The 57671-nt window shown below is 30.4% G+C and carries 55 protein-coding genes (2 of these 55 running past the window's edge); 35 read left to right on the top strand and 20 right to left on the bottom strand.

From position 1 onward, the window contains the following. The 25 genes from leuC to atpC form a co-directional block, all read left to right on the top strand. A protein-coding gene (leuC, locus tag AC5SLT_RS06305) for a 3-isopropylmalate dehydratase large subunit (protein WP_494591749.1) crosses the window boundary here: on the top strand, positions 1–976 show its 3' portion. Its footprint begins 428 nt before the window's first position; only the last 976 of its 1404 coding nucleotides appear in the window; its start codon lies off the left edge, out of view; it ends in the stop codon at positions 974–976. A 1-nt stretch (position 977) separates the two neighbouring features. After that, the gene (gene leuD, locus AC5SLT_RS06300; protein ID WP_011281572.1) at positions 978–1589 is read left to right on the top strand and encodes a 3-isopropylmalate dehydratase small subunit; all 612 of its coding nucleotides are present in this window, start codon (positions 978–980) and stop codon (positions 1587–1589) included. Beyond that, a complete protein-coding gene (leuB, locus tag AC5SLT_RS06295) occupies positions 1576–2682 on the top strand; it encodes a 3-isopropylmalate dehydrogenase (RefSeq protein WP_494591748.1) in 1107 nt (368 codons plus the stop codon). The genes leuD and leuB overlap by 14 nt, the downstream gene beginning before the upstream one ends. Before the next feature lie 26 nt (positions 2683–2708). After that, positions 2709–4472: an acyl-CoA dehydrogenase C-terminal domain-containing protein gene (locus AC5SLT_RS06290; protein ID WP_494591746.1), complete on the top strand. Its 1764-nt coding sequence runs from the start codon at positions 2709–2711 to the stop codon at positions 4470–4472. A 1-nt stretch (position 4473) separates the two neighbouring features. Further along, complete coding sequence (locus tag AC5SLT_RS06285; RefSeq protein WP_271499539.1) at positions 4474–6102, top strand: acyl-CoA synthetase; 1629 nt, start codon at positions 4474–4476, stop codon at positions 6100–6102. Continuing rightward, positions 6099–6875, top strand: a complete 777-nt coding sequence (locus AC5SLT_RS06280) for an alpha/beta fold hydrolase (protein WP_494591744.1) — start codon at positions 6099–6101, stop codon at positions 6873–6875. Before AC5SLT_RS06285 ends, AC5SLT_RS06280 begins: the two co-directional genes overlap by 4 nt. Further along, positions 6872–7981, top strand: coding sequence for a dimethylsulfoniopropionate demethylase (locus tag AC5SLT_RS06275; RefSeq protein ID WP_494573984.1), 1110 nt, complete (start codon positions 6872–6874; stop codon positions 7979–7981). The genes AC5SLT_RS06280 and AC5SLT_RS06275 overlap by 4 nt, the downstream gene beginning before the upstream one ends. A 20-nt stretch (positions 7982–8001) precedes the next feature. Continuing rightward, complete coding sequence (locus AC5SLT_RS06270) at positions 8002–9003, top strand: aspartate-semialdehyde dehydrogenase (RefSeq protein WP_494591742.1); 1002 nt, start codon at positions 8002–8004, stop codon at positions 9001–9003. Further along, a complete protein-coding gene (gene sdhC, locus AC5SLT_RS06265; protein WP_011281568.1) occupies positions 8996–9379 on the top strand; it encodes a succinate dehydrogenase, cytochrome b556 subunit in 384 nt (127 codons plus the stop codon). Before AC5SLT_RS06270 ends, sdhC begins: the two co-directional genes overlap by 8 nt. Position 9380: 1 nt before the next feature. Continuing rightward, positions 9381–9707: a succinate dehydrogenase, hydrophobic membrane anchor protein gene (gene sdhD / locus AC5SLT_RS06260; RefSeq protein ID WP_018413620.1), complete on the top strand. Its 327-nt coding sequence runs from the start codon at positions 9381–9383 to the stop codon at positions 9705–9707. Continuing rightward, positions 9707–11479 carry a succinate dehydrogenase flavoprotein subunit gene (gene sdhA, locus AC5SLT_RS06255; RefSeq protein WP_494576722.1) on the top strand — a complete coding sequence of 591 codons (1773 nt, stop codon included), beginning with the start codon at positions 9707–9709 and terminating at the stop codon, positions 11477–11479. Before sdhD ends, sdhA begins: the two co-directional genes overlap by 1 nt. Further along, the gene (locus tag AC5SLT_RS06250; RefSeq protein WP_011281565.1) at positions 11479–12252 is read left to right on the top strand and encodes a succinate dehydrogenase iron-sulfur subunit; all 774 of its coding nucleotides are present in this window, start codon (positions 11479–11481) and stop codon (positions 12250–12252) included. Before sdhA ends, AC5SLT_RS06250 begins: the two co-directional genes overlap by 1 nt. 24 nt (positions 12253–12276) lie before the next feature. Further along, entirely contained in the window at positions 12277–13770 is a 1494-nt protein-coding gene (locus tag AC5SLT_RS06245) for a CoA-acylating methylmalonate-semialdehyde dehydrogenase (protein WP_011281564.1), read from the top strand. Between the two features lie 8 nt (positions 13771–13778). After that, complete coding sequence (gene mdh, locus AC5SLT_RS06240; RefSeq protein WP_011281563.1) at positions 13779–14741, top strand: malate dehydrogenase; 963 nt, start codon at positions 13779–13781, stop codon at positions 14739–14741. Next, positions 14741–15901 (top strand): ADP-forming succinate--CoA ligase subunit beta, encoded by a 1161-nt coding sequence (gene sucC / locus AC5SLT_RS06235; RefSeq protein ID WP_494591740.1) that lies wholly within the window; start codon positions 14741–14743, stop codon positions 15899–15901. Before mdh ends, sucC begins: the two co-directional genes overlap by 1 nt. Before the next feature lies 1 nt (position 15902). Continuing rightward, complete coding sequence (sucD, locus tag AC5SLT_RS06230; RefSeq protein ID WP_006997672.1) at positions 15903–16778, top strand: succinate--CoA ligase subunit alpha; 876 nt, start codon at positions 15903–15905, stop codon at positions 16776–16778. A 34-nt stretch (positions 16779–16812) separates the two neighbouring features. After that, positions 16813–19716, top strand: a complete 2904-nt coding sequence (locus tag AC5SLT_RS06225; RefSeq protein WP_494591738.1) for a 2-oxoglutarate dehydrogenase E1 component — start codon at positions 16813–16815, stop codon at positions 19714–19716. A 2-nt stretch (positions 19717–19718) separates the two neighbouring features. Continuing rightward, positions 19719–20996, top strand: coding sequence for a 2-oxoglutarate dehydrogenase complex dihydrolipoyllysine-residue succinyltransferase (gene odhB / locus AC5SLT_RS06220; RefSeq protein WP_011281559.1), 1278 nt, complete (start codon positions 19719–19721; stop codon positions 20994–20996). Further along, on the top strand, positions 20997–22397 hold the full coding sequence (gene lpdA, locus AC5SLT_RS06215) for a dihydrolipoyl dehydrogenase (protein ID WP_494591736.1): 1401 nt from the start codon (positions 20997–20999) through the stop codon (positions 22395–22397). A 22-nt stretch (positions 22398–22419) separates the two neighbouring features. Beyond that, a complete protein-coding gene (gene priA / locus AC5SLT_RS06210) occupies positions 22420–24375 on the top strand; it encodes a replication restart helicase PriA (protein ID WP_494591735.1) in 1956 nt (651 codons plus the stop codon). A gap of 110 nt (positions 24376–24485) precedes the next feature. Further along, complete coding sequence (gene atpH / locus AC5SLT_RS06205) at positions 24486–25043, top strand: ATP synthase F1 subunit delta (RefSeq protein ID WP_494591734.1); 558 nt, start codon at positions 24486–24488, stop codon at positions 25041–25043. Beyond that, a complete protein-coding gene (gene atpA, locus AC5SLT_RS06200) occupies positions 25044–26579 on the top strand; it encodes a F0F1 ATP synthase subunit alpha (protein WP_006997678.1) in 1536 nt (511 codons plus the stop codon). 3 nt (positions 26580–26582) lie between these two features. Next, complete coding sequence (locus AC5SLT_RS06195; RefSeq protein WP_011281555.1) at positions 26583–27458, top strand: F0F1 ATP synthase subunit gamma; 876 nt, start codon at positions 26583–26585, stop codon at positions 27456–27458. Positions 27459–27460: 2 nt separating this feature from the next. Continuing rightward, entirely contained in the window at positions 27461–28879 is a 1419-nt protein-coding gene (gene atpD / locus AC5SLT_RS06190) for a F0F1 ATP synthase subunit beta (protein ID WP_006997680.1), read from the top strand. After that, positions 28879–29271 carry an ATP synthase F1 subunit epsilon gene (gene atpC / locus AC5SLT_RS06185; RefSeq protein ID WP_494576696.1) on the top strand — a complete coding sequence of 131 codons (393 nt, stop codon included), beginning with the start codon at positions 28879–28881 and terminating at the stop codon, positions 29269–29271. The genes atpD and atpC overlap by 1 nt, the downstream gene beginning before the upstream one ends. Here the strand turns inward: atpC and AC5SLT_RS06180 are convergent. The 12 genes from AC5SLT_RS06180 to metX all read right to left on the bottom strand — a co-directional run bounded on the left by AC5SLT_RS06180 (position 29264) and on the right by metX (position 38304). Continuing rightward, positions 29264–29740: an RNA pyrophosphohydrolase gene (locus AC5SLT_RS06180; RefSeq protein ID WP_020168880.1), complete on the bottom strand. Its 477-nt coding sequence runs from the start codon at positions 29738–29740 to the stop codon at positions 29264–29266. The genes atpC and AC5SLT_RS06180 overlap by 8 nt on opposite strands. Further along, the gene (locus tag AC5SLT_RS06175) at positions 29741–30880 is read right to left on the bottom strand and encodes a S41 family peptidase (protein WP_494591732.1); all 1140 of its coding nucleotides are present in this window, start codon (positions 30878–30880) and stop codon (positions 29741–29743) included. After that, a complete protein-coding gene (rsfS, locus tag AC5SLT_RS06170; protein ID WP_006997684.1) occupies positions 30877–31227 on the bottom strand; it encodes a ribosome silencing factor in 351 nt (116 codons plus the stop codon). Before rsfS ends, AC5SLT_RS06175 begins: the two co-directional genes overlap by 4 nt. A gap of 17 nt (positions 31228–31244) precedes the next feature. Continuing rightward, positions 31245–31787 (bottom strand): nicotinate (nicotinamide) nucleotide adenylyltransferase, encoded by a 543-nt coding sequence (gene nadD / locus AC5SLT_RS06165; protein WP_494591730.1) that lies wholly within the window; start codon positions 31785–31787, stop codon positions 31245–31247. Beyond that, positions 31768–33018 carry a glutamate-5-semialdehyde dehydrogenase gene (locus tag AC5SLT_RS06160; RefSeq protein WP_494591728.1) on the bottom strand — a complete coding sequence of 417 codons (1251 nt, stop codon included), beginning with the start codon at positions 33016–33018 and terminating at the stop codon, positions 31768–31770. Before AC5SLT_RS06160 ends, nadD begins: the two co-directional genes overlap by 20 nt. A gap of 1 nt (position 33019) precedes the next feature. Continuing rightward, positions 33020–34126 carry a glutamate 5-kinase gene (proB, locus tag AC5SLT_RS06155; protein ID WP_494591726.1) on the bottom strand — a complete coding sequence of 369 codons (1107 nt, stop codon included), beginning with the start codon at positions 34124–34126 and terminating at the stop codon, positions 33020–33022. Beyond that, the gene (cgtA, locus tag AC5SLT_RS06150) at positions 34116–35099 is read right to left on the bottom strand and encodes an Obg family GTPase CgtA (protein ID WP_494591724.1); all 984 of its coding nucleotides are present in this window, start codon (positions 35097–35099) and stop codon (positions 34116–34118) included. Before cgtA ends, proB begins: the two co-directional genes overlap by 11 nt. 30 nt (positions 35100–35129) lie before the next feature. Beyond that, positions 35130–35384, bottom strand: a complete 255-nt coding sequence (rpmA, locus tag AC5SLT_RS06145; RefSeq protein ID WP_006997689.1) for a 50S ribosomal protein L27 — start codon at positions 35382–35384, stop codon at positions 35130–35132. A 12-nt stretch (positions 35385–35396) separates the two neighbouring features. Then, positions 35397–35801 carry a 50S ribosomal protein L21 gene (rplU, locus tag AC5SLT_RS06140; protein WP_006997690.1) on the bottom strand — a complete coding sequence of 135 codons (405 nt, stop codon included), beginning with the start codon at positions 35799–35801 and terminating at the stop codon, positions 35397–35399. Between the two features lie 65 nt (positions 35802–35866). Then, entirely contained in the window at positions 35867–36586 is a 720-nt protein-coding gene (gloB, locus tag AC5SLT_RS06135) for a hydroxyacylglutathione hydrolase (RefSeq protein ID WP_494591722.1), read from the bottom strand. Then, positions 36587–37183 carry a methionine biosynthesis protein MetW gene (metW, locus tag AC5SLT_RS06130; protein ID WP_027306900.1) on the bottom strand — a complete coding sequence of 199 codons (597 nt, stop codon included), beginning with the start codon at positions 37181–37183 and terminating at the stop codon, positions 36587–36589. It lies immediately after the preceding gene. A gap of 2 nt (positions 37184–37185) precedes the next feature. After that, positions 37186–38304: a homoserine O-acetyltransferase MetX gene (gene metX / locus AC5SLT_RS06125; RefSeq protein ID WP_494591720.1), complete on the bottom strand. Its 1119-nt coding sequence runs from the start codon at positions 38302–38304 to the stop codon at positions 37186–37188. A 191-nt stretch (positions 38305–38495) separates the two neighbouring features. Here metX and hisC point away from each other — a divergent pair, with 191 nt between their 5' ends. Together hisC and AC5SLT_RS06115 are read left to right on the top strand one after the other, a co-directional pair. Then, entirely contained in the window at positions 38496–39578 is a 1083-nt protein-coding gene (hisC, locus tag AC5SLT_RS06120; RefSeq protein ID WP_271616246.1) for a histidinol-phosphate transaminase, read from the top strand. A gap of 2 nt (positions 39579–39580) precedes the next feature. Beyond that, positions 39581–40477: a prephenate dehydrogenase gene (locus AC5SLT_RS06115; RefSeq protein ID WP_494591718.1), complete on the top strand. Its 897-nt coding sequence runs from the start codon at positions 39581–39583 to the stop codon at positions 40475–40477. Here AC5SLT_RS06115 and AC5SLT_RS06110 read toward each other — a convergent pair. Genes AC5SLT_RS06110 through AC5SLT_RS06100 form a run of 3 tightly spaced genes read right to left on the bottom strand, consistent with a single transcriptional unit; the run spans position 40474 to position 44034 of the window. After that, positions 40474–41220, bottom strand: coding sequence for an NlpC/P60 family protein (locus tag AC5SLT_RS06110; protein ID WP_271626386.1), 747 nt, complete (start codon positions 41218–41220; stop codon positions 40474–40476). The genes AC5SLT_RS06115 and AC5SLT_RS06110 overlap by 4 nt on opposite strands. After that, entirely contained in the window at positions 41210–42586 is a 1377-nt protein-coding gene (locus tag AC5SLT_RS06105) for an AmpG family muropeptide MFS transporter (RefSeq protein WP_494591715.1), read from the bottom strand. Before AC5SLT_RS06105 ends, AC5SLT_RS06110 begins: the two co-directional genes overlap by 11 nt. A gap of 2 nt (positions 42587–42588) precedes the next feature. Further along, positions 42589–44034: a TrkH family potassium uptake protein gene (locus tag AC5SLT_RS06100; RefSeq protein ID WP_494591714.1), complete on the bottom strand. Its 1446-nt coding sequence runs from the start codon at positions 44032–44034 to the stop codon at positions 42589–42591. Between the two features lie 75 nt (positions 44035–44109). On the opposite strand from AC5SLT_RS06100, the gene AC5SLT_RS06095 reads away from it, so the two are divergent. The 4 genes from AC5SLT_RS06095 to AC5SLT_RS06080 are packed head-to-tail and all read left to right on the top strand — an operon-like array spanning position 44110 to position 47670. After that, a complete protein-coding gene (locus AC5SLT_RS06095) occupies positions 44110–45687 on the top strand; it encodes a lysine--tRNA ligase (RefSeq protein WP_494591713.1) in 1578 nt (525 codons plus the stop codon). Then, complete coding sequence (locus AC5SLT_RS06090; protein ID WP_494591711.1) at positions 45687–46739, top strand: quinone-dependent dihydroorotate dehydrogenase; 1053 nt, start codon at positions 45687–45689, stop codon at positions 46737–46739. Before AC5SLT_RS06095 ends, AC5SLT_RS06090 begins: the two co-directional genes overlap by 1 nt. 53 nt (positions 46740–46792) lie before the next feature. Next, the gene (gene rpmB / locus AC5SLT_RS06085) at positions 46793–47116 is read left to right on the top strand and encodes a 50S ribosomal protein L28 (RefSeq protein WP_494591710.1); all 324 of its coding nucleotides are present in this window, start codon (positions 46793–46795) and stop codon (positions 47114–47116) included. Next, the gene (locus AC5SLT_RS06080) at positions 47116–47670 is read left to right on the top strand and encodes a queuosine precursor transporter (protein WP_494591709.1); all 555 of its coding nucleotides are present in this window, start codon (positions 47116–47118) and stop codon (positions 47668–47670) included. The genes rpmB and AC5SLT_RS06080 overlap by 1 nt, the downstream gene beginning before the upstream one ends. Here AC5SLT_RS06080 and speB read toward each other — a convergent pair. Genes speB through AC5SLT_RS06065 form a run of 3 tightly spaced genes read right to left on the bottom strand, consistent with a single transcriptional unit; the run spans position 47667 to position 50766 of the window. After that, a complete protein-coding gene (gene speB / locus AC5SLT_RS06075; protein WP_494591707.1) occupies positions 47667–48542 on the bottom strand; it encodes an agmatinase in 876 nt (291 codons plus the stop codon). The two genes, AC5SLT_RS06080 and speB, sit on opposite strands and share 4 nt — an antisense overlap. A gap of 2 nt (positions 48543–48544) precedes the next feature. Further along, entirely contained in the window at positions 48545–49588 is a 1044-nt protein-coding gene (locus tag AC5SLT_RS06070) for a 1,9-bis(guanidino)-5-aza-nonane synthase (protein ID WP_006997705.1), read from the bottom strand. Further along, the gene (locus AC5SLT_RS06065; RefSeq protein ID WP_494591705.1) at positions 49588–50766 is read right to left on the bottom strand and encodes a type III PLP-dependent enzyme; all 1179 of its coding nucleotides are present in this window, start codon (positions 50764–50766) and stop codon (positions 49588–49590) included. The genes AC5SLT_RS06070 and AC5SLT_RS06065 overlap by 1 nt, the downstream gene beginning before the upstream one ends. A 148-nt stretch (positions 50767–50914) precedes the next feature. Here AC5SLT_RS06065 and AC5SLT_RS06060 point away from each other — a divergent pair, with 148 nt between their 5' ends. Next, positions 50915–51478, top strand: coding sequence for an ActR/PrrA/RegA family redox response regulator transcription factor (locus AC5SLT_RS06060; RefSeq protein WP_006997707.1), 564 nt, complete (start codon positions 50915–50917; stop codon positions 51476–51478). On the opposite strand, the gene AC5SLT_RS06055 is transcribed toward AC5SLT_RS06060, so the two are convergent. Together AC5SLT_RS06055 and AC5SLT_RS06050 are read right to left on the bottom strand one after the other, a co-directional pair. Further along, positions 51471–52022, bottom strand: a complete 552-nt coding sequence (locus AC5SLT_RS06055; RefSeq protein WP_494591704.1) for a biotin transporter BioY — start codon at positions 52020–52022, stop codon at positions 51471–51473. The genes AC5SLT_RS06060 and AC5SLT_RS06055 overlap by 8 nt on opposite strands. Positions 52023–52054: 32 nt before the next feature. Further along, the gene (locus AC5SLT_RS06050; RefSeq protein WP_494591702.1) at positions 52055–52984 is read right to left on the bottom strand and encodes an ABC transporter ATP-binding protein; all 930 of its coding nucleotides are present in this window, start codon (positions 52982–52984) and stop codon (positions 52055–52057) included. A 50-nt stretch (positions 52985–53034) separates the two neighbouring features. Between AC5SLT_RS06050 and polA the strand changes: the two genes are divergently transcribed. The 3 genes in view from polA to AC5SLT_RS06035 are tightly spaced (at most 50 nt apart) and all read left to right on the top strand, a layout consistent with a single transcriptional unit that may run on beyond the window. Next, positions 53035–55809, top strand: coding sequence for a DNA polymerase I (polA, locus tag AC5SLT_RS06045; RefSeq protein ID WP_494591700.1), 2775 nt, complete (start codon positions 53035–53037; stop codon positions 55807–55809). A gap of 50 nt (positions 55810–55859) precedes the next feature. Next, positions 55860–56567: a response regulator transcription factor gene (locus AC5SLT_RS06040; RefSeq protein WP_006997711.1), complete on the top strand. Its 708-nt coding sequence runs from the start codon at positions 55860–55862 to the stop codon at positions 56565–56567. Beyond that, positions 56567–57671 carry the 5' portion of a sensor histidine kinase gene (locus AC5SLT_RS06035; protein ID WP_006997712.1) on the top strand. Its footprint extends 434 nt past the window's final position, so 1105 of the gene's 1539 nt are visible here — the first part of the coding sequence; its start codon is at positions 56567–56569; its stop codon lies beyond the right edge, outside the window. Before AC5SLT_RS06040 ends, AC5SLT_RS06035 begins: the two co-directional genes overlap by 1 nt.

The following is a 57671-nucleotide window of genomic DNA, read 5'->3' as shown; positions in this document are numbered from 1 at the left end:
TATAGGCACATCTGAAGTTGAACATGTTTTAGCAACTCAAACCTTAGTGCAAAAAAAAGCAAAAAATTTTAGAATAAATGTAAATGGAAAGCTTCCAATTGGCGTGACTTCAAAAGATGTAATTTTACAAATTATAGGTGTTATTGGTACTGCAGGTGGAACAGGATCTGTTATAGAATATTCAGGCAGCCTAATTTCATCCTTAAGTGTTGAGCAAAGAATGACAATTTGCAATATGACAATTGAAGGTGGAGCAAGAGCAGGGTTAATTGCTCCTGATGAAAAAATATTTGAATATTTAAAGGGTAAACCGATGTCTCCAAAAAATGAAAATTGGGATAAGGCTATGAAATATTGGGAAAGTTTAAAAACTGATGATGGAGCTAAATTTGATAAAGAAATCAACTTAGTTGCAGAAGATATTTTACCGATGATTACTTGGGGAACTTCTCCACAAGATGTAATCACTATAGATGGCAAAGTTCCAAATCCTAAAAATGAACAAGATGAAGATAAAAAGAACTCTTTAGAAAGATCATTAAATTATATGGGCTTAAAAGCTGATACACTAGCTACAGATATTAAGATTGATAAGGTTTTCATAGGAAGTTGCACAAATGGTAGAATTGAAGATTTAAGGGAAGCTGCCAAAATATTAAAAGATAAAAAGAAAGCGTCCCATGTTCAGGCAATGGTTGTTCCGGGCTCAGGTTTGGTTAAAGAACAAGCAGAGCAGGAAGGTTTAGATAAAATATTTATAGCTTCAGGTTTTGAATGGAGAGAGCCAGGTTGCTCTATGTGTTTGGCCATGAATGCTGATAAATTAAAACCAGGAGAAAGATGCGCCTCAACTTCAAACAGAAACTTTGAAGGTCGACAAGGAAGAGGTGGGCGTACGCATTTAGTAAGTCCTGGAATGGCAGCTGCAGCTGCAATTTCTGGAAACTTAGATGATGTTAGAAAGTATCAAAACTAAAATGCAAAAATTTAATTCACTTACTAGTATCCCAGCATATTTACCAATAGTAAATATTGATACAGATATGATTATTCCAAAACAATTTCTTAAAACGATTAAAAGAACAGGGTTAGGAAAAAACTTATTTTTTGAAATGAGATACGATGATAATGGAAATGAAATTAAAGATTTTATTCTAAATCAAAAACCTCACAATCAATCAAAAATATTAATCGCAGGAAAAAATTTTGGCTGTGGCTCATCAAGGGAACATGCACCTTGGGCACTTCTAGATTTTGGAATAACATGTGTGATAAGCTCTAGTTATGCCGATATTTTTTACAGCAACTGTTTCAAAAATGGAATTTTACCAATTACTCTGCCAGAAGAAAAAATAAAAGAATTATCAGAGTATTCAAAAAGAAAAGAAGAAATTTCAATAGACTTAAATGAAGAAAAAATAATTTTTGGAAATAGTGAAATCAAGTTTGATATTGATCCTTTTAAGAAAAAATGTTTGTTAGAAGGACTTGATGATATTGCACTATCGTTAGCCAAAAAAGAAAAAATTATAACTTTTGAAGAAAATCTAAAAAATAATAAACCATGGATATTTAATGATAAAAATTAAAAAAAGAAAAATTTTACTTCTTCCAGGGGATGGTATTGGACCCGAGGTTATTCAAGAAGTTAAAAAAGTTATTTTATGGTTGAATTCAAATAAATCTCTAGATTTTGAAATTGATGAAGATTTAGCTGGAGGTTGTTCTTATGACAAACATGGGACACCAATCACGGATGAAGTTTTTTACAAAGCTCTAGAAAGTGAATTTGTTATGTTAGGTGCAGTTGGTGGACCAAAATGGGATAACTTAGAGTTTTCAAAAAAGCCTGAAAGAGCCTTATTAAAATTAAGAAAAGAATTAAAACTATTTGCAAATTTAAGACCTGCAATTTGTTTTGAACAATTAGTTGATGCCTCAACTTTAAAACCAGAAATCGTGTCTGGATTAGATATTATGATAGTCAGAGAATTAACAGGTGGAATTTATTTTGGTGAACCAAGAGGAATTAAGCCGATAGAAAATGGTGAAAGAAAAGGGATTAATACCCATTCATACACAACTAGCGAAATAGTTAGAGTTGCAAAAGTAGCTTTTGATCTAGCAAGAAAGAGATCAAATAGAGTTACTTCATGTGAAAAGTCAAATGTAATGGAAGCAGGACAACTTTGGAAAGAAGAAGTTCAAGAACTACACGACAAAGAATATAAAGATGTAGAATTAAGTCATATGCTTGCTGATAATTGTGCAATGCAATTATTAAAAAACCCAAAGCAGTTTGATGTAATTGTTACGGACAATTTATTTGGAGACATGCTTTCCGATCAAGCCTCAATGTTAACGGGATCTCTAGGTTTATTACCATCTGCTTCTTTAGGTGCAAAAAATAAAGATGGAGAAATGAGAGCTATGTATGAGCCTATTCATGGTTCTGCACCGGATATTGCTGGAAAAAAAATCGCAAACCCAATAGCCTCAATTTTAAGTTTTGCAATGGCTTTAAGATACTCTTTAGATTTAGATAGTGAAGCTGATGCTTTAGAAAAGGCTGTGCAAGATGTCTTAAATGATGGTCTTAGAACAAAAGATATTCTTTCTCAGGGAAAAAAAGAAGTATCAACATCAGCTATGGGTGATGCAATCATTTCAAAATTGCAATAATTAAATAATTATTCTAGAGTTCTGGAATGCCAAATTATACTGCTCCAGTCGAAGACATGATGTTTCTTTTTGATAAATTAAGAAATAATAAAAATTATAATGATCTTGAAAAGTATAAAGAGGTTAATTCAGAATTAGTAAAAGATATTTTAGAAGAAGCAGCCAAGATTAATCAAAACTTAATATTACCATTAGCAAAATTAGGTGATGAAAATCCAACAGTTCTAGAGAATGGTGTGGTTAGAACACCGCCAGGCTACAAAGAAGCTTATTCTAAATATATAGAAGATGGTTGGACTTCACTTTCTTGTGATCCAAAATATGGAGGACAAGGAATGCCAAAAACCGTAAGTGCTTTTTTTGACGAAATGTTATCATCTGCAAGTTTATCATTTAAACTTTATAGTGAGTTAAGTATTGGTGCATATAATTGTATTTCTCATCACGCTACAGATGAAATAAAAGAAAAATACCTTCCAAAAATGGTTGAAGGTAAATGGAGTGGCACGATGTGCCTTACTGAACCAGTTTGTGGAACTGATTTAGGTCTTTTAAAAACTAAAGCTATTGAACAATCTGATGGAACTTTTAAGTTAAGTGGACAGAAAATTTTTATCACATCAGGTGATCAAGATTTAACTGAAAATATTATCCACTTAGTTATTGCAAGAGCAGCTGATTCACCAGCAGGCACAAAAGGAATAAGTTTATTCTTAGTGCCTAAATTTTTAGTAAATGAAGATGGATCTATTGGAGCTAGAAATGGAGTTTCTACAGGGTCTATAGAAAGTAAAATGGGAATTAAAGGTTCTGCTACATGTGTATTAAATTTTGATGATGCAACTGGTTATATGATCGGAATAAAGAATAAAGGCTTAAACGCAATGTTTACTATGATGAATTTAGAGAGAATTGTTGTAGGAATTCAAGGCTTGGGGATTTCTGAAATTGCCTATCAAAACTCTTTGAGTTACGCAAAAGAACGAAAACAAGGAAAAACAAATAATACAAAATCAACTAATGGAGCAGATTTTATAATTGAACATGCAGATATTAGAAAATCTTTGCTTAATATGAAATCTATTATTGAAGGCGAAAGAGCTTTATGTTTTTGGCTGTCTCAACAAACAGAAGTTAGCCTTTATCACCCAGATGAAAAAATTAAACAAGAAGCTTCAGATCTTGTGTCGTTAATGACACCTGTGGTTAAAACGATGTTTAGTGATATGGGAATGGAAATAACTAGTGAGGCTATGCAGGTTCATGGTGGTTATGGCTATACGAAAGATCAAGGTATAGAGCAATTATATAGAGATAATAGAATCACCCCAATTTATGAGGGAACAAATTCTATCCAAGCAGCTGATCTAGTTTTTAGAAAATTGGTAAATAAAAATGGTGATATAATCGATAAATATTTGGAACTGATAAAGAATGATTGCAGTAGTGAAAATGAAAAATTAAAACCTTTTATAAAAGAATTAAAAACGCATCTAGAGATATTATCTACTTTTACTGATTGGATTAAAGAAAAAGTGCAAAACTCAAAAGACGATGCAAGCGCAGCATGCAATGACTATTTAAAAGCATTGGGGTTTGTGTCCATAGCACATGCGTGGATAAAAGTTTTAGAGGTAAGTTTTAAAGATTACGAACAAAACAAAGACTTTTATGAAGATAAAATACAGACTGCAAATTTTTATTTTAAAAGAGTTTTACCAAGAGCCGAAAGTCATTTTAAAACAGCCACATCAGGAAGTGACTATATAATGAATTTTAAATTTAGTTAATATGAGTCATTACGATACAAATTTAGATAAAAATGAGGCTAATTATGTTCCTCTTTCTCCTTTAACATTCTTAGAAAGAACTAAAGATATATATCCAAATTATGAAGCCTTAGTTTATGAAAGTAGGTCGTATACTTGGGAAGAAGTTTATAAAAGATGTGTTAAGTTTGCTAGCGCATTAGATAAATTGGGTGTGAAAACTGGAGATACAGTTTCTATAATGGCTTTCAATACACCAGAAATTTTTGAAGCACATTATTCAATACCTATGGTGGGGGCAGTAATTAATGCAATCAATACAAGACTAGACCCCAATACTATAAGTTATATTTTACAACATAGTGATGCAAAGGTTTTAATTGTAGATAGACAATTTCATGATGTAATTGAGAAGGCTTTAAAAAATGTTAAAAATAAAATTACAATTATTGATATTGACGACCAGGACATAGACACAAGTTCTTTTAAAAAAATAGGTGAACTTGAATATGAAAGTTTCTTAAACACAGGTAATGAAAATTATGAATGGAAAAAACCAAAAGATGAATGGGAAGCCATTTCATTAGGGTATACGTCAGGAACTACTGGAAACCCAAAAGGAGTAGTTTATCATCACAGAGGCTCATATTTGATGGCAACAGGTAGTGTTACAGCTTGGAATATGCCTAACAAATTAAATTTTTTATGTGTTGTCCCAATGTTTCATTGCAATGGTTGGTGTTATCCTTGGACATTAGCAATGCTGCACGCAAGAGTAATTTGTTTAAGAAATATTGATGTTAAAAAGATGTTTGAACTAATTGATAAATATGAAGTAACACATTTTGGTGGAGCTCCAATAGTTTTAAATATGATTGTTAATGCTCCTAAGGAAGATCAAAAAGCCCTAAAAAGAAAAGTCAATGTTTTAACTGCAGGTGCACCTCCACCAAGTATTATTTTTGAAAAAATGGAAAATCTTGGCTTTGAGGTTATGCATGTTTATGGATTAACAGAAACTTATGGTCATATGTTGCAGTGTGCGTGGAATGATGATTGGAATTCTTTAGAAAAAGATAAAAAGAATGAAATCAAAGCAAGGCAAGGTGTACGTTACCCAAACACAGAGGGCGCTATTGTAATGGATCCAGAAACAATGAAGCCAGTACCTAAAGATGGAAAGACTATGGGTGAAATTATGATTAGAGGGAATATTGTTATGAAGGGATATTACAAGGATAAAGAAGCAACAGATAAGTCAATGGCAGGTGGATGGTTTCATTCAGGAGATTTAGCTGTGACCCATCCTGATGGATATATAAAAATTCAAGATAGATCTAAAGATATTATTATCTCTGGAGGAGAAAATATTTCTTCAATAGAAATTGAAAATGCAATTGCAAAACACCCTTCAGTTTCTTTAGCAGCTGTAGTTGCTAAACCAGATGAAAAATGGGGAGAAACACCTTGTGCTTTTGTTGAATTAATTAAAGATAAGCCAGCAACAGAAAAAGAAATAATAGATTTTTGTAGAGAAACATTGGCAGGATTTAAACTTCCTAAGAGTGTTATTTTTTGTGATTTACCAAAAACTTCAACAGGAAAAATTCAAAAATTTGAACTTAGAAAGAAAGTTAAGGAATTAAGTTGATCTTTCAAGTAGACAACAAAAAAGTCTTTGCATCAGATTCAGGCCAAAGTATTGATAAAAAAAAATCCACAATAGTTTTGCTGCATGGAAGTGGTCTCTCACACATTGTTTGGTCCTTAACAGAACAGTATTTATCAAATCAAAATTATAATGTTTTAGCAATAGATTTACCTGGACATGGAAATTCTGAAGGTGATTGTTTAAAATCAATAGAAGAAATTTCAGATTGGTTAGAAAAAGTTTTTAAAAAACTTAATGTTTCTGAATTAACAATTATAGGTCATTCCCAAGGGTGTTTGGAAGCATTGGAATATTCATTAAGGTATTCTAAAAGAGTTAAAAATTTAATATTTATAGGTGGTTCTTACAGAATGCCTGTTAATCAAGATTTAATTGATCTTGCTGAAAATGGAGATGATAAAGCAGTTCAGTTAATGATGAAATGGAGCTATGAGAATTATAAAAAATTCATTGGAGGTAATCCTGTGGAAAAAATTATTAATTCTCCAAGAAATATTAGAGAAGTTTTAGCCATCGATCTTATAGCTTGTAATAATTATAAAAATGGATCTGAGGCGTTAAAGTCAATCAAGTGTCCCACATTATTTATTTTTGGTGAGCTAGATAAGATGGTCAATATTGAAAAAGGTAAGAAATTTGCAGAGCTCGTTCTTAATTCAAAAACTCATATAATAAAAGATTGTGGACACATGATTATGTTTGAAAAAGCTTTTGAAATGAGAGAAAAGATCTCTGAATTTTTAAAAAAATGAAAAATTTTTCAATAGCAAAATCAAGAAGATTAAGAAGTACTCCTTATACCTCAAGAATAGAGAAGCAAGGAGTCACAGCATACACAATATATAATCATATGTTGTTACCTGCTGCATTTGGATCAATAGAGAATAGCTACAAACATTTAAAAGAACATGTTCAGATATGGGATGTCGCTGCAGAAAGACAAGTAGAAATATCAGGAAAAGACTCGGCAGAGTTAGTACAATTGATGACATGTCGGGATCTATCAAAATCTAAAATAGGCAGATGTTATTATTGTCCAATAATAGATGAAAATGGAAATTTAGTTAATGACCCAGTTGTTTTAAAACTTGATGAAAATAAATGGTGGATATCAATAGCAGATTCAGATGTAATCTTTTTTGCCAAAGGCTTAGCATCAGGACACAAATTTGATGTTAAAATTGTAGAACCAGTAGTTGATATTATGGCAATACAAGGTCCAAAATCCTTTGCGTTAATGGAAAAAGTTTTTGGAAAAAAAATTACTGAGCTAAAATTCTTTGGGTTTGATTATTTTGATTTTGAAGGCACAAAGCACCTTATAGCTAGATCAGGATGGTCTAAACAAGGAGGATATGAAGTATACGTTGAAAACACACAGTCAGGACAAAAATTGTATGACCATCTTTTTGAAGTTGGAAAAGAATTTAATGTAGGGCCAGGATGTCCGAATTTAATAGAGAGAATTGAGAGTGCACTGTTATCTTATGGTAATGACTTTGATAATAACGACAATCCATTTGAATGTGGTTTTGATCAATATGTTAGCTTAGATAGTGATATAAATTTTTTAGGAAAAGAAAAATTGAAAGAAATAAAATTAAAAGGACCCCAAAAAAAATTAAGGGGAGTTAAAATTGATATAAAAGAAATTAGTCTTACTGGATCAAAAAACATATATGATGAAAATAATAATGTGATTGGTGAATTAAGATCGGCTTGTTATTCACCTCATTTTCAAAAGGTTATAGGCATAGCAATGATCAAGAAATCCCACTGGGAAGCATCTCAAGGCTTTAAAATTCAAATAAACGATAATACCATTAATGGAAACGTTTGTGATTTACCCTTCATCTAGTATAAAAGTAAAATAATATCATGAATATAGCAATTGTAGGAGCCACAGGTAATGTTGGAAGAAAAATGCTCGAAGTATTAGAGCAGAAAAAAATTTCAATAGACCAATTATTTTTAGTTGCCTCTCCAAGGAGTGCTGGTCAAAAAGTAAATTTTAATGGTAAGGAGCATGAGATTTTTAACTTAGAGACTTATGATTTCTCAAAAGCTGAAATTACCTTTTTTGCAGCTGGTGGAAAAATATCAGAAAAATATGCAGAAAAAGCAGCAAAACATACTACAGTAATTGATAATTCTAGCTTTTTTAGAATGGATCAAGATGTACCTTTAATTGTTCCACAAGTGAATCCAGAAGCAATTAATGTTTTAAAAAAAAATATTATTGCTAATCCAAACTGTTCTACAGCACAATTAGTAATAGCTCTAAAACCCTTACATGATGAATTTAATATAAAAAGAGTAGTTATATCAACTTATCAATCTGTATCTGGTGGTGGTAAAGCATCAATGGATGAATTGATTGAACAAACTAAATTATCATTAGATAAAAAGAAAATAAATTCTAAAAATTTTACTAAACAAATGGCATTTAATGCAATTCCTCACATAGATGTTTTTGCAGATGATGGTTACACAAAAGAAGAATTAAAGATGGTTAACGAAACAAAAAAGATTTTAGATGACAAAATTGAGCTAACTGCAACATGCGTAAGAATTCCAGTGCTAGTTTCTCATGCTGAATCTGTAAATATTGAATTTGAAAAACCATTCAGCTTACAAACAATACACTCTTTATTAGATAGTGCAGAGGGATGTGAGGTGTATGATAAAAGAAAAGATGGAGGCTACATTACTCCTTTAGAGGCAGAAGGTAAAAATGAAACTTATATTTCTAGGATTAGAGAAGATAAAACAAAAAAAAATACACTCAATATGTGGATAGTATCAGATAATTTATTAAGAGGTGCTGCACTGAATGCAGTAGAAATAGCTGAGCTTTTAATTAGGAAGAATAATGGATAATAACAACCCTTTATCACCACACATTCAAATTTATAGATGGCACATATCTTCTTTGGTTTCTATTTCTCATAGGATTACAGGAATAGTTAATATATTTGCAATAACAGTAATTTGTTTGTGGATATTTTCTTTGTTGTTAGGAGAATCTAGCTACGATCTAACAAAATTATTTTTGCAATCTATTTTTGGAAAATTTATTATTATTTGTTTAACTTGGTCTTTTAGCTTTCAGGTATTGAGTGAAATAAGACATTTAGTAATGGATCTTGGTTATGGTTTTGAACTAAAGACCACAAAGATTACAGGTTTATTTGTAATTTTTGGATCTATTTTTTTTACAATTCTATTTTATCTATTAGGAAGGAATTTTATTTAAAATGAACTCTGTAACAAAAAAATGGCTGTTCATGAAAATTAGTTCAGTAATTTTAGTACCTTTAATGATCTGGTTTATTCTAAATTTAGTTTCAATTTTTGATAAAGATTATATTGAGGTTGTTAATTTCTTTACCACTCAACCATCTAAAATTTTAGTTTCTTTAACACTAGTATTTGCTTACTTTTTTTCTGCCCTAAGTATTAGCGAGGTATTTGAAGATTATATTCAGAATGAAAAAATCAAAAATGCCGCAAACAAAGTACTTAATATTTTTGCTATAATAATGCCAATTATAACAATAACTGTAATATTGAATTTAAACTAATGAGCTCATATAAAATAATAGACCATGAATACGATGTCATCGTACTTGGTGCCGGAGGATCAGGTCTAAGAGCTGCTGTTGGTTTAAGTGAAGCTGGTTTAAAGACAGCCTGCATTTCAAAAGTATTTCCAACAAGAAGTCATACCTCAGCTGCTCAAGGAGGAATTTCTGCATCTTTAGGGAATATGGGTGAAGATGATTGGCGTTGGCATATGTATGATACTGTTAAAGGTGCTGACTGGTTAGGTGACCAAGATAGTATTGAGTATCTTTGTAAAGAAGCTCCAGCTGCTGTTATAGAGTTAGAAAAATATGGAGTTCCATTTAGCAGAACTGATGATGGCAAAATTTACCAAAGACCTTTTGGTGGAATGACAAAAAATTATGGTAATGGAATTGTTCAAAGAACATGTGCAGCTGCAGATAGAACTGGACACGCAATACTTCATACTCTTTATGGACAAGCTTTAAAACATAACACTGAATTTTTTATTGAATATTTTGCTTTAGATTTATTAATGAAGGATGGTGAATGCAAAGGTCTTATTGCTTGGAATTTAAATGATGGAACAATTCATAGATTTAGAGCGCACAGCACAATAATTGCAACAGGGGGTTACGGAAAAGCTTATTATTCTGCAACTTCAGCACACACTTGTACTGGAGATGGAAATGCAATGGTTTTAAGAGCAGGCTTACCATTACAAGATATGGAATTTGTACAATTTCACCCAACAGGAATTTATGGGCACGGAACTTTAATTTCTGAAGGTGTTAGAGGTGAAGGTGGATATTTAGTTAATTCAAAAGGTGAAAGATTTATGGAGCGTTATGCACCAAAAGCTAAAGACTTAGCATCTAGAGATGTAGTAAGTAGATCAATGTCAATTGAGATTAACGAAGGAAGAGGTGTGGGTAAAGAACAGGATCATGTTCATTTACACTTAAGTCATTTAGACAAAAATATTATTGAAAGTAGACTTCCAGGAATAACGGAAGCAGCAAGATTATTTGCAAATGTTGATGTAACTAAGGAGCCAATACCAGTAGTGCCCACTGTTCATTATAATATGGGAGGTATCCCAACAAACTATAAAGCTGAAGTATTAACAGGAAATGATTCTGAAACAGTTCCAGGATTAATGGCAATTGGTGAGGCTGCCTGTGTTTCTGTTCATGGAGCAAATAGATTGGGATCTAATTCTTTAATTGACCTAGTTGTATTTGGAAGAGCTGCAGCCAAGAGAGCTGCAGAACTTGTAAAACCAGGAACTCCACACGAGGATATAGGAGAGACTGAAACAGAAAAATGTTTAGAAAGATTTGATAAATTAAGAAACTCTAATGGTGAAAATAGTACTGCAGAACTTAGACTTTCAATGCAAAAAACTATGCAATCAAAGTGTGCTGTTTTTAGAACAGAAAAAACGCTTAAAGAAGGTGTTGATAATATTAGAAAAGCATATGATGGAATGGAGTCAATTTCTGTAAAAGATAAGTCACTTGTTTTCAATACTGATTTAGTGGAAACATTGGAATTTGATAATTTGATAAGACAAGCAATTACAACAGTGGATTCTGCTTATAATAGACAAGAGAGTAGAGGTGCGCATGCAAGAGAAGATTTCCCAAAAAGAGATGATGAAAAATTTATGCAACACACTATTGCTTGGTGCAATGGAAAAGATTCAAAAATTGGATACAGACCAGTTACTAAAACAACTTTAACAAATGAAGTTCAATACTTTCCACCTCAAGAAAGAGTTTACTAGTGGTTCAAATAAATTTACCTAAAAATTCAGAAGTTCAAAAAGGTAATTATTACCAAGATAAGACTGGGTCAAAAAATATTAGAAAAGTAAATGTTTACAGATGGGATCCCTCAAATGGAGAAAACCCAAGAGTAGATACCTATGAAGTGGATATGGATAATTGTCCTTCAAAAGTATTAGATATTTTAAATAAAATTAAAAACGAAATTGACCCATCATTAGCTTATCGTAGATCGTGTGCACATGGAGTTTGTGGATCTTGTGCAATGAATATGGATGGTAAAAATGGTTTAGCATGTACAAAGCCTCATTCAGAAATTGAAGGTGATATAAATATTTATCCATTACCTCATTTAAAAGTTAAAAAAGATTTAATTGGTGATTTAAGTGGATTATACAAACAGTATGAATCAATCGAGCCATGGCTAAAAACAAATACAAAAGTTGAAACCACTGAGATATTACAAACTAAAGAAGACAGAGTAAAATTAGACGGTGCATATGAATGTATCATGTGTGCATGCTGCTCAACATCTTGTCCAAGTTATTGGTGGAATGGTGATAAATATTTAGGTCCTGCAGTTTTACTTCAGGCTTATAGATGGATAGTTGATAGTAGAGATGATGAAAAAAAAGAGAGATTAAAAAAAGTAGCTGATGAGCTTAAACTTTATAGATGTCATACTATTATGAATTGTACTAATGCTTGTCCAAAGGGATTAAATCCAGCAAAAGCTATAGCTGAATTGAAAAAAATGCTTGCAACAAGCTAATTACCCCTTTAAATAACACCATTCATGAATTTATTAGAACATTTTGTTGGCGGAAAGCTAATTTCGGGCTCTTCTGACAGAAAAAGTAAAGTTTTTAATCCAGCAACTGGTGAACAAGAGTCTGAGGTAAGATTAGCCAGTAAAACTGATCTAGATAAAGCTGTAGAAGTAGCTCAAAAAGCTTTTGAAACTTGGTCTTTAAAACCCTCACTTCAAAGAGCAAGGGTAATGTTTAAATTTAAAGAGTTAATAGAAAAAAATGCCGATGAACTTACAAAGTTAATAGTTTCAGAGCATGGGAAAGTTTATGAAGATGCCAAAGGTTCTTTAACAAGAGGACTAGAAGTTGTTGAATTTGCGTGTGGGATTCCACATTTACTTAAAGGAGAATTTTCAGAAAATGTAGGAACAAATGTAGATAGTTGGTCTATGCGACAACCACTTGGAGTTGTTGCTGGAATTACACCTTTTAATTTTCCTGCAATGGTGCCAATGTGGATGTTTCCTATTGCTATTGCATGTGGAAATACATTTATTTTAAAACCGTCAGAAAAAGATCCATCTTGCCCACTAAGATTAGCAGAATTGCTAACAGAAGCAGGACTACCAGATGGTGTTTTTAATGTTGTTAATGGAGATAAAGAAGCTGTTGATGCGATTTTAACAAACAAAGATGTCAAAGCTGTAAGCTTTGTAGGCTCAACACCAATTGCAAAATATATTTATGAAAACTCTGCAAAAAATGAAAAAAGGGTTCAAGCTTTAGGTGGTGCAAAAAATCATTTAGTTGTAATGCCTGACTGTGACCTTGATGGTGCGGTAAATGGATTAATGGGTGCTGCATATGGGTCTGCAGGAGAGAGATGTATGGCACAATCAGTAGCAGTAGCTGTAGGAGATATAGGTGATGAGCTAGTTGCTCGTTTATCAAAAAAAGCTGAAGCATTAAAAGTAGGACCTGGTATGGATAAAACATCTGAGATGGGTCCACTAGTTACCAAAGAACATTTAGAAAAAGTAAAAAGTTATGTTGATCTTGGAGTTGAAGAAGGTGCTAAATTAGTTGTTGATGGAAGAAATATAAAACTTCAAGGATATGAAAATGGTTTTTTTATAGGGGGTTGTTTATTTGATCACGTTAAAAAGGATATGAGAATTTATAAAGAAGAAATATTTGGACCTGTATTATCAGTCATAAGAGTTAAAACTTTTGAAGAAGCAACAAAGTTAATTAACGACCATGAGTATGGTAATGGAGTAAGCATTTACACAAGAGATGGTGATGCTGGAAGAACGTTTGCTAGTAAAATTCAAGTTGGTATGGTTGGAATTAATGTTCCAATACCTGTACCAATGGCATTCCATAGTTTTGGTGGATGGAAAAGATCATTATTTGGAGATAGTGCAATGCACGGAGCTGAAGGAATTAAATTTTATACAAAGCTTAAAACAGTAACATCAAGATGGCCTTCTGGAATAAGATCTAATGCAGAATTTGTCATGCCAACAATGAAATAAGGAGAGAAATGAAAAAAATATCTTTAATAGGAGCAGGTCAAATTGGGGGCACTCTTGCTCACTTAATAGGAACTAAAGAAGTAGCTGATGAGGTGGTACTTTTTGATGTTGCAAGTGGTATAGCTAAAGGAAAAGCACTAGACATAGCTCAATCTTCCTCTGTTGATGGTTTTAATGTAAAATTTTCAGGTACAGACAATTATGAAGATATAAAAGATTCAGATGTAATAATAATCACTGCAGGAGTTCCAAGAAAACCAGGAATGAGCAGAGATGATTTATTAGGTATTAATTTAAAAATTATTAAACAAGTAGCAGAGGGTATTAAAAAAAATGCACCCAATGCATTTGTAATATGCATTACAAATCCACTAGACGTTATGGTGATGGCCTTTCAAAAATTTTCAGGCTTACCAGCAAATAAAGTAGTTGGAATGGCAGGAATTTTGGACAGCTCAAGATTTAAATTATTTTTATCTCTAGAGCTTAATGTTCCGGTAAAAGAAATTGAAGCAATGGTTATGGGAGGTCATGGAGACACAATGGTTCCCCTACCAAGATTTACAAAAGTTTCAGGTAAACCATTATTAGACTTAGTTAAAGAAGGAAAAATATCTCCAGAAAGGTTAGAAGAAATTAATCAAAGAACTAGAGATGGAGGAGCTGAGATTGTTAAATATCTAGAAAAAGGTTCTGCATTTTATGCACCAGCAGCTTCAGGTGTACAAATGGCAGAAGCATATTTAAAAGATGAAAAAAAATTACTTCCATGTGCAGTTCATTTAAATGGTGAATATGGAGTTAGTAATGTTTATGCTGGTGTACCAGTAATAATTGGTAAAGATGGTGTTGAAAAAATAGAGCAAATAGATTTAGATGAAAAAGAAAAAAAAGAATTTATGCACTCTATAGATGCTGTGAAAGCATTATGGGAAGCTGCATCTAAAATAGATCCAGATCTTTCTAAATAATGAATATTCACGAACACCAGGCCAAGCAAATTCTAAAAAAATATGGAGCGGTAGTTCCTGAAGGAGTTTTTGCTTTTACAGTTGATGAGTTGATTGAAAAAGCAAAATCATTAAAAACAGAAAAATTTGTTTTAAAAGCACAAATCCATGCTGGTGGAAGAGGTAAAGCAGGAGGTGTAAAAATTTTAGATACTATTGAAGAACTGAGCGTTGCCGCAAAAGAATTATTAGGAAAAACACTTGTAACACATCAAACTGGCCCAGCAGGAAGAGAAGTAAAAAGATTATATGTAGAAGAGTCCTCTAATATTGATAAAGAATTTTATTTATCTTGTTTAGTAGATAGAGCAAGTTCAAAAATAGTATTTATATCCAGCGATCAAGGTGGAATGGACATTGAAGAAGTTGCGGAAAAAACTCCAGAAAAAATTATAACAACTAAAATAGATATTACTGATGAAATTTCTGATGCTGACTGTGAAAAAATAATTGCAATTTATGCTTTAGCTGTTGATGCAAAAAAACAAGCAATAGCAATGATAAAATCAGTATATAAAATGTTTTTAGGCACAGACGCCAACATGATTGAAGTTAACCCACTAATATTAACTAAAGAAAAAAAAATAATTTGTTTAGATGCAAAAGTTAATTTTGACTCTAATGCTTTATTTAGACATCCTGAAATAATCGAGCTTAGGGATTTAAATGAAGAAGATCCTGCAGAAATAGATGCGAGTAAACACGATCTTGCTTACATAAAGCTAGATGGAAGCATTGGCTGCATGGTCAATGGAGCAGGTCTTGCAATGGCAACAATGGATATAATTAAATTATATGGTGAAGAGCCAGCAAACTTTTTAGATGTTGGAGGAGGAGCTTCAAAAGAAAAAGTTTCAGCTGCTCTTAAGATTATTCTTTCGGACAAAAATGTTAAAGGCATACTAATAAACATTTTTGGGGGAATTATGAGATGTGATGTACTTGCTCAAGGCGTTGTTGATGCTGCCAAAGAAATAAATATAAGTGTTCCATTAGTAGTTAGACTTGCAGGAACAAACTTTAAAGAAGGAAAAGAAATTTTAGATAATTCAGGATTAAAATTAATTTCAGCAGAAAATTTGGATGATGCTGCAAAAAAAATAGTTAAGGCTATAAAATAGAATGTCAGTTTTGATTAATAAAAATACAAAAGTTATATGCCAAGGTTTTACAGGAACGCATGGAACTTTTCATTCAGAACAAGCATTAAAATATGGAACTAATCTTGTGGGTGGAGTTACTCCAAAAAAGGGAGGACAAAAACATCTTGACCGTCCAGTATTTAATACTGTAGCTGAAGCAAAACAAGAAGTTGGCGCTGATGCAACTATGATTTATGTGCCAGCAAAATTTGCAGCAGCAGCTATTATAGAAGCAATTGATGCATCCATTGAGCTTATAGTTTGTATTACCGAAGGTGTACCAATTCAAGATATGCTTCGTGTAAAACAAAAGCTAAATAATTCAAAAAGCAGATTGATAGGACCTAATTGTCCAGGAATAATTACTCCTGATGAATGTAAGATTGGGATTATGCCTGGAAATATTCACAAGAAAGGTTCTGTTGGAATTGTTTCAAGATCTGGAACTTTAACTTATGAGGCAGTTGCACAAACAACTGAAAATGGATTAGGACAATCTACTTGTATAGGAATTGGTGGAGATCCGATAAATGGAACAAACTTTATTGATTGTTTAGATTTATTTTTAAATGATGCTGAGACGGAGTCTATTCTTATGATTGGTGAAATTGGTGGTTCTGCTGAAGAAGAAGCAGCTGAATTTGTTAAAAACCATAAAATAAAAAAACCTATGGTTGGGTTTGTTGCTGGAATAACAGCACCTCCAGGAAGAACAATGGGTCATGCAGGAGCTATTATTTCAGGTGGTAAGGGCGGAGCAGAAGATAAGATAAAAAAAATGGAAGAATGTGGAATTACAATTGCAAAATCACCATCAGAACTTGGCAAAACATTATTTAATAAATTATCTAATTGAAAATTATTTATCTGATATTATATCAATAGAATAGATGTCATCATCAAAAAATCTCGAATTCGAAAAAACTTCATTTCTTAGCAAGTCTAACAGTGCATTTATAGAGCAAATGTATTTAAAGTTTATAAATAAAGACAAAGATCTTCCTGAAAGCTGGAAAAATTATTTTGAGGGTATGAGTGAAGATTTAAGTATGATTGCCAAAGAAATTAATGGTCCATCATGGAGTATAAAAAAAAAAATTGATATTGATGAAGTTGAAAAAAGGACTGAAGAAGGCGAAAAAAAAATTTCTAATGAAGGCAACATTGCAAAAGTTAATTCAAAAGATTTAGTCAAAAGCAATATTAACTCAATTAGAGCTGTTGCATTAATTAGAGCATATAGACAAAGAGGACATTTATTAGCTAAGCTTGATCCTCTAGGAATGATGGAAACAGAGTATCTAGATGAACTTCATCCTGAGCATTATGGATTTAAAAAAGAAAATTATGATGAGAAAATTTACTTAGATGGTGTAATTAATAAAGAACACTCTACTATAAAAGAAATATTAAATTTCCTAAATAAAACTTACTGTGGTCCAATTGGTTATGAATATATGCATATATCAAACCCAACAGAAAGAAAATGGCTTAGAGATAGAATTGAGCAAGATGAGAACTCTCTTCAATTTACAAAAAATGGTAAAGAAGCTATTTTAATGAAACTAATTCAAGCAGAAGGTTTTGAAAAATTTTTACATAAAAAATATGTGGGAACAAAAAGATTTGGTTTAGATGGGGGAGAAGGTTTAATACCTGCGCTAGAACAGATAATTAAAATTGGTGGGCAAGCTGAAGTTAAAGAAGTCAAAATTGGTATGTCTCATCGAGGAAGACTCAATGTATTAGCAAATGTATTACAAAAATCTTACAAAAGAATATTTAATGAATTTGCAGGAGATGTTCAAACATCAGGGGAAGAAGGTGCAGGAGATGTAAAATACCATCTAGGAGCATCATCAAATAGAGAGTTTGATGGCAATTCTGTGCATGTTAGTCTTACAGATAACCCTTCACATTTAGAGGCAGTCAATCCTGTGGTACTTGGACAAACTCGAGCAAAACAATTTTTTCACAAAGATAAAGAAAGAAATAAAGTTATACCAATTCTGATACATGGAGATGCAGCCTTTGCTGGACAAGGAGTTGTGGCTGAATGTTTTGCCATGTCTGGTTTACCAGGCCATAACACAGGTGGAACAATTCATATTATTGTTAATAATCAAATAGGCTTTACTACAAGCCCAAGATTTGCAAGGTCATCACCATATCCATCTGATGTTGCAAAAATGGTAGACGCTCCAATACTTCATGTGAATGGAGATGATCCAGAAGCAGTTGTTTATGCAACAAGGATTGCAACAGAATTTAGATTAAAATTTAATAGAGACGTAGTGGTTGATTTAATTTGTTATAGAAGATTCGGACATAATGAAGGAGACGAACCTTCTTTTACACAGCCATTGATGTATAAAAAGATTAGGTCTCACCCCACACCAGTTGAGCTGTATGGGAAAAAATTAGTAAATGAAAATACACTTTCAGAAAGTGAGTTAAGTAAATTTAAAACAGATTTTAAAAATTTGCTTGATGATCAATATAAAAATGCAAAAGACTATAAACCAAAAATAGAATGGTATGAGGGAACATGGTCAAGATATAAACCAGAAAAAGGAAAAGATAAAAGAGGTGTAAGTGGCTATGATCAACAAAAACTTTTAGAAATTTCTGAAAAAATTAATGCAACTCCAGAAAAATTAAAATTACATAAAACTATTGTTAAAATTTTAGACGCTAGGAAAGCATCGGTATCTAATGGAAAAGGTATTGACTGGTCAACCGCTGAAGCGCTAGCATTTGGATCATTGTTAGAAGAAGGTTATCCAGTAAGATTAGTTGGACAAGATTCTGGTAGAGGAACATTTAGTCAAAGACATTCAGTTTTGAGGAATCAAGAAGACAACTCTAGATATATACCTTTAAATAATATTTCAAAAAATCAAATGAGATACGAAATAGTTGATAGTTTTTTATCAGAATTAGCAGTTTTAGGTTTTGAGTATGGATATAGTTTAGTTGAACCTAATACTTTAACTATTTGGGAAGCACAATTTGGAGATTTTGCAAATGGAGCACAAGTAGTTATTGATCAGTTTATTGCATCAGGAGAAAGAAAATGGACTAGAGCATCTGGGCTAGTAATGCTTTTACCTCATGGATATGAAGGCCAAGGACCAGAACACTCTTCAGCAAGACTAGAAAGATTTTTACAACTATGCGCAAATGATAACTTACAAGTATTGAATTGCACAACACCTGCAAATTATTACCATGCTTTGAGACGTCAAATGCATAGAGAGTTTAGAAAACCTCTAATAATTATGACACCAAAATCTTTGTTAAGAAATAAATATTGTGTTTCCAATATAGAAGACTTTAATAAAGATACTTTTTTTCACAGAATCTTATGGGATCACGCACTAGATGAAGAAAATGGATTTATAAAATTAAAAGAAAGCTCAAAAATAAAAAAAGTAATTTTATGTTCAGGAAAAGTTTATTTTGATCTACTAGAAGCGAGAGAAAAACTTAAGAAAGACGATGTAGTGTTGTACAGAGTTGAACAACTTTATCCTTTTCCAGTTAAAAGTTTAGTTAGAGAAATCAAAAAGTATGCAAAAAATGCTAAATTTTATTGGTGCCAGGAAGAACCAAAAAATATGGGAGCATGGTTTTCTGTAAGAGATTATATACAATGGACATTAGAAACTATTAACGCTAATAATAAGGAAATTTCTTATATAGGAAGAAGTCCAGACGCGTCTCCAGCTACAGGGTTTGCAAAAAGACATATTTCACAACAGCAAGAAATTATTAACAAGGTTTTTGAATAAAAATGAGTGAAAAAATTTTAGTACCAGTTCTTGGAGAAAGCATTACTGAAGCGACAGTTGCTAAGTGGCTTAAGAAAGAAGGCGATACAGTGGTAGCTGATGAGGCAATTGTAGAATTAGAAACTGATAAAGTTAATTTAGAAGTACCATCTCCAATTGATGGGGTTTTGTCTGAAATAAATTCTAAAGATGGAGAAACAGTCGAAGTAGGTGCTCTTCTTGGTATGATAAGTCAAAATGGAGCTCAACCATCTGAAAAAAAGATAATTACAAAAATTGAACCTAAGAAAACAGAAAATAATGTAGTTAATTTAGAAATTAAAAAAGAAGCTCCTAAAGTTCTTAAAGAACCTGAAGAGGAAGAGCCATTGGTATTAACCAATGAGGTTAAAGAGGAGAAAACTAATTCTTCAAATAATAATAATGAAATACTTTCACCAGCAGTAAGAAAAATTGTAGTTGAAAATAAAATTGATTTAAAAAAAGTTAGTGGCTCTGGTAAAGAGGGTAGAGTTCTTAAAGGTGACCTAATTAGTATGATGGGAGAGAACCCTCAACCATCAGAAAGAAAAATTAAATATGGTCAAGAAGAGAGAATTAAAATGTCTAGGCTTAGACAAACAATTGCAAAAAGATTAAAACAAGCACAAGAAAATGCAGCATTATTAACAACTTTCAATGAAGTTGATATGACTGGCATAATGGAAATGAGAAAAGAGAACCAGGAAGACTTCCAAAGCAGGTACGGAATTAAATTAGGGTTCATGTCATTTTTTGTAAAAGCATGTGTTGCTGCACTAAAAATGTATCCATCAGTTAATGCTGAAATTGATGGAGATGAAATTATTTATAAAAATTATTATAATATGAGTTTTGCAGTAGGAACTGAAAAAGGATTAGTAGTACCAGTATTAAGGGATGCAGATCAATTGTCATTTGCTGATATTGAAAAAAATATTAAAACTATTTCTGAAAAAGCGAGAGATGGAAAAATAACCATAGAAGACCTTCAGGGTGGAACTTTTACAATTAGTAATGGTGGAGTGTATGGTTCAATGTTATCTACTCCAATATTAAACTTACCTCAATCTGGTGTATTAGGTATGCATAATATAGTCGAAAGACCAATGGTAGTTGATGGTGAGATTAAAATTAGACCTATTATGTATCTTGCCTTATCTTATGATCACAGAATTATAGATGGAAAAGAGTCAGTATCATTCTTAAAAATGGTTAAAGAAAATTTAGAGGATCCAAGAAGGTTATTTTTAAATATTTAAATGTCAGATAAATTTCAAGCAGTAGTAATAGGTGGTGGTCCAGGAGGCTATGTGTGTGCGATAAGATTAGCACAATTAGGACTTAAAACTGCATGTATAGAATCAAGAGGCTCATTAGGTGGAACCTGTTTAAATGTAGGGTGCATACCTTCTAAAAATTTACTAAATATTTCTGAAAATTATCATAAGGCACAAAATTTTTCTAAACTTGGCATAGAAGTGGGTGAGGTAAAACTTAATCTTCAAAAAATGATGCAAAATAAGGATAAAGCAGTAACAATTTTGACTAAAGGTGTAGAATTTTTATTTAAGAAAAATAAAGTCACTTACTTTAAGGGTACAGGAAGCTTTAAATCTGCAAATAAAATTTCAATATTAGATGATCAAAAAAAAGAAACTATAATTGAAACAGATAAAACAGTTATTAGCACCGGGTCAGTTCCAGTTGCATTACCAGGTATTGAATTTGATGAAAAAATAATTATATCTTCAACAGGAGCATTAACTTTAGAAACTGTGCCAAAAAAAATGGTTGTTGTTGGTGGTGGTTATATAGGGTTAGAGATGGGATCTGTTTGGTCTAGATTAGGCGCTGAGGTTCATGTGGTTGAATTTTTAGAGCATATTACTCCTGGTATGGATAGAGAAATATCTACAGAGTTTATGAAAATATTAAAGAAACAAGGAATTAATTTTCATATGCAGACAAAAGTAGAAGGAATTAAAAAAAATGCTAATGGTGCTATAGTTTCAACATCAGATAAAGATGGAAAAAAAGCAGATTTTGATTGTGATGTAGTTCTTATATCTGTTGGTAGAAAACCTAATACAACTAACTTAAATTTAGAAGCAATTGGTGTTGAATTAGATGAAAAGAAAAGAATTAAAACTGACAAAACATTTCAAACAAATGTTGAGAATGTATATGCTATTGGAGATGTAATTGATGGACCGATGCTTGCTCACAAAGCTGAGGACGAAGGTATTGCAGTTGCAGAAAATATTGCAGGACAATCAGGACATGTTAATTATGATATTATTCCTGGAGTTGTTTATACAACACCAGAGGTTGCTTCAATTGGGAAAACAGAAGAACAATTAAAAGAAGCAAATACTAAATATAAAATTGGTAAATTTTCATTTATGGCAAATTCAAGAGCTAAAGCAATTGATGAAGCAGAAGGTTTTGTGAAAATCTTAGCTGATGAAAAAACAGATAGAGTTTTAGGAGCACATATTATTGGACCTCATGCAGGTGAATTAATTGGAGAAATTGGAGTAGCAATGGAGTTTGGTGCTAGCGCTGAAGATATTGCAAGAACGTGTCATGCACATCCAACATTCTCAGAAGCTGTAAAAGAAGCAGCTTTATCAGTAGATAAAAGAGCAATACACTCTTAAAGTATTTTCATATTATAAAAATATGAAAGTACCGATTCTTATACCAAATATTTTTAATCATCCATTTACCTATAATTCAGATTTAAATTTAAAGGTTGGAGACTTCGTGGTAGTGCCTTTTGGAAAGTCAGAGGTGACTGGAGTTGTATGGGATGATTTTGAAAAAAAAACAAACAAAAATTTTGCTATTAAAAAGGTTTTAAGAAAATTAGATGTTCCACCCTTAAAGAAAAATACAATTAAATTCTTAAATTGGTTTTCTGAATACAATATGACTCCTAAAGGCATGACATTAAAATTGTTATTATTAAGTAGTGGCGCCATAGAAAAGTTACCTATTGAAGCTTATGAGCCATTCAAAATTGACATCAAAGAAAATGAAATAAAACTTTCTAAAGAACAAAGAGATTCATTAAAAAAAATGAATGTATTAAATCAAAAATTTAGAGTTCATGTTTTACAAGGTACTACAGGCTCAGGTAAAACAATGGTCTATTTTGAGGCTTTAAAAGAGATAATTAATAAGGGTTTTCAAGGATTAATTCTATTACCAGAAATTGGATTAACAGGACAATTTCAAAATAAATTTATAGAATTTTTTGGTTTCAAGCCTGCCGTATGGCACTCAGGTATTACAAAAAAAAATAAAGAAATTATTTGGAGTGGAATAGCAAATGATAAAATTAAAGTTGTAATTGGTGCTCGATCTTCATTATTTTTACCTTTTAAAAAACTAGGATTAATCATTGTTGATGAAGAACATGATCAATCTTATAAGCAAGATGAGGGAGTAACTTATAACGCAAGAGATATGGCAATTTCTAGAGCATCCTTTGAAAATATTCCAATCAATTTAATAACAGCCGTACCCTCTATTGAAACTTATGATAATATTAAAAAAGGCAAATACAGTTTATCAAAACTTGATCAAAGATATTTAAATGCATCTTTACCAAAATATGAAATAATTAATCTAAATAATTCCAAACTTGAATCTCAATCTTGGATAGCTAAAGAAACAATTGAGAAAGTAAAATTTCATCTTAAAAAAAAAGATCAAGTATTATTTTTTTTAAATAGAAGAGGATTTTCACCCCATGTATTATGTAAAAAATGTTTTACTAGTTATTCATGTCCAAATTGTTCAATAAATTTAGTTTATCACAAAAACAAACAAAATTTATTATGTCACTACTGTGGATACAAAACTTTACTAAATAGGGACTGCTCAAAAGAAGGAAAATGTGATTTTATTTTTAGTGGGCCTGGAGTTGAAAGGATATCAGAAGAAGTAAAAAAAATTTTTCCCACCAAGGAAACAACTATATTTTCTAGCGATACAATGAATAAAAAAAGTTCAGCAGATGTTTTAGAAAAAATTATAGATAATAAAATTCAAATTTTAATTGGAACTCAATTAATTTCTAAAGGATTTCACTTTCCAAGTTTAAATTGTATTGTTGTTGTTGATATCGATTTATCATCACAAGGTCACGACCTAAGAGGTGCTGAAAAGAATTTACAATTATATCATCAACTTTCAGGTAGAGCAGGAAGAACAGGAAAGCCAGCAACTGTTTATTTTCAAACTTATAATTTAGATACCAAAATGATAACAGACATTACCAATAAAGATCCTGATATTTTTTTAGATAAAGAACTTGAAATTAGAAGGGAAAATAACCTTCCACCGTTTCAAAGATTTATTGCCTTAATAATTACCGGTAATAATGAAAGAGAACTTGAAAAAGAGGCTTATAAATTTAAAAGTTTTATAGAAAGTGCTGTTGATGGTAGAGTGCTTGGTCCTGTAAATGCACCTATATTTAGATTAAAAAGAAGGTTTAGAGTAAGACTTTTGATCAGAGGTCGAAAATCTTTAAAAGTTCAAAATTCCCTTTCAAAAGTCATTGAAAAATTCAAATTTCCAGCTGGAATGAAACTAACGGTTGATGTTGACCCAATAAACTTCAATTAACTAAGAAAAAACAAGACTTTTAGACAATGTGTGACTTGAAGAGCTAGGAGTCATATGTTAATTAAAACAAAATTTTAATAAATCTTCTAATATTTATAAGGAACAATAAATTGAGCAAAAATAAAGGTTTTTCTGAAACATCTGCAGGTAGATATTCCCTGGCACTTTATGAATTAGCCATAGAAGCTAATAATTTAAGTGAGATCGAGGTTCATTCTGCTTCAATTATTAATTTAATAACTTCAAGTGAAGATTTTAAATCTTTAATCAAGGATCCAACGAATAACAAAGAAGACCAATTAAATGCTCTAAGTAAAATTTCAGAACAATATAAATTGAATGAATTATTAACTAAATTTTTAAGCTTTCTAATATCTAAAAGAAGATTATTTTATGTGGATAAAATTCTAAAAAGCTTTGTTGAGACATGTTCAGTCAAAAGAGGTGAATTAAAAGCAGAATTAACTTCTGCAAAAGATCTTACTGAAAATGAAATTAACAATATAAAAGAAGAATTGACTAAAAACTTTAGTTCAAAAATAAAATTAAACTACAAACACGATGCAAGTTTAATTGGGGGTTTGATTGTGCAAGTCGGAAGCACAATGGTGGACACTTCCATTAAAAATAAATTACAACAAATCGAAAATAGGATGATAGAGGCATAAATGGATATAAACCCATCAGAAGTAACAAAGATATTAAAAGAGCAAATTAAAAAATTTGGCGATAAAGCAGAAGTGACTGAGGTTGGTCAAGTTTTGTCAGTAGGAGATGGTATTGCTAGAGTGTACGGATTAGACAATGTTCAAGCTGGAGAGATGGTAGAATTTTCTGATGGATCAAAAGGAATGGCTCTAAACTTAGAAAGTGAAAATGTTGGAGTTGTAATTTTCGGAGACGATAGAAAAATTAAAGAAGGTGACGTTGTTAAAAGAACAGGAAGTATTGTTGATACACCTGTTGGAAAAGAATTATTAGGAAGAGTTGTTGATGGATTAGGAAATCCAATTGATGGCAAAGGTGCTTTAGATAAAGCAACTAAAAGAAGTAGAGTTGAAGTAAAAGCTCCTGGAATTATTCCAAGACAATCTGTTAGTGAACCAATGCAAACAGGCTTAAAATCAATTGACAGTCTAGTTCCAGTTGGAAGAGGACAGCGTGAATTAATTATTGGGGATAGACAAACTGGAAAAACTGCAGTTGCTATCGATGCGATCATTAACCAGAAAAAAATAAATGAATCTGGTGATGAGAAGCAAAAACTTTATTGTATCTATGTTGCTATAGGTCAAAAAAGATCTACCGTTAGACAAATTCAAAAAACTTTAGAAGAAGCTGGTGCAATGGAATATACAACAATTGTTGCTGCTACTGCTTCAGATGCAGCGCCGCTTCAGTTTTTAGCACCATATACAGGCTGTACTATGGGTGAATATTATAGAGATAATGGTATGCATGCATTAATCATTTATGACGATTTATCTAAACAGGCTGTAGCTTATAGACAAATGTCACTTTTATTAAGAAGACCTCCAGGAAGAGAAGCTTATCCGGGAGATGTATTTTATTTACACAGCAGATTACTTGAGAGAGCAGCCAAGCTTAGTGATGAGCATGGTGGAGGTTCGTTAACCGCTCTTCCTATAATTGAAACGCAAGGTGGAGACGTATCTGCTTTTATTCCAACTAACGTTATTTCAATTACGGATGGTCAAATATTTCTTGAAACAGAATTATTTAACCAAGGAATTAGACCAGCGATTAACGTAGGTCTATCAGTTTCTAGAGTTGGATCTGCAGCACAAACAAAGGCAATGAAAAAAGTTTCTGGTTCAATGAAGCTAGAGCTTGCTCAATATAGAGAGATGGCTGCCTTTGCACAATTTGGATCTGATTTAGATGCATCTACACAAAAACTTTTAAATAGAGGTTCAAAACTAACTGAACTTTTAAAACAAAAACAATATTCCCCTATGACAGTTGCTGAACAAGTAATTTCAGTTTTCTGTGGAGTTAAAGGTTATTTGGATGATGTGGAACTTAAAGATATTGCTGAGTTCGAATCTAAGATTATTGAAAAATGTAAATCTGAAAAACCAGAAATTTTAGAATCTGTTTTAAGTTCAGGTAAGCTTGAAGAAGATACTGAAAAATCATTAGTTGATACTATCATGGAACTTAAGAAGAACTTTAATTCTTAAAATATGGCAACACTAGACGACTTAAAAAAAAGAATAGCGAGTGTAAAGTCTACACAAAAAATTACCAAAGCCATGAAAATGGTTGCGGCCGCTAAACTTAGAAGAGCGCAGGAAAATGCTGAAAAGGGAAGACCTTATTCTGAAAAAATGAATAACATTATTCTTAATTTATCTAGTGGCATTTCTGATAAGGAAAATGCTCCTAAGCTTCTTTCAGGAACAGGAGAAGATAAAGTGCATTTATGTATTGTGTTAACATCTGATCGTGGTCTATGTGGTGGTTTTAATACAAATATTATTAAAAAAGCCAAAACATATTTTCAAAAAATATCTGATGAGGGAAAAACTTTAAAAATTATAACTGTTGGATCTAAAGGTTATGATCAATTAAAAAGAGTTTATAAAGATGCTATCGTAGAGAGAATATCTTTTAAAGATTCAAAAACTATCAATTATCTAGATGCTGAAAAAGTGGGAAAAATGATAATTGAAAACTTTGAAAAAGAAGAATTTGATGTGTGTACAATTTTTTATAATAAATTTAAAAACGTAATCACTCAGATACCTCAAGAACAACAAATAATTCCTTTAAAAACATCTGAAGCAGAAGAAAATTCTTCTGAGGATAATTATGAATTTGAACCAGACGAAGATGAAATTTTAAGCAACTTATTGCCTAAAAATATATCTACTCAGATTTTTAAAGCGATGTTAGAAAATTCAGCTAGCGAACAGGGCTCAAGAATGAGTGCAATGGACAATGCAACCCGTAACGCAGGTGAAATGGTTGACAAGCTAACTATTGAGTATAATAGAAGTCGTCAAGCAGCTATTACAAAAGAACTAATTGAAATCATATCAGGAGCGGAAAGTTTATAATTATGAGCAAAGGAAAAATCACACAGATCATTGGAGCAGTAGTAGACGTAAAATTTGATGGAGAACTACCAGAAATTTTATCAGCATTAGAATGTAAAAATGGAGACAACAGATTAGTTTTAGAAGTTGCTCAGCACCTTGGTGAGTCAAGTGTTAGAACAATTGCAATGGATGCTACTGAAGGATTAAAAAGAGGAGACGAAGTAACCGCAACAGGTGCTCCTATACAAGTTCCAGTTGGTCCGGAAACTTTAGGAAGAATTATAAATGTAATAGGTGAACCTATCGATGAAAAGGGTGAAGTTAAAACAAAAGAAAAATGGCCAATTCATAGAGCTGCACCTGAATTTAGTGATCAGTCAACAGAGACAGAAATTCTAGTTACAGGAATTAAAGTAGTTGACCTATTAGCACCATACGCCAAAGGAGGAAAAATTGGTTTATTTGGAGGTGCGGGTGTTGGTAAGACAGTACTTATTATGGAATTAATTAACAACGTAGCAAAAGCTCATGGTGGATTTTCTGTGTTTGCTGGTGTTGGAGAAAGAACTAGAGAAGGAAATGACCTTTATCATGAAATGATAGATTCAGGCGTTATTAAGCCAGAAGGTCCAGGATCAAAAGCTGCATTAGTGTATGGTCAAATGAATGAACCCCCAGGAGCTAGAGCAAGAGTTGCCTTAACAGGTTTAACTGTGGCCGAATATTTTAGAGATCAAGAAGGACAAGACGTATTATTCTTCGTTGATAATATCTTTAGATTTACTCAAGCAGGTTCAGAAGTTTCTGCACTATTAGGAAGAATTCCATCAGCAGTGGGATATCAGCCTACACTTGCAACAGACATGGGTAATCTTCAAGAAAGAATTACGACTACTAACAAGGGTTCTATTACATCTGTACAGGCGATTTATGTACCAGCAGATGACTTAACTGACCCGGCACCTGCTACATCTTTTGCTCACTTAGATGCAACAACTGTATTATCGAGACAGATAGCTGAAATTGGAATTTATCCAGCAGTTGATCCTCTAGATTCCACTTCTAGAATTTTAGATCCTAGAATAGTTGGTGATGAGCATTACAGAGTTGCAAGAGAAGTGCAAAAAATTCTTCAAACTTACAAATCTCTTCAAGATATTATTGCGATTTTAGGAATGGATGAATTATCTGAAGAAGATAAATTAACAGTAGCTAGAGCGCGTAAAATACAAAGATTTTTATCACAACCTTTCTTTGTTGCTGAAGTCTTTACTGGTTCTCCAGGAAAATTAGTAGATTTAGAATCTACAATTAAGGGTTTTGCTGCAATATGTAATGGTGAGTATGATCATTTACCAGAAGCTGCATTTTATATGGTGGGCACAATTGAAGAAGCTGTAGAAAAAGCAGAAAAAATGGCGAAAGATGCTGCTGCATAATGAGTGAAGAGTTCAAAATAGAAATTGTAAACCCAGAAAAATCTTTTCTTTCAAAAGAAGATGTAACAGAAGTTGTTGTACCTGCTTTTGAGGGAGAAATGGGGATTTTAAAGGACCATATCTCAATTATTTCATTTCTAAAGCCGGGGATTATTAAAATCTTTTCTAAATCAGGTGAGGATAATTACTATGTTGAGGATGGAATTGTTGAATTTAAGAATAATAATTTATCAGTTCTGACAAGTTCTATTTTTAATATTAAAGATATTGATAAAGATAAAATTAGTGAACTACTTGTTCAAGCAGAAGAAAATTCAAAAAATAGTAACATTACAGATCAAAATAAATACTTGGTTGATCAAAAAATTGATGTGCTAAAAACTCTCAATTAAGAATTTCTTTTACTTTTTCTTTAACATCTTTGTACACATGTAGTTTAAAGTCTACAACTAGGTCAGTTATATTTTCTAGATCAATCCATTTCCATTCACAAAATTCAGGGTGTTTAGTTTTAATATCAATCTCATTATCTTGTCCTAAAAATCTCATTATAAACCACTTTTGTTCCTGTCCTCTATATTTACCTTTCCAAATTATACCTAGTAAGTTTTTTGGTAATTCATAAGAGATTAATCCATCACATTCTTTGATTAGTTCAACATTTTTTATACTAGTTTCTTCTTCTAGCTCTCTGTAAGCAGCAGTTAAATAGTCCTCACCCTTATCAACACCACCTTGGGGCATCTGCCAAAAATTTTTTTGATTATCAATCCTTTTTGCAACAAAAACTTTATTATCTTTGTTCAGGACAACAATTCCAACCCCACTTCTAAGAGGTAAATTCACTTTACTATCTGGCATTTATCCGTTGAATAGTTTTATTGCAAAATTCAATTGATTATCAGTTTCAGAGTTAAATTTAAAATCATCCGAACCTTCTGCAACTTCTATATCGGGTGTTACACCTACTTCAGAAATAGATTTTCCTGAAGGTAGATAATATTTTGCAATTGTTAATCTAATAGCACCTCTATTTTTCAAAGGGATTATTGATTGCACAGAACCTTTTCCATAACTATTTTCTCCAAGTATAATAGCTCTTTTATGATCTTTTAATGCACCAGCTACTATTTCTGATGCTGAAGCTGATCCATAGTTAATAAGTATAATTAGTGTTTTACCATTTGTTAGATCACCTTTTTTGGCAAACCATTTTCTATTCTCTGAAGCTTGTCGACTTCTTGTTGATACAATCACACCATTTTCTAAAAAAAAGTCTGAAATTTTAATTGCCTGAGAAAGCAAGCCACCTGGGTTGTTTCTTAAATCTAAGATATAGCCCTTTAGATCTTTGTTTTTATTTAATTTATTAATTTTATCTTTAATTTGTTCACTGCTATTTTCGTTAAAGGAAGTTAATCTTATATAGCCTATGTTATTATCTATAAGTTCTGATTTTACAGACTGAACCTGAATAACTTCTCTCGTTATATTAAAAATTAATGCTTTTTTTACACCTCTTCTTCTAACTGTTATTTCAATACTCGATCCAACAGGTCCCCTCATTAAGTCTACTGCTTGCATTAATGTTTTGCCTTGGACCTGGGTATTATTAATTTTTACAATATAATCACCAGCTTTTAATCCTGCTTTTGATGCTGGAGTATTATCTATTGGTGATATTACTTTTACAACACCTGCTTCCATGCCAACTTCAATACCAAGCCCACCAAACTCTCCACTAGTTTCAGTTTGCATACCCTCAAAACTTTCAGGTGTCATATAAGCGGAATAGGGATCAAGAGATTGCAATAAACCATTTATGGCTGAGTCCATACTTTTTGATTGATCAACTTCATCAACGTATTCTTTGCTAATTTTCTCAAGAACCTCACCAAACAAATCAATTTTTTTATATAAGCTGGTGTTTTCAGAAAAACTTTTTTGAAAAGTAAATAATAGTATTATAAAAAAAAGAAAAAATCTTTTAGTCAAAATCATATCATCACTTTTTCTTTAGGAATGATTTCTGACCATATTTTTTCTAATTCATAAAATTTTCTTTTATCGGGATGAAATATATGAACAATCAAATCTATACCATCAACTAATTTCCAATCACCACTTTCTTTTCCTTCAATTTTAGAATTTTTTATTCCATTGGTCTTTAATTTTTCTAGCACCATTTCAGATAAAGCTTGAATGTGTCTAGAAGAAGTTCCGCTTGCTATAATCATATAGTCAGCCATTGAACTTTTATTTTTAAGATCTATTGAAATAATATCTAGGGCTTTATTAGAATCTAGGGTTTTTAGGATTAAATCTTTAAGGTCTATGTTTTTTTCCATTAATTTATTTAACCTTATCAAATTTTTCTTAATTGAGAAGATGAAATATTAACTTTTTTAAAATTAATAAAAGATAATCTATTTTTATTTACTCCGTTATAGGTCACAGACTTTAGCGATTTAGCTTTATATCCCTGTCGATCAAACACAAGAAGATTACATTTTTTTATAATGGATTTCCATTTATACCATTTATGAAAATTGATTAGATTGTCAGCACCCATAATAAAATAGATCTCAAATTTTTTATCTTTATTTAAGTAATTCATGAGGTCAATTGTTTTATTGGAGAGAACTTTTTCTTCATAAAACTTTACTTTAATAAAATTATTTTTACCAATGACTTTTTTTGCAAATTTTATTCTATTTTTTAGATCTGTTTTACTTGTATTTTTAAATGGGTTTTGTTTAGTAATTGCCCATATAATATTTTTTAATTCTAATATTTTTTTAGCCTGTTTGGAGATTTCTAAATGACCTTTGTGAGCAGGATCAAAAGTTCCCCCCAAGATTCCAATTTTTGTCTTTTTTTGTTTTAAGTTATTTTCTGGTTTTACCATTACTAATAATTTCGTATTTGTATGAAACGAGCTGCCCTAATCCAACAGGTCCTCTTGGAGGCAAAGTATTTGTCGAAATGCCAACCTCACCACCAAAACCGAATTCACCACCATCAGCAAATTGAGTAGATGTGTTATGCATTGCTATTGAACTTTTAACATTTTTTAAGAATTTATTCGCAGTTTTTTTATTTTTAGTAATGATAGAGTCAGTATGCATAGTCCCATATTTGTTAATATGGCTAATAGCGTCGTCACAATCTTTAACTGTTTTTACAGACACTGTTGATGATAAATATTCAGTAGACCAATCCTTTTCTTTTGCTGGATAAATCTTTCCCTTGTAATATTTTTTCAAAAAACGATCTCCATAAATTTTGCAGTTATTTTTTTCTAACTTTTTTAAAATTGGGTTACAGAATTTCTTAACAATTTTTTCATGCATCAAAATTGTTTCAGTAGCGCCACAAATACTAGTGTTTCTTAGCTTTGCATTATAGGTAACGTTTGTAGCCATCTTTAGATTGGCATCCTTATCAATAAAAGTATGACAAAGACCTTCCAAGTGACCGATAATAGGGACGTTAGAAAATTGTTGAACTCTTTTTACTAAATTTTTTCCACCACGAGGTATTATTACATCAATATAATCTTTCATTTTTGAAAGCATAAAGTCGACCATTTTTCTGTCTTTAGAGTCTATAAATTGAATAAAGTTTTCATTCACTCTAGTTTCCTTAAGTGACTTTCGAAATAGTTTTGCTAAAATTTTATTAGTATTTATAGCTTCAGAGCCACCCTTTAAAATTACAGCATTTCCAGATTTAAAGCATAAACTTGCAACATCAGCTGTAACGTTGGGTCTGCTTTCATAAACAACACCTATAACACCAATAGGTATAGACATTCTGCTAATTGTTAAACCATTTGGTCTGCTCCATTTTTCTAAAGTAGCATCAACAGGATCTTTCAATTTAGCAATTTTATTTATAGAATTTTTTATGCCTATTAACTTTTTTTCATCAATAGTTAGTCTTTCTATCAGATTACTTTTTAGGCCCTTGTTTAGAGCAAATTGAATATCTTTTTGATTAGCTTTAAATATAGATTTTTTTTCTTTGCCTAATAAGAAAGCATATTTTTTTAAAACTTTATTTTTAGTTTTTGAATTAATTTTATCAAGTGATGCCTTTCTTGCATTTTGACCTATTAAGCTCATATATCTGCTCATTCTATACCTCTACTATATCATCTTTATGAATTACTTCTGATTTGGAAATATATCCTAGTAATTTTTCTATTTCTTTTGAGTGGTGACCCATTATTTTTTCTATTTCATTAGATGAAAAAGAGCTAAGTCCTCTTGCACATTCGTAATTATTTTTATCTAAAACTTTAATATGATCTCCTTTACTAAATCGCCCAGATACTTTTTTTATTCCTGCTGCTAATAAACTTTTACCATTTGAAAGTGCTTGTTTCGCACCATCATCAATAATCAGCGCACCTTTAGGTGAAACAGAGCTGATAATCCATTTTTTTCTAGCATCTAATTTTGAAACCTTAGGTAAAAACCATGTACAATTATTCTCTTCAGTTATTTTTTTAATAGGTCGGTTTATTAAGCCATTTGCTATTACCATTTGGCATCCTGATAATTGACAGATCTTAGCAGCATCTATTTTAGTTTTCATGCCACCCGTTCCATGCTCACTAATACTTTTGGTCGCTATTTTTTCTATATCTTTATCTATATTTCTTATTTCTTTTATTAATTTTGCATTTTTATATATTTTTGGATTATGTGTATAAAGACCATCTACATCAGAAAGCAATATAAGGGAGTCTGCACCTGATATTTGTGCAACACGAGATGCTAATCTGTCATTATCACCATACTTAATCTCTGAAGTAGCGATAGTATCATTTTCATTTACTATTGGTACAAAGCCTAGTTTAAATAAATTGTCAAAAGTTCTTTTTGCGTTAAGGGCTCTTCTTCTTTGTTCAGTATCTTCTAGAGTGAGAAGAATTTGGGAAATATTAATTTTTAATTTAACAAATGTTTCTGAAAATAAATTCATTAGTTCAATTTGCCCAATAGAAGCAACAGCCTGACTTTTATCAATCTTAAGGTTTTTTTTGCTAATATTTAGTTTTTTGCAACCCATTGCTATTGCTCCGGAGCTTACAATAATAACTTTTTTATTCTGTTTTATTAATTCCTGAATATCTTTAGCAAATTCAGTGAGCCATTTTCTTCTTACTTTTTTTTTGTCATCTATTAATAAGGATGAACCAATCTTAATTACAATTATTTTAGAATTTTTAAGATACATAGGAGAGCAATTTAGCTTTAATTTTAGATATTGAGTCTTTTTCTAATGTTGAGAGTGTAACTACCTCAGAATCTTTATTTTTAGAAAAATTTTTTAAAATTTCTTTCACTTCTTCTTCTTCTAATAAGTCTGTCTTATTTAATACAATTATTTCTTTTTTTTCTAGTAAATCTTTACTGTAACTCCCCAACTCATTTCGAACTTGTTTATACGTATTTTCAAGGTCCTCATCAGTAATATCTATTAAATGCATTAAAGTTTTGCATCTTTCTATGTGTTTTAAAAATTGAATACCAAGACCTACACCCTCGTGCGCACCTTCAACCAATCCAGGAATATCAGCTAGAGTTATTTCTTTATCATCATAACTTGCAACACCAAGATTTGGATTTAATGTTGTAAATTTATAGTTAGCAATTTTAGGCATCGCATTTGTAATGGAAGCTAGTAAGCTTGATTTACCCGCATTAGGTAGTCCAACAATACCAACATCAGCAATAGTTTTTAGCTGAAGCCAGATTACATACTCTTCACCAGGCGCACCTTTAGTAAATTTTTTGGGAGCTCTATTAGTGGAACTTTTAAATCGAGTATTTCCTAGACCACCTTTACCACCATTAGCTACAATAAATTCTTCACCTTCTTTTTTAAAATCATAAATTAAGGTTTTATTGTCTTCTTCAAAAACTTGCGTACCTATTGGAACTTTTAAAATTAAATCTTCTCCACTGTGACCTGTACGATTTTGTCCAGAACCATTTACTCCTCTTCCTGCTTTATGGTGTTGTTGAAATCTATAATCGATAAGAGTATTTAAATTTCTTTCTGACTTAAGATATATGGTGCCGCCTTTACCTCCATCGCCACCATCAGGTCCACCGTATTCAATAAATTTTTCTCTACGGAAGCTAGGAGATCCATGTCCTCCATTGCCTGCTTTTACATAAATTTTAACTTGATCTAGAAACTTCATAATACAACTCTTAGTTTTTTAGTTGTACTACTAATTGGGCTTTACTGAAACGAATGTTCTATCTGATTTACCCTTTTTGAAAACAACTTTTCCTTCAACAACAGAAAAAATTGAATGATCTTTACCCATCCCCACGTTTTCACCAGGAAAAATTTTTGTGCCTCTTTGTCTTACAATTATGTTCCCAGGAATTACTACCTCACCACCATACTTTTTAACGCCAAGTCTACGACCGGCACTATCTCGTCCGTTTCTCGATGATCCACCTGCTTTTTTTGTTGCCATAATTTACCTAATTTATTTGCTTGCTACTTCAGTCTCAACTTTTTCAACTTTTTTAGTTGGTTTTACCATTTTCTCAGCTTCTGATAAAACTTTACCATCTTTTGAAAAAATTTTGCTAATTCTAATTAATGAATACTGTTGTCTATGACCATTTTTTCTTCTTGAATTCTGTCTTCTTCTTTTTTTAAATATTAAAATAGTTCTATTTTTACCATTTTCTACAAGGTCGGCTTCAACTTTTGCACCTTCAACTACTGGAGAACCAACTTCAATAGTTTTATCATCTCCATAAGCTAGGATTTCTTTAAATTCGATTTTAGTTTCAGGTTTAGAATCCTCTAATCTTTCAATTTTAAGGATTTCACCAGCTTTAACTTTGTACTGTTTTCCACCTGTTTGTATTATTGCGTATGACATTGTTTAATCTGTTTTTTATAATCAGCAATATAGTCTTGAGCAAATTATAGTCAAGCTCGAATAAGCTAAAAATTGTCCTTTAAATCTCTCAATTTTGAAAAGTTTTCCTCTGTACCTGATCTAAGAAAAATATTGCACTCTAATTCCTCTTTAATCGTAGATGGAATAGTAGGTAGGTTTTTTTTTAATTTTTCATCTATAAGTTTAATCTTAACTTTAAGGCTTTCATTGTCTTGGTCATGTGTAATACAAAATTTAGAGTTTTGTTTGGTATATTCATGCCCACAATAGATCTTAGTTTTTTCTGGTAGAGCTTTTATTTTCATTAATGAATTATACATCTGTGAGTATGTTCCTTCAAAAATCTTACCACAACCAAGTGAAAAGAGGGTGTCTCCAGTAAAAACAGACTCTTCATTGTAAAAATAAAAACATATATGGCCAAGGGTATGACCAGGTATATGAAATATTTTAGCCTGGAAATTTTCTTCGTGCCAAATGTCCTGATCACCAACAAGTATATCTATTTCTGGAATTCTATCTTTGTCTCCTTTGTATCCAATAACATTAGCTCCATATTTTTCTTTTAATTCTTTATTTCCCCCAACATGATCATAATGATGATGTGTATTTAATATATATTTTAAATGAATATTTTTATCTTCCAAATATTTGATAACAGGTTTTGCTTCACTAGGGTCAATCACACATGCAATATTTTTAGCTTTATCAATAATTAGATAAGAATAATTATCCTGTAGACAGCGTATTATTTGAATTTCCATTTAACTTTCAATTAAAAAAATACCCAATTCTGCAGATAAATTTTTAGTATTTAGATTAAGTTTATTAATAGAGGATATCTTTTCGTTATGTAGAGCTAATGATTTATCTAATTTAATTTTTCTATTTTCACAAAAATTATAAAAATCTTTTATAGTGCACATATGAAGGTTGGGAGTATTGTACCACTCATCAGGTAGATTTTTTGTAATTGGCATTGTTCCTTTAATTAATAGATGAAGTCTAACCTTCCAAAAACCAAAATTAGGTATTGTAACAATAGCTTTTTTGCCAACTCTTAATAGTTCTTTGATAACTATTTCAGGATTTAAAAATGCTTGTAATGTTTGACTTAAAATAACGAAATCAAAGGAACTGTCAGGAAATTGTAATAGATCTTTTTCTGCATCACCTTCGATAACAGTTAGTCCTTTTGATAAACATTTTTGAACATTATCTTTTGAGATTTCTATTCCTCTTATGTCTATTTCTTTATTATATTTAAGATATTCCATTAATATGCCATCTCCACACCCCACATCTAAAACTCTAGTATTTTTTTCAATTAAATCGGAGATTATTTTAAATTCTTGTTTCATGTTTAGTTTTTAGAATAAGCTGTTTTAATATAGTCACCTAGAGTATTTAAAAATTTAGGAACTTTTAAAAGGAATGAATCGTGCCCTTTGTCAGATTCAATTTCAACAAATCCTACCTCAGCACCTATAGCATTTAAGGCTATAACAATTTCTTTATTTTCAGAGGTTGGATAAAGCCAATCAGAAGTAAAAGATATAATAAGAAACTTAGTTTTAGTTTTTTCAAATGCTTTAGATAAATTACCATGATGTTCTTTTACTAGATCAAAATAGTCCATTGCTCTTGTTATGTATAGGTAGCTATTGGCGTCAAATCTATCAACAAATACAGATCCTTGATATCTTAAGTAGCTTTCAATTTGAAAGTCAGCATCAAAACCAAATTTCAAATCATCTCTTTCTTGTAACTTCCTTCCAAATTTTTCCTGAAGACCGTTTTTAGACAAATAAGTTATATGAGCGGCCATTCTTGCAACAGATAAACCTTTATTAGGATTTTTATTTCGATTGGAATAATCACCATTCTCCCAATTAGCATCAGCCATAATTGATTGTCTACCAAGTTCATTAAAGGCAATGTTCTGTGCCGAATGACTAGCTGTACAGGCTATTGGAATAGCAACTTTTGCTTTATCAGGGAAGTTATTAACAAATTGAAGTGTCTGCATACCACCCATTGATCCACCCATAACAGCAAATAATTTTTCAATATTAAAAAAATTTAAGAGATTAAATTGTGCATTAACCATATCATTAATAGTTATGACTGGAAAAGTAGTACCATATTTTTTATTGGTATCAGGGTTAATATCACTAGGACCAAATGAACCCATGCACCCACCAATAACATTTGCACAAATTACAAAGTATTTATCAGTATCAATAGCTTTACCAGACCCAACAGCATAAGACCACCAACCTTCTTTTTTAGTAATTGGATTTATTCCAGATACAAATTGATCACCAGTCAAGGCATGAAAAATAAGAATAGCATTATCTTTATTCTCATTTAGAGAGCCATAAGTCTCATAAGCAAGAGAATAATTATTGATAGTTTGCCCACAATCTAATTTTAATGGTTTATCAATTATAATATTTTTTATATTCACATTTATATTCATAAGTATTAGCCAAATTTGAATTGTGAGACAAAAAAACTTATTTAGCGGTTTTTTTTAAGCGCTCGCAATTCAGTTAAATCAGCGCATATTTTTTGTACTAGATAGCATTTCTTATGTCAATTTTTTTAAAAAATGACTTATTCTATATGAAAGGATAATATTTTATTTATAAGGTAAATTTAATTAATACAATGACAGTTCCAAAATTTAAAAAATTCAAAATAGAGGCTTATAAACCAGGTAAGTCAAATATAGCAAAAATACGAAATATTATAAAATTATCAGCAAATGAGTCAGCTCTTGGTGTAAGCCCGAGAGTAAAGAAAATTTTACAGAATAAAAAATTGTTAATATCGAAGTATCCAGACGGTAAAGCAAAAAACTTAAGAAAAGAAATTTCAAAGAAATTTAAGTGTGATTTTGAGAGAATAATTTGTGGTGCAGGGTCAGATGAAATTATTCAAATGATTTGTCAGTTATACTTAAAACCCTCTGATGAAGTGATTGTTCCTCAATATAGCTTTTTAATGTACAGGATATATGCACAAATAGTGGGAGCAAAAGTTGTTTTTTCTAAGGAAAAAAATTTTAAAGTTTCGATAAATGAAATTATTAAGAAAGTAACAAGAAAAACCAAGCTTGTTTTTATTGCTAATCCAAATAACCCAACGGGAACATACTTAACTAGAGCAGAATTAATAGACTTAAGAAAAAAATTAAATAAAAATATTTTACTAGTTTTAGACGATGCGTATTTTGAATATATGAAAAATAAAGATTATAAATCTGGTTTAGATTTATTTAAAAATAAAGATAATGTTGTTGTGATAAGAACTTTTTCAAAAATATATGGACTGGCCTCCTTAAGAGTTGGCTGGGGTCATGGGCCAAAAAAAATTATATCTGCAATGAACTTAATTAGACCGCCATTTAATGTAAATCAAGTTGCACAGATGGCAGCAATAGAAGCTTTAAAAGATAGAAAATTTATTAATAATTCTGTGAAACACAACATTAGAGAAGCAAATAAAGTTAGAAATGTTTTACAAAAACTAAAAATTCTTTCAAATGAAGTAACAGCTAATTTTTTATTATTAAATTTCGATAGATGTAAATTTTCAGCTAACTATATTTTTAACAAACTGCAGTCAAAAGGAATTATATTAAGATCTACAGATGATGGGTATAATATTAAAAACAAATTAAGATTAACAATTGGATCAACAAAAGAGAACATGAGATTCATAACAACAATTAAGGCTATCTTTAATTGATTATGAAAAATATTTTAATTATAGGCTGTGGTTTAATTGGTTCTTCATTATTAAGAGCAATTTCTGAGAAAAAAATAGCTAAAAAAATATTTGTCTATGAAAAATCAAAATCAAATATTTTAAAAATCAAAAAATTAAAATTACCATGTGAAATTACAAATGATTTAAAGCAAATTATCCCAAACTTAGATTTGATAATATTTTGTACTCCACTAGGAGAATATGAAAAAATAATTTTAAAGATAAACAGATATTTATTACCCAAAACTATTATTACAGATGTTGGATCATCCAAAGAAAAGTCTATGGATTTAATTAAAAGAAAATTAAAAAAAGGAATTTTTTGGACATCCAGTCACCCTATTGCAGGTTCAGAAGTTAGTGGCCCAGAAAATGGAGTAAAAAATTTATTCCTTAATAAATGGTGCATATTAATAAAAGAAAAAAATACCAACAGAAAACATCTTCTGATACTTACCAAGTTCTGGAAAAAAATTGGTTCAAAAGTTGCAATTATGGACTCAAAAAAACATGATACAGTTTTTTCTATGACCAGTCATTTGCCTCATTTAATTGCATATAATTTGGTTAAAACAGCTACAGATTTTGAAAAACAGCAAAGATATGAATTAATAAAATTTAGTGCCGGTGGTTTGAGAGATTTTTCAAGAATTGCTGCATCTAATGAAATTATGTGGAGAGATATTTTTTTTAATAATCAAAAAAATATTTCAAAAGTTATTGATCTGTTTATTAAAAATTTACGTTCATTTAAAAGAGATATTCAATTTAAAAATAATAAATCTATTATTAAAAAATTAGTTAATACTAAGAAGGTTAGGAAAAAAATAATTAAGTTAAAACAAGATATTAATAAGCCAGATTTTGGAAGAAATTAGTATTTTATAGGGGATATTTTTTTTACAGTTAATTTTGCTGTTCTTTCAATTCTATTTATTGTCTCTTTTATATTCATAATTAAAACTTTCTTTTCAGGACCATATGCATGAATTAATTTTTGAGCGTTAATACAGACAGCAACATGACCTTTCCAAAAAATAATATCACCTTTTTTAAAAACTTTACTTCTATTTTTTTTTGCTGAATATTTTATTTGGTCTTTTGTGTCTCGTGGATAAAATTTATTATTATAGTAAAAAAATAATTGTAAAATAGCAGAGCAGTCTATACCTCTATAAGTTTTACCACCCCATAGATATTTAATTTCTAAAAACATTTTTAATACTTTTAAATAATCTTTTTCTATATGATTAATTTTTTTTATATTACTTTTCTTAATCCATTTATTTTTTTCAAACTCTATGAATTTTTTATTTTCATTAATTATTGAAATTCTTGATGCAAAGGGTAAAAAATTTTTTGTTTTATTTTTTTGTTTATTATAAATATTTGTTTTTAAAGTAAATATTTTATGAGTTGGTTGGTGATCTTTTGTGTAATCTTTATTTTTTATGTATCCAGTATAATTATCGAATAAAGCCTTTATTTTTATCCAACTTTTATTCCTAGATATAATCTTAAATTTTTCCCCATACAAAATTTGAGAGGTAACCTCAGAAAATATATTGGGCTTTTTATAGATATTTGATAATGGTTTTTTATAAAAATAACTATCTTTCATGAAGTTTTAATTTATCTTTTATAAACCACAAACAAATTAAAGAAGGTATTACCATGATGGCAGTAATGATAAAAAATACTCCCCAATCTCCATTAAGCCAATCTACTAATGCTCCAGATGATGATGCAAGTGTAGTTCTGCCTGCAGTTCCAATTGATGCAAGTAACGCGTATTGGGTTGCAGTATATGTTCGGTCTACTAGTAATGAAATAAATGCTACAAATGCAACTGTTGCAAATGCTGCTGCTATATCATCAAATATGACAGCTACTGCGAATAATAACTCGGATTTATCACTCCATGCTAAGACTGTGAATAATAAGTTAGTTGCAGCCATTAATATTCCTGCAACAAACATTGCTTTTAAAACACCAGATCTAATTACAAAAAGTCCACCCAGCAATGTAAACATAACTGTAGTAATCCAACCTAAAGTTTTAGAATAAATTGCAATATCACCTTTAGAGAAGCCTATTTCTTTATAAAAAACTATCGACATACGTCCAAGAAAGGCCTCACCAATCTTAAATAAAAAAATAAAACTTAAAATTCCAACAGCAATTGTAAAACCATTTTTCCTAAAAAAGCTTATTATAGGGCCACCTAATGTGCTGCTTATCCATGTTATAAAATTAGTTATAATATTTTTTGATCCAAGTTTACTTTCTATAAGCTTATCAGTTTCTTTTTGTTTTTTTTGTCTGTCAGTATAAAGAGGCTCATGGACAAACATCAAACCTATATTCATTAAAATTACTAAAATTCCTAAAATTAAAAATGTAATTTGCCAGTAATTTGTAACACCCATATTCTCTAAATATTCTGCTGTAAATAAAGCTATTACACCACCTAATTTGTATCCACTCCACCAGCCAACAACAGCCATAGCAGCGCCAGCGGCCATTGATTTACTTTCGTGTTCGCCTATTTGTTCAATTCTTAAAGCATCAACTGTAATATCTTGTGTCGCTGATGCTATAGCAATAATTAAACCAACTGTAATTAGTAGCGCAAGGTTTTCGGTAGGATTAATGAAACTCCAAGTAACAAGACAAGCTAAAATTGCAATTTGCATTAAAACTATCCAGCCTCTTCTATGACCAAGTTTTTTTGTTAGGTAGGGTATTTGAAATCTATCAATAAGGGGGGCCCATAAATAATTAAAAGCATAAACAGCAAATATTAGTCCTGCCCAACCAATTGTTGATCTGCTTAAGCCCTCTTCTTTGAGCCATAGACTTAAACTGCTCCCAATTAAAACCCAGGGAAAACCAGAGATTGCACCTAATAATAATATTCTAAGCATTCTCTTATCAAAGTAGACAGCAAAAGTTTCTGATAAGGATTGTTTTTTAATTTCAATCATAGTTAATTTCTCCAAAATGATGGAAGAAATAATACAAGTATAGCAAATAATTCTAACCTACCCAATATCATTCCAAGACTTAAAATCCATTTAGATATTTCCGGTAAGCTTGAAAAATTGCCATTAGGGCCAATTGTAGAGCCCAATCCTGGACCAACATTTGAGATAGAAGTTGCAGCTCCAGAAATTGAAGTAACAAAATCTAGACCACTTAAGGATAAAAATGCAGTTATTAAAAAAAATATAACCAAATAAAGAAAGATAAAAGAAATGATGGAAGCCATAAATTTATCATCAACATTATTTTTATCATATTTTATTATGAATATGCCTTTTGGATAAATAATCTTTTTTAATTGATTAATAATAAAAAGGTATAAAATTTGAATTCTAAAAATTTTAATTCCACATGTGGTAGAACCAGCACAACCACCAATGAACATTAAAGTTAGAAAGAAAATGAGTGGAAAATTACCCCATCCATCAAATTCTCCAGTAACATATCCCGTTCCACTTAAAATAGAGATAACATTAAAACAAATAGTCCTAATATTTATTTGAGAAACATCTTTGTTGTGAAAAAGTAAATAAATAAAAAGTATAATAATTGAAAAAATAATAATTTTTAAAAACGATTTTATTTGAACATCAGAGATAAGAATTTTTCTGTCTCCATTTAAAAATTTTATATAAGCAATAAAAGGTAAACTCCCTAATATGATGAAAACCATGGATGATATTTCGATAGGTAGACTATTAAAATATCCAATAGATTCGTTATAATTTGAAAAGCCACCAGTTGCTATCGTGGTCATTGAATGAGTTAAGCTATCAAAAATATTCATACCAAAAATTTTATATGTAGAAGCACAAAGCACGGTTAGACCTAAATAAACGTAAATTAGTCTAAGTGAAATTTCTTTTGATTTTGGTAATAGTTTTTCAGAAGAATCATTACTTGAAATTTTAAACAATTGCATTCCACCAACATTCATTATTGGCATTAAGGTTATTGCCATTACAATAATACCAATTCCACCTAACCATTGAAGCATTGCTCGCCACAAAAGTATCGATCTTGGAGCACTCTCTAAGTTGGAGATAATTGTCGACCCTGTCGTGGTGATTCCAGACATACTTTCAAAGAAAGAGTCAGTAATTGAAAGTTCAAGAGTAGAAAAAATAAAAGGTAAAGAACCAAATATTGCAATACTTAACCAAGAAAGAGCAGTTAATAAAAACGCTTGTTGTAGATTTAATTTTTTATCATGATTTAAATTTGTTAAAAAAAATAAAACACCAAATATTATAGAAATTATAGAGCCTCCAATAAAAGAGGAGTCAATTTCTGAATATATAAGCTGAGCTATAATTGGAATCATCATGGAAATTCCAAGAATAATTTGCAAAACACCCAAGGTAAAAAAAACAGTTTTATAATTAGACATTTTGAAAGAACATTATTTTATGGTAAATAAATTTCAACTCTATAAGAATTAATAAAAACACCAAATATAAGATATTTGTTATTAAACAAAGTGATTGAAAAAGATAATTTAGATAAAACTAACGCATGGCCCTTTGTTGAGGCTAAAAAATTACTGCGTGAAAGAAAGTCCTTTATTGATAAAAAAGGTAAAATAATTTTACAAACTGGTTATGGTCCAAGTGGGCTGCCCCATATAGGTACATTTGGTGAAGTTGCAAGAACATCGATGATGGTTAATGCTTTAAAACAACTCACAGATATACCAACGGAAATCATAACTTTCTCTGATGACATGGATGGCTTTAGAAAAGTTCCAGAAAACGTTCCAAATCAAGAGCTCTTAAATAACAATCTTCATAAGCCTTTAACTCAAGTGCCAGATCCATTTAAAAAATTTTCAAGTTTTGGCGAACACAATAATGAAATGTTAAAAAATTTCTTAAATAAATTTAATTTTGAATATAATTTTCAAAGCTCTTCAGTTCTTTATAAGAGTGGTTTTTTTAATCCCACATTACAGATAATACTAGAAAATTATCAAGGTATTATGGATATAATTCTTCCAACACTAGGGAAAGAAAGACAAAAAACTTACAGTCCATTTTTACCAATTTGTCCAGACACCGGTAAGGTTTTAGAAATTCCAGTTTTAGAAATACTAAAAGAAAAATCCAAAATTATATTTGATAATAATGGAAAAAAACTTGAGGTAAGTATCTTCGATGGGAATTGCAAATTACAATGGAAAGTAGATTGGGCAATGAGATGGTACGCTCTTGATATAGATTTTGAAATGTATGGAAAAGATCTAATTGAAAGTGCAATATTATCATCAAAAATAATCAAGTTAATTGGAAAAACAAACCCATCTGGGTTTGCTTATGAGCTTTTTTTAGATGAAAAAGGAGAAAAAATATCCAAATCAAAAGGAAATGGAATTACAATTGATCAGTGGCTGGAGTATGCATCACCCGAAAGTCTTTCATTGTATATGTATCAAAATCCCAAAAGAGCAAAAAAACTATATAAAGAAATAGTTCCCAAAACAGTCGATGAGTACTTGGACTTTATAGAAAAAGCTAAAACACAAAATGAGTTACAGCTATTAATGAATCCTGTTTGGCATGTGCATAATGGATTAATTCCTAAAGAAGATACTATTATGAGCTTTTCAATGCTTTTAAATTTAGTAGAAACGAGCAATGCAGACTCTAAGGAGTTACTTTGGAAGTTTGTAAAAAAATATAAAAAAAACCTTTTAGAAAAAGAACACCCAATTTTTGATAATCTTATAGGTTATGCGATTAAGTATTTTAATGACGTAATAAAATTACAAAAAAAATACAAAACCCCTGATGCAAATGAAAAAGTCGCATTAGAAGCACTGGTTAAGTCTCTTGATAGCTGCAATGATAAGATGTTGCCTGAAGATATTCAGACATTAATTTATTCAACGGGAAAAGAAAATGGTTACGCAGAAAACTTGCGTGATTGGTTTAAATTAATTTATGAGGTTGTTTTTGGAGATGAAAATGGACCAAGAATGGGATTTTTTATAAGTTTTTTTGGAGTAAACGAAACTAAAGAGTTAATTAAAGAAAAAATAAAATAATGTTTTCAAAATTCAGATCACTAATTTTCAAAATTGATCCTGAAACTGCTCATAATTTAGCAATTAAGTCTTTAAAACTAAACATATTACCAAACATAGCTGATCAAAATAAAGGAGATCCAATATTTAAGACTAATTTATTTGGTAAGAATATAGATAATCCAATAGGAATGGCTGCCGGGTTTGATAAAAATGCTGAAGTTTATAACCCACTGTTTAAACTTGGGTTTGGTTTTGTTGAAGTAGGAACAGTTACCCCACTTGAGCAATATGGAAATCCAAAGCCAAGAGTTTTTAGGTTGGTTGAAGATCAGGCTCTTATAAATAGGTTAGGTTTTAATAATTTAGGAGCAGAAAATATTAGCCATAGAATTAGATCTAATTCACATAAAGGTTTATTAGGAATCAACATAGGTCCCAATAAAGATAGTGAAGATAGATTAAATGATTATTTGATTGGACTTAGAAACTTTTATGATATCGCTGACTATATTACAGTTAATATTTCTTCGCCTAACACAGAAAATCTAAGAGCTTTTCATGATGAGACTAAATTTGATCAATTGTTGAATGCAATAGAAAAAGAAAAAGTTAAACTTAAATCAAAAATTCCAATTGTAGTAAAAATCTCTCCAGATATTTCAGACGAACAAATTGAACTAATAAGTAAAATTTTAATTAAACATAAAGTTAGTGCAATAATTGTTTCAAACACAACAGCTAAAAATAGAGAAAAATTGAATAATATTTTAAAGCATCAAAAAGGTGGGCTATCAGGCAAGCCACTAGAGGAAGAGGCCAATAAACTAATAAGTAAGTTTTATAAACTGCTTAAGGGCAAGATTGAAATTATAGGTGTAGGAGGTGTGGACTCGGGAGAAAGTGCTTATAAAAAGTTTCAGGCAGGAGCTAGCTATGTTCAGTTATATACAGGAATGGTTTTTCAAGGACCAAACATTGTAGGAAAGATAAAAAAAGAGCTTAAAGAAATATTAATTGACGAAGGTATTAAGAATTTTAAAGAAATAATAGGAAAGAAGGTGACTAATTGATCCTAATAAACTTGACGAGATCATGAACACATCTTATATAGTCACTAAATATTATGTCTAAAAAATGTGAATTAACTGGTAAAATTCCTATGAAAGGTCACAATGTTAGTCACGCTAACAATAAGACTAAAAGAAGATTTCTACCTAATTTAAAAAAAGCTAAATTTACAAGTGAACTTTTGAAAAGAAGTCTAACTTTAACTGTTAGTAATGCCGGTGTTAGAAGCGTTGATAAAAAAGGTACTTTTGATCAGTTTTTAAAGACTGTAAAAAATAAAAATATTTCGCCTAGACTAAAAAAATTAAAAAAAAGTATATTAATTAAATCACCTTTTATTAAAAAAGTACCAAAAGCATCTCCTAGTAAATCAGCTTAATGAAAAAGTTTTTTATACTACTCTCATTTATAATGGGAGTTGTTGTCTTAACTTCAAATTATTTAGTACAATTTCCAATCAATTATTCTGGTTTAGAAGAAATATTAACTTATGGTGCTTTTAGCTATCCAGTTGCTTTTTTAATTACGGATCTGGCAAATAGATCTTATGGCAAGGTTGTAGCTAGAAAAATTGTTTATGTTGGTTTTATTATAGGGATTGTATTTACTCTTTTCTTTTCAACAAATTTTGCAGACTTAATTTCAGTTAGAATTGCTATAGGTTCAGGTATAGCATTTATGGTTGCACAGTTGTTAGATGTTCAAATTTTTGACTATTTAAGAAAAAAGAAATGGTTTGTTGCTCCATTAACTTCTTCGTTAATTGGGTCTACTGTTGACACATTTTTATTCTTCTCCATCTCATTTTATGCAACGGGAATACCATGGGTCACTTTATCTCTAGGTGATTTAGCTGTTAAAATATTTGTTGCTTTAGCAATGTTAATTCCATTTAGATTATTATTAGGAACTTTTAAAGCTTCAAAAGCTTAGTATAAAAATTTGTATGACAATATTTTATAAGCAAGTTTTGCTACAAGAAAATTGTAAGAATTAAAACCTTTTATAGGTGAAAGTTCATTTATATCTGCACCAACAATATTAGAGTTTTTAGCAGCTATCCGTATGATATCTAAAGTTTCATCCCACAATAGTCCACCTGGTTCAGGTGTGCCTGTTGCGGGCATTATGCTTGAATCTAAACCATCAACATCAAATGTTAAATAAACTGTTTTATTCTTTATCATTTTTTTAAATTTTTTTAGATCCCATTTATTTTTGTCTTTTGCCCAAAAGATATCAATCCTAGATGAGTTTTTTTTTAAGAATGGTATTTCACTTTGAGATATATTTCTGATCCCAAATGAAATTATGGAAACATTTTTATGATCAAGACATCTCTTAATAGCTGAAGCATGTGAAAATTTTTCACCATTATAACTCTCTCTTAAATCTGCATGCGCATCAAAATGTAGTAAACATATATCTTTGTATTTTTTTACAAATGGAGCAATACATCCAGGTGTTATTGAGTGCTCTCCACCAAAAGTGATTGGAAATAATTTTTTATCTAATATTTCTTTATTTATATCAGACATCTTTTTAAGAGCTTTTTTAATGTCTTTATCAATTTTAAATGGTTTTAAAGTTTTGATCCCAATTTTTTTATAGGGCTCACAATGTAACTCTTCATCATATAGCTCTACTTGATGAGATGCTTTGATGATTTCTTTAGGGCCATTACGAGTGCCACCACCATAACTTACAGTTTTTTCTAAACCAAATGGAACAACTACTACTTTTTCTTTAAAATTAACATCATTGTCAATTCCTAGAAAACCATTTTTATTAGAAAGATATTTCAATTTTATTTAAATATTTTTGAGAAGTTTTTTCTCGTTCTATTTTTCCAATCACCTTTATGATAAGCATCGCTTGCAATCAAAGGAAGGACACTAGTTGCTTCTGCAAAAACCATTTGTTCTTTTGCAATATCTACTTTACCCCACGAGCTTGCCTCTTTTAATGTAGAGCTGCTGCAAGCACCATCTCTAGAGTCTGCTACTGTAATTTGAACTGCATATTTATGCATCTCAACCTCTTTTCCTAAAAGTTCAGCACAAATAACAGTATCTTGAACAAAGTTTTTAGGAACTCCTCCACCAATCATAAATAAGCCAGATCCTTTTGATTGAATCTTTATTTCAGTTAATTCACGAAGCTCTCTAATAGAATCTATCGTAATATGGTTTTTAGGATTATTTTCTTGATGAGTGACCAATCCAAAACCAGCACTTGAGTCTGTAAATGCAGGACAAAAAATGGGAACATTATTGTCATATGCAGTTTCAATTAAAGAATCTTTTTTTTTAGAATTTTTCTTTAAATATTTTCCCATTTCATAAATAAATTCTCTTGATGTGTAACTTTTAGGATCAAGTGTATCTGCTATTTCACATATTTTTTGATCACATTCCTGTAATTCATCTTCATCAATATATGTATCGTAAATTCTATCTATATAGTTTTTTCTTAATTCAGTGTCATCTTGAAATTGTGAACCTTGATAATGTTTAAAGCCTAAAGCTTCAAAAAAATCCATATCAACTATTGAAGCTCCTGTAGCAATAATTGCATCAACCATATTGTATTTAACTAAATCTTTATAAATATTCATACATCCCGCAGCAGAAGTGGAACCAGCAAGTGTTAAAAAAATTGTACAATCCTTATCTTGAATCATTTCATTAAAAATGTTGGCTGCATTTGCTGTTTCTCTTGAAACAAAAGACATTTTTTCCATTGAGGAAATTATCTTTCTTGCATCAAACGATGTAATATCTATGTGTTCAACTGGATTTTGTAAGAAGCTTTTTTTGCTATTATGAGTTAAATTTTTGTTTTCTGACATTAGGCAACTAGTATACCCTTATTGCTGTCTTTACCATACATGGTCATTATTGGCTCATCTTCTACTTCATAAATCTCATTAGAATAAAAACCATTAAATTGAGTTCTAAAAGTTAGACCGTAGGCTCCAAGCTGACCTAGTTCAATATAATCATTTTCTTTAATATTATTTGGAAGTAAAAATGGCCCTTTCATGTAATCCATGCTATCACAGGTGGGGCCATAAAAATCAAAAGCAGTTAATTTTTTTGATATTATCTTGCTAGATTTAATTAAACGAGATGGGTAAACCATATTTGGTGTACCAGCATCAAAAAGAGTTCCGTATGTTCCATCATTTATATAAAGTTTTTGTTTTTTTCTAAGATTTACTCTGACAATTGTAGAACCACTTTCTGCAACTATTGCTCTTCCAGGCTCACATAATAATTCTGGAAGTTTTTCTAGTTCTAAATTAGTTAAACTTTTTTTTATTTCTTCAAAATAATTTTCTAAAGGTTGAGGTACTAAATCAGGATAGATTGCAGGAAATCCACCACCAATGTTTATGTAATCAGGAATAATTTTTGTTTTTTTTATTATGTTTCCAATCTCTCCAATTCCTTTTGCATAAGAAATTGGGTGCATACATTGAGAACCAACGTGAAAACTTAAGCCGATTTTTTTTGCATATTGTTTCGTTAGTCTTAATAAACCAGTAGCTTCAGAGGTTAAAACACCAAATTTTTTAGATAGATCTATTTCAGCATGTTCATTTGAAACAGCAACCCTTACAAATAGTTCAAGATCTTTTGCTTGATTGGTTGCTTCAATAATTTTTATTAATTCATCTTTAGTATCTAAAGAAAAAGCTTTAATATTGTAGTTAAAGTAAGCTTCCTTAATACTTTCTCTGCTCTTAACAGTATGCATATATGAGCATTTTGCATCAGGGGAGATAGCTCTTATGTCTTTAATCTCTTGAATTGAAGCTACATCAAAGTTTTCAATTCCACTTTCTACTATTGTTTTTAAAACCTCAGGATGTGAGTTAGTTTTAACAGCATATAGAACTTTACCAGGAAATTTATTTCTAAAATAAGTAGAAGCAGACTGTATAGATTTTTTTCTAATACAATAAATAGGCTTTTCTGGTTTTAGTTGATTTATAAGCTCATCAACTGTTTTAAATTTTTGCATTTCATATGTCCCCAAAAAAAATTTAATAAAAAAAAGTTCTTAAATACTTAAAAACTTTCATATAAATCATGCAATTAAGGCAATACTTAATTAATGTAAAGCAAATAATGGGTGTTGAAATTATCAGATAAGGCACCATATTAATAATATGGTTGAAGCAGCTAATTTAAAAAAATTAAGTGATTTTGATAATAAATCCTTATTAATCGTTGATGATGACAATCCCTTTAGAGATAGGCTTGCAAGAGCCATGGAAAAAAAGGGATTTGAGGTTTTTCAAGCTGAGGGTGTACAAAAAGGAATACTATCTGTTAAAGAAAAAAAACCAGCTTTTGCAGTTGTCGACTTAAGACTAGCTGATGGCAATGGACTTGAAGTAGTAAAGCAAATTCAAATTTCTAATCCAAGCAGTAGAATTATAATGTTAACAGGATATGGAAATATTCCAACGGCTGTTGCTGCGATTAAAGAAGGTGCAATTGATTACTTAGCAAAGCCAGCAGACGCAGATGATGTTGAGAAAGCATTACTAGCCGATCCAGAGAAAAAAGCTGAACCACCAGAAAACCCTATGTCAGCTGATAGAGTTAAGTGGGAACATATTCATAGAGTTTTTGAATTATGCAATAGAAATGTATCTGAAACTGCTAGAAGACTTAAAATGCACAGAAGAACGTTACAAAGAATTTTATCTAAAAGATCCCCTAGATAAATTTTCTAAATTTGATAATTTTTTTAGCCAATATAGCCAATAAGCAAATTTTAAATAATTCAGCTAATAAAAATGGTGTCACTCCTAATTGAAGAATTGGTTTATCCCATCCAATTAAAGTTCCCAACCAAATAGTTCCAAATACATAAATTACAGAAACAGAAAATATTAATTTTCCAAAAATTATAAAAATATTTTTATTAAGATTTAGATAGCCTGCAAAAAAAGAAGCAAATAAAAATCCAATTAAATATCCCATTGTTGGACCAGTAAAATAAACTATTCCAATACCTTTTTCTGGTGAGTTAGAAAATACTGGCATACCTAAAATACCCTCTAGAAGATAAACAGCAACAGATGCCAGGCCAATTTTATACCCAAAAGCAATTCCTAAAAAAAGAACTACAAAAGTTTGCATTGTCATAGGCACAGGATAAAATGGTATTTTTAATTTAGCTGAAATAGTTAAAGCCATTGTTCCTATAAAAATTAGAATAAATGTTTTTAATACTCTTTGAATTGTATTTGTTTTTAATAGATCCATATCCACAAATTACTATTTATTAATGTGATAATCTAGTTTTTTATTAATCTTAAAAAAACATCCTCTAAATCACCGTCGTCAGTTGAAATATCTATAATTTTGACGTTATTTTTCTTAATTAAATTAATTAATTCTTCCATATTAATTTTACTTTTTTCATAAGAAACACAAACTTCATTATCTAAGTGTGAAACTATTTTTAAAGATTCTAGATCATCATCGTTAATATTTATCTTTATATCAGTTTTAAAGGTTACTTTTTTGGTTTGAATTCTATCTAATAAATTCTTAGTGCTGTCTAGGGCAACAATATTTCCTTTATTTAATATAGCTATTCTTCCACACATTTCCTCAGCCTCCTCAAGGTAATGAGTTGTTAAAATGATTGTTACACCAAGTTCATTTAATAATTTTACATTTTTCCATAAATTTTGTCTTAATTCCACATCAACACCAGCCGTAGGTTCATCTAGAATAACTATTGGTGGCTGATGAACTAAAGCTTTAGCCATTAACAATCTTCTTTTCATTCCACCAGATAAACTTCTAGCATAGCTGTTAGCTTGTTTTTCTAAGGATACCAATTTTAGAATTGTATCTGTAATTCTATCTTTTTCTTTAATTCCATAAAGACCAGCCTGTAATTCTAATAATTTTCTTGGGCTAAAAAATGGATCAAGATTTACTTCTTGAGGAACTATTCCAACCGAAGCTCTAACTTGTCTTGGGTTTTTATCTAAGTCAAAACCCCAGACACTTACTTGACCTGCTGTTTTTACTACTGTTCCAGCTAAAATATTTATAAATGTTGTTTTCCCAGCACCATTAGGACCAAGAAGGCCAAAAATTTCTCCTTCTTTCACGTCTAAGTTTAAATCGTTTAAAGCAAGGTTGTCCCCAGCTTGTTTGTTTGAATAAATTTTTTTTAAATTTTTAACAGAAAGTATATTTTTTTGCTCCATGCGTGGTAATACATTTATAGTATTTAAAATATTTAAGATAATATTATTTAATGGATAAAATAAAAAAAACAGATCATTTTTATTTAATAGATGGTTCAGGTTACATTTTTAGAGCTTATTATGCATTACCACCCCTAACTAGAAAAAGTGACGGTCTTCCAGTAGGTGCAGTTAGTGGATTTTGCAGTATGCTATTTAAACTATTAGAGGATTCAAAATCAAATGAAAATCTTCAAAAACCAACACACTTTGCTGTAATATTTGATGCTGCTAGAAAAACTTTTAGAAATGAAATTTATTCAGACTATAAAGCTAATAGATCAGAAGCCCCAGATGATTTAGCACCACAGTTTGAATACATAAGAAAATCTGTAGTTGCTTTTAATTTACCATCTGTAGATCTTCCAAATTATGAAGCAGATGATTTAATAGCCACTTATGTAGAGCAAATTTTAGCAAAGGGTGCAAAGGTGACAATAGTATCTTCAGATAAAGACTTAATGCAATTGTATAGAAAGGACGTTCGTATATTCGATCCTATGAAAAATAAATTTATAACACCTGAAGATATAGTAACTAAATTTGGAGTGGGCCCAGAAAAAGTTATTGATGTTCAATCCTTAGCTGGAGACAGTAGCGATAATGTTCCGGGAGTACCTGGGATAGGTGTAAAAACTGCAGCAGAACTGATTAATAAGTATGGAACACTAGAAAAATTATTAGATAACGCTCAAGAAATAAAACAAAATAAACGAAGAGAAACACTTATAGAGAACAAAGATAAAGCGATAATTAGCAAAAAATTAGTGACACTAATGAAGGATGCTCCAATTGAAAGAAAGTTAGAGGAATTTCATCTAAAGAAGATTGATAAAGATAAACTATATAAATTTTTAAGAGAAATGGAGTTTAATAGACTTCTTAGTTCTGTCATTTCTGCATACGGAGAACCACTGTTAGAAGAGACAGCAAAAGAGACAAAGCCTGAAAAAAAACATCAAAATATAAGTAAAAAAAATTATCATCTAATTACTAATGAAAAAGAAATAGATGAGTGGATTAACGAAGCAGAAGAAGCTGGAGAGCTAGCAATTGATACAGAAACTAGTTCTTTAGATGCACATCAGACTGATTTAGTGGGAATTTCATTAAGCACTAAAATTGGCAAGGCTTGTTATATTCCAATTGGTCATAAGTTTAAAGGATGTTTAAAAAAAGAAACTGTAATTAAAAAACTCAAACCACTTTTAGAAGACAAGAGTGTAAAAAAAATTGGTCAAAATATTAAGTTTGATTTTATTGTCTTGTATAAACAGGGAATAAATATGAATTCAATGGAAGATACAATGCTGATGTCTTATGTATTAGATGCTGGAAAAAATAGACATAATATGGATACCTTGTCTGAGATTCATCTACAGCATAAAACAATTTCATTTAAAGAAATTGTTGGTACAGGTAAAAAAGAAATAAACTTTAGTGATGTAGAGCTAGATAAGGCAATGGAGTATGCTGCTGAAGATGCTGATATTACTTACAGATTATACAAAATATTTAGTAAAAATTTAAAATTAGAGAAATTAACTAATATTTATGAAATCTTTGAAAAACCTTTAATTAAGATACTAGCATTTATGGAAATTGAAGGAATTAAAATTGATAATAAATTTTTAAAGGTTTTGTCTGAAAAATTTGAAAAAAAAATAAGTAAACTAGAAAAAGAAGTTTTTAAAATTTCAAAAAAAGAATTTAATATTGCATCTCCAAAACAATTAGGTGAAATTATTTATAATGATTTAAAAATTGCTGTACTTAAAAAAACTAGAAAAGGTAGTTTTGCCACAAATGCAAGTGTGTTAGAAGACTTAGCATTTAAAGGACATGAATTTCCAAAATTAATTCTAGATTGGAGACAAGTGTCTAAGCTTAAAAACACTTACTCAGATGCTTTACCTGAACACATTAATCCAAATACTAAACGAGTCCACACATCATTTTTATTGGCAGCAACAACAACAGGAAGACTGGCATCCAGTGATCCAAACCTACAAAATATTCCTATTAAATCAGAGGATGGTAAAGATATAAGAAAAGCTTTTATAGCAGAAAAGGGCTTCACATTAATATCTGCAGATTATAATCAGATTGAAATGAGAATTTTAGCTGACTTGGCAGAAGTTAAGGAGCTGAAAAAAGCGTTTAATAACAATGAAGATATTCATTCTCTTACAGCAAGCCAAGTATTTAACGTTAATATTAAAAAAGTAGACCAAGACATGAGAAGGAAGGCTAAGGCTATTAATTTTGGAATAATTTATGGTATTTCACAATATGGACTTGCAAAACAAATCAACGTTTCAAATCATGAAGCAGATGAATTTTTAAATGCTTATTTTTTAAAATTTCCCGAAATAAAAATTTATATGGATAATACAATTAAGTTTTGCAGAAAAAGTGGATATGTAACCAATATTTTTGGTCGAAGATCTCATTTTAATGGAATTAATGATAAAAATTTCAATGTAAGAAATTTTCAAGAAAGAGCAGCTATTAATGCTCCTATTCAAGGATCAGCATCAGAAATCATGCGACTTGCAATGATTAGACTTAATAAAAAATTTGAAAGTATTAAAAATAATAAATCAAAAATATTATTACAAATTCATGATGAGTTAATTTTTGAGGTTCCAGTAAAAGAAGTCAAAAATATAACTGAAATAATCAAGGATGAAATGACGAGTGTTACAGAAAGTGATTTACACACTTTTTCAACACCATTGACGGTAGATGTGAATACAGGGGACAATTGGGGAATACTTCATTAATTTATCTCCATTGCCTAAATTAGAACAATTTAGTATTTTTAAAGTAGAATATGCAAACTCAGACAATAGCTCTTATTGATGACGATAGAAATATACTCACAAGTATAAGTATAGCTCTTGAAAAAGAAGGCTTTAAAGTTCAAACATATATTGATGGAGAAAGTGCTCTAATTGGGTTAACTAGAAATCCACCAGACCTTGCTGTTATAGATATAAAAATGCCAAAAATGGATGGTGAAGAGCTTTTAAAAAAGTTAAGAAAAAAAACTTCCTTGCCTGTAATTTTTTTAACTTCAAAAGATGATGAGATAGATGAATTATTAGGCTTAAAATTGGGCGCAGATGATTTTATAAAAAAGTCAGGAGGTTTTTCCATTAAAGTTTTAATAGAAAGAATAAGAGTTCAACTTAGAAAAAAAGATATAAACAATAATCTTGAAGACACAAAAAATATTATTTCACATGGGAAGCTAAAACTTGACCCTTCACAACTTGAATGTGAATGGGATAACAAGCAACTACCAGATAAACTAACTACTACAGAATTTTTAATAGTTAAAGAATTAGCAAAGAGACCGGGAATAATAAAAGAAAGAGCTCAGCTTATGGACATTGCCTATCGAGAAGATACTGATATTGAAGATAGAACTATTGATAGTCATGTTAAAAGAATTAGAAAAAAATTTAAAAAAGTTGATCCTGATTTTACAGCTATAGAAACAAGATATGGCAGTGGATACAGATGGAACGTTAGTTAATGTTCAGTAATTTTCTAAAAAGTTTATCTATATTAAAAAAATTTTTATTCATTAATTTGGTTATTTTTTTAATTATAGGAATTTTAACAGCACTTTACATTAGCAATGCAAAACCTAATTTAATAAAAAATAAAACCTCCAAACATATTCAAATAATTAACAATACAATTGAGCATATTTTAAGGTTAAATATAAAATTTGAGGAAGAAGATATTAGAAAATTTTTATTTTCAACAAGATTTTTATTTCAAAACTTAGATAGAGTTATCTTATTTGATAATCAATTTAATTTAGTAGGTGATACTGATACGCTAGATTTAGACCCAAGATCCTTTTCTAGTAGACTAGATATAGTCGAGCTAGAAATATTAGACGAAGAAAAAAGCAAAAAAATTGTTGAAACAAAAAATATAAATAAAGAAAAAACAGTTTCATTCAAAGATGTTCTTACTAATTATTCGTGGTCAAAAGATTATGGAAAGCCTTTTACTTTTATACAGGAAGGCTATGATCAATTTTTACTAACAACAGTTAAAAACATAACACTAAATGGAGTTAATATTGGATACCTAGCAATTTCAGAAAATGCTAATGATGTAAAATCTGCTATTGATGAAAGAAAAACATTTATTCTAAGAACAGCAATATTTATAATTATAGTAATATTTATATTCTCTTTTGTTTTAAATAGATATTTTCTAAAACCTATAAAGAACTTAGTAGCATATACAAAAATTATAAAAGAAAAGAGCAAAAAAAAAACAAATATTAATGAACTTAAAAGTAGAAATGACGAGCTAGGAACTTTGTCAAATTCGTTAGATGATATGACAAGTGAACTTCAAAAAAGAATTTCACATGCAGAAAATTTTTCAACTGATCTTGTTCATGAGATAAGAAACCCCTTAACATCATTAAAAAGTGCTTCAGAAATATTGAATGAAACTGATGATCAATCTCAAAGAAGTAAATTAATTAGTATTCTCAATCACGATGTTCAAAGAATTGAAAGATTGATCACTGATTATTCTCAAATACTAAAAGATGAGGTTGCATTAAGTAAAGAAAAAATGAAAAAAATTAATCTCAAATTAATTGCAAGAT

The sequence above is a fragment of the Candidatus Pelagibacter sp. PS_11 genome, from assembly GCF_059417975.1.
The sequence above is the reverse complement of the archived record's forward strand: the minus strand, read 5'-3'. Positions and strand labels throughout refer to the sequence as shown.

Bases quoted from the DNA above. Each gene is read 5' to 3' on its own strand.
- leuD (WP_011281572.1), top strand. From the start codon at position 978: ATGCAAAAATTTAATTCACTTACTAGTATCCCAGCATATTTACCAATA.
- leuB (WP_494591748.1), top strand. From the start codon at position 1,576: ATGATAAAAATTAAAAAAAGAAAAATTTTACTTCTTCCAGGGGATGGT.
- AC5SLT_RS06290 (WP_494591746.1), top strand. From the start codon at position 2,709: ATGCCAAATTATACTGCTCCAGTCGAAGACATGATGTTTCTTTTTGAT.
- AC5SLT_RS06285 (WP_271499539.1), top strand. From the start codon at position 4,474: ATGAGTCATTACGATACAAATTTAGATAAAAATGAGGCTAATTATGTT.
- AC5SLT_RS06275 (WP_494573984.1), top strand. From the start codon at position 6,872: ATGAAAAATTTTTCAATAGCAAAATCAAGAAGATTAAGAAGTACTCCT.
- AC5SLT_RS06270 (WP_494591742.1), top strand. From the start codon at position 8,002: ATGAATATAGCAATTGTAGGAGCCACAGGTAATGTTGGAAGAAAAATG.
- sdhC (WP_011281568.1), top strand. From the start codon at position 8,996: ATGGATAATAACAACCCTTTATCACCACACATTCAAATTTATAGATGG.
- sdhD (WP_018413620.1), top strand. From the start codon at position 9,381: ATGAACTCTGTAACAAAAAAATGGCTGTTCATGAAAATTAGTTCAGTA.
- sdhA (WP_494576722.1), top strand. From the start codon at position 9,707: ATGAGCTCATATAAAATAATAGACCATGAATACGATGTCATCGTACTT.
- AC5SLT_RS06245 (WP_011281564.1), top strand. From the start codon at position 12,277: ATGAATTTATTAGAACATTTTGTTGGCGGAAAGCTAATTTCGGGCTCT.
- mdh (WP_011281563.1), top strand. From the start codon at position 13,779: ATGAAAAAAATATCTTTAATAGGAGCAGGTCAAATTGGGGGCACTCTT.
- sucC (WP_494591740.1), top strand. From the start codon at position 14,741: ATGAATATTCACGAACACCAGGCCAAGCAAATTCTAAAAAAATATGGA.
- sucD (WP_006997672.1), top strand. From the start codon at position 15,903: ATGTCAGTTTTGATTAATAAAAATACAAAAGTTATATGCCAAGGTTTT.
- AC5SLT_RS06225 (WP_494591738.1), top strand. From the start codon at position 16,813: ATGTCATCATCAAAAAATCTCGAATTCGAAAAAACTTCATTTCTTAGC.
- odhB (WP_011281559.1), top strand. From the start codon at position 19,719: ATGAGTGAAAAAATTTTAGTACCAGTTCTTGGAGAAAGCATTACTGAA.
- lpdA (WP_494591736.1), top strand. From the start codon at position 20,997: ATGTCAGATAAATTTCAAGCAGTAGTAATAGGTGGTGGTCCAGGAGGC.
- priA (WP_494591735.1), top strand. From the start codon at position 22,420: ATGAAAGTACCGATTCTTATACCAAATATTTTTAATCATCCATTTACC.
- atpA (WP_006997678.1), top strand. From the start codon at position 25,044: ATGGATATAAACCCATCAGAAGTAACAAAGATATTAAAAGAGCAAATT.
- AC5SLT_RS06195 (WP_011281555.1), top strand. From the start codon at position 26,583: ATGGCAACACTAGACGACTTAAAAAAAAGAATAGCGAGTGTAAAGTCT.
- atpD (WP_006997680.1), top strand. From the start codon at position 27,461: ATGAGCAAAGGAAAAATCACACAGATCATTGGAGCAGTAGTAGACGTA.
- atpC (WP_494576696.1), top strand. From the start codon at position 28,879: ATGAGTGAAGAGTTCAAAATAGAAATTGTAAACCCAGAAAAATCTTTT.
- AC5SLT_RS06180 (WP_020168880.1), bottom strand. From the start codon at position 29,740: ATGCCAGATAGTAAAGTGAATTTACCTCTTAGAAGTGGGGTTGGAATT.
- AC5SLT_RS06175 (WP_494591732.1), bottom strand. From the start codon at position 30,880: ATGATTTTGACTAAAAGATTTTTTCTTTTTTTTATAATACTATTATTT.
- rsfS (WP_006997684.1), bottom strand. From the start codon at position 31,227: ATGGAAAAAAACATAGACCTTAAAGATTTAATCCTAAAAACCCTAGAT.
- nadD (WP_494591730.1), bottom strand. From the start codon at position 31,787: ATGGTAAAACCAGAAAATAACTTAAAACAAAAAAAGACAAAAATTGGA.
- AC5SLT_RS06160 (WP_494591728.1), bottom strand. From the start codon at position 33,018: ATGAGCAGATATATGAGCTTAATAGGTCAAAATGCAAGAAAGGCATCA.
- proB (WP_494591726.1), bottom strand. From the start codon at position 34,126: ATGTATCTTAAAAATTCTAAAATAATTGTAATTAAGATTGGTTCATCC.
- cgtA (WP_494591724.1), bottom strand. From the start codon at position 35,099: ATGAAGTTTCTAGATCAAGTTAAAATTTATGTAAAAGCAGGCAATGGA.
- rpmA (WP_006997689.1), bottom strand. From the start codon at position 35,384: ATGGCAACAAAAAAAGCAGGTGGATCATCGAGAAACGGACGAGATAGT.
- rplU (WP_006997690.1), bottom strand. From the start codon at position 35,801: ATGTCATACGCAATAATACAAACAGGTGGAAAACAGTACAAAGTTAAA.
- gloB (WP_494591722.1), bottom strand. From the start codon at position 36,586: ATGGAAATTCAAATAATACGCTGTCTACAGGATAATTATTCTTATCTA.
- metW (WP_027306900.1), bottom strand. From the start codon at position 37,183: ATGAAACAAGAATTTAAAATAATCTCCGATTTAATTGAAAAAAATACT.
- metX (WP_494591720.1), bottom strand. From the start codon at position 38,304: ATGAATATAAATGTGAATATAAAAAATATTATAATTGATAAACCATTA.
- hisC (WP_271616246.1), top strand. From the start codon at position 38,496: ATGACAGTTCCAAAATTTAAAAAATTCAAAATAGAGGCTTATAAACCA.
- AC5SLT_RS06115 (WP_494591718.1), top strand. From the start codon at position 39,581: ATGAAAAATATTTTAATTATAGGCTGTGGTTTAATTGGTTCTTCATTA.
- AC5SLT_RS06110 (WP_271626386.1), bottom strand. From the start codon at position 41,220: ATGAAAGATAGTTATTTTTATAAAAAACCATTATCAAATATCTATAAA.
- AC5SLT_RS06105 (WP_494591715.1), bottom strand. From the start codon at position 42,586: ATGATTGAAATTAAAAAACAATCCTTATCAGAAACTTTTGCTGTCTAC.
- AC5SLT_RS06100 (WP_494591714.1), bottom strand. From the start codon at position 44,034: ATGTCTAATTATAAAACTGTTTTTTTTACCTTGGGTGTTTTGCAAATT.
- AC5SLT_RS06090 (WP_494591711.1), top strand. From the start codon at position 45,687: ATGTTTTCAAAATTCAGATCACTAATTTTCAAAATTGATCCTGAAACT.
- rpmB (WP_494591710.1), top strand. From the start codon at position 46,793: ATGTCTAAAAAATGTGAATTAACTGGTAAAATTCCTATGAAAGGTCAC.
- AC5SLT_RS06080 (WP_494591709.1), top strand. From the start codon at position 47,116: ATGAAAAAGTTTTTTATACTACTCTCATTTATAATGGGAGTTGTTGTC.
- AC5SLT_RS06070 (WP_006997705.1), bottom strand. From the start codon at position 49,588: ATGTCAGAAAACAAAAATTTAACTCATAATAGCAAAAAAAGCTTCTTA.
- AC5SLT_RS06065 (WP_494591705.1), bottom strand. From the start codon at position 50,766: ATGCAAAAATTTAAAACAGTTGATGAGCTTATAAATCAACTAAAACCA.
- AC5SLT_RS06060 (WP_006997707.1), top strand. From the start codon at position 50,915: ATGGTTGAAGCAGCTAATTTAAAAAAATTAAGTGATTTTGATAATAAA.
- AC5SLT_RS06055 (WP_494591704.1), bottom strand. From the start codon at position 52,022: ATGGATCTATTAAAAACAAATACAATTCAAAGAGTATTAAAAACATTT.
- AC5SLT_RS06050 (WP_494591702.1), bottom strand. From the start codon at position 52,984: ATGGAGCAAAAAAATATACTTTCTGTTAAAAATTTAAAAAAAATTTAT.
- polA (WP_494591700.1), top strand. From the start codon at position 53,035: ATGGATAAAATAAAAAAAACAGATCATTTTTATTTAATAGATGGTTCA.
- AC5SLT_RS06040 (WP_006997711.1), top strand. From the start codon at position 55,860: ATGCAAACTCAGACAATAGCTCTTATTGATGACGATAGAAATATACTC.